Annotated in this window: 54 protein-coding genes, 8 pseudogenes and 1 other annotated feature (2 of these 63 cut by a window edge); of the genes and pseudogenes, 34 read left to right on the forward strand and 28 right to left on the reverse strand. The window is 62.2% G+C overall.

Going from position 1 to position 56,141, the window contains the following annotated elements; all coding sequences use genetic code 11:
* A protein-coding gene (locus RIU96_RS02425) for a HEPN domain-containing protein (RefSeq protein WP_311205092.1) crosses the window boundary here: on the forward strand, positions 1–85 show its final stretch. Its footprint begins 1,016 nt before the window's first position; the window shows 85 of its 1,101 coding nt (coding positions 1,017–1,101); its start codon lies beyond the left edge, outside the window; its stop codon occupies positions 83–85.
* Here the strand turns inward: RIU96_RS02425 and RIU96_RS02430 are convergent.
* Positions 25–1,272, reverse strand: a pseudogene (locus RIU96_RS02430) (IS3 family transposase). The gene RIU96_RS02425 and the pseudogene RIU96_RS02430 overlap by 61 nt on opposite strands.
* An 851-nt stretch (positions 1,273–2,123) precedes the next feature.
* On the opposite strand from RIU96_RS02430, the gene RIU96_RS02435 reads away from it, so the two are divergent.
* The 4 genes from RIU96_RS02435 to manA all read left to right on the forward strand — a co-directional run bounded on the left by RIU96_RS02435 (position 2,124) and on the right by manA (position 5,560).
* Positions 2,124–2,786: a hypothetical protein gene (locus RIU96_RS02435; RefSeq protein ID WP_144779755.1), complete on the forward strand. Its 663-nt coding sequence runs from the start codon at positions 2,124–2,126 to the stop codon at positions 2,784–2,786.
* Positions 2,787–2,853: 67 nt separating this feature from the next.
* The gene (locus RIU96_RS02440; protein WP_259788077.1) at positions 2,854–3,336 is read left to right on the forward strand and encodes a transporter substrate-binding domain-containing protein; all 483 of its coding nucleotides are present in this window, start codon (positions 2,854–2,856) and stop codon (positions 3,334–3,336) included.
* Entirely contained in the window at positions 3,336–4,325 is a 990-nt protein-coding gene (locus RIU96_RS02445) for a cation diffusion facilitator family transporter (RefSeq protein WP_144772982.1), read from the forward strand. The genes RIU96_RS02440 and RIU96_RS02445 overlap by 1 nt, the downstream gene beginning before the upstream one ends.
* Positions 4,326–4,471: 146 nt before the next feature.
* Entirely contained in the window at positions 4,472–5,560 is a 1,089-nt protein-coding gene (manA, locus tag RIU96_RS02450) for a mannose-6-phosphate isomerase, class I (RefSeq protein ID WP_259898373.1), read from the forward strand.
* A 60-nt stretch (positions 5,561–5,620) separates the two neighbouring features.
* Here manA and RIU96_RS02455 read toward each other — a convergent pair whose 3' ends face one another.
* Positions 5,621–5,815, reverse strand: a complete 195-nt coding sequence (locus tag RIU96_RS02455; protein WP_136651715.1) for a hypothetical protein — start codon at positions 5,813–5,815, stop codon at positions 5,621–5,623.
* 338 nt (positions 5,816–6,153) lie between these two features.
* On the opposite strand from RIU96_RS02455, the gene RIU96_RS02460 reads away from it, so the two are divergent.
* The 3 genes from RIU96_RS02460 (at position 6,154) to RIU96_RS02475 (ending at position 10,704) form a co-directional block, all read left to right on the forward strand.
* Entirely contained in the window at positions 6,154–7,332 is a 1,179-nt protein-coding gene (locus RIU96_RS02460) for an IS1249 family transposase (RefSeq protein WP_144780175.1), read from the forward strand.
* 537 nt (positions 7,333–7,869) lie between these two features.
* Positions 7,870–9,519, forward strand: coding sequence for a glutaminase (locus tag RIU96_RS02465; protein ID WP_136650214.1), 1,650 nt, complete (start codon positions 7,870–7,872; stop codon positions 9,517–9,519).
* Between the two features lie 9 nt (positions 9,520–9,528).
* On the forward strand, positions 9,529–10,704 hold the full coding sequence (locus tag RIU96_RS02475) for an alpha-amylase family protein (RefSeq protein WP_136650213.1): 1,176 nt from the start codon (positions 9,529–9,531) through the stop codon (positions 10,702–10,704).
* Here the strand turns inward: RIU96_RS02475 and RIU96_RS02480 are convergent.
* Positions 10,701–12,032 (reverse strand): M20/M25/M40 family metallo-hydrolase, encoded by a 1,332-nt coding sequence (locus tag RIU96_RS02480; protein ID WP_136650212.1) that lies wholly within the window; start codon positions 12,030–12,032, stop codon positions 10,701–10,703. The two genes, RIU96_RS02475 and RIU96_RS02480, sit on opposite strands and share 4 nt — an antisense overlap.
* 93 nt (positions 12,033–12,125) lie before the next feature.
* Between RIU96_RS02480 and RIU96_RS02485 the strand changes: the two genes are divergently transcribed.
* The 4 genes from RIU96_RS02485 to RIU96_RS02500 all read left to right on the forward strand — a co-directional run bounded on the left by RIU96_RS02485 (position 12,126) and on the right by RIU96_RS02500 (position 15,334).
* Entirely contained in the window at positions 12,126–12,716 is a 591-nt protein-coding gene (locus tag RIU96_RS02485) for a TetR/AcrR family transcriptional regulator (RefSeq protein WP_311205093.1), read from the forward strand.
* Between the two features lie 69 nt (positions 12,717–12,785).
* Positions 12,786–13,799 carry a biotin synthase BioB gene (gene bioB / locus RIU96_RS02490; RefSeq protein ID WP_259884665.1) on the forward strand — a complete coding sequence of 338 codons (1,014 nt, stop codon included), beginning with the start codon at positions 12,786–12,788 and terminating at the stop codon, positions 13,797–13,799.
* Position 13,800: 1 nt separating this feature from the next.
* Positions 13,801–14,043, forward strand: a complete 243-nt coding sequence (locus RIU96_RS02495) for a biotin synthase auxiliary protein BsaP (protein WP_311205094.1) — start codon at positions 13,801–13,803, stop codon at positions 14,041–14,043.
* Between the two features lie 112 nt (positions 14,044–14,155).
* Positions 14,156–15,334, forward strand: a complete 1,179-nt coding sequence (locus tag RIU96_RS02500; protein WP_144780175.1) for an IS1249 family transposase — start codon at positions 14,156–14,158, stop codon at positions 15,332–15,334.
* Between the two features lie 122 nt (positions 15,335–15,456).
* Here RIU96_RS02500 and RIU96_RS02505 read toward each other — a convergent pair whose 3' ends face one another.
* The 3 genes from RIU96_RS02505 to RIU96_RS02515 form a co-directional block, all read right to left on the reverse strand.
* Positions 15,457–15,660, reverse strand: coding sequence for a cold-shock protein (locus RIU96_RS02505; RefSeq protein WP_136650208.1), 204 nt, complete (start codon positions 15,658–15,660; stop codon positions 15,457–15,459).
* A 170-nt stretch (positions 15,661–15,830) separates the two neighbouring features.
* Positions 15,831–16,643: a hypothetical protein gene (locus RIU96_RS02510; protein ID WP_311205095.1), complete on the reverse strand. Its 813-nt coding sequence runs from the start codon at positions 16,641–16,643 to the stop codon at positions 15,831–15,833.
* 10 nt (positions 16,644–16,653) lie between these two features.
* Positions 16,654–17,661, reverse strand: a complete 1,008-nt coding sequence (locus RIU96_RS02515; RefSeq protein ID WP_170228622.1) for an App1 family protein phosphatidate phosphatase — start codon at positions 17,659–17,661, stop codon at positions 16,654–16,656.
* A gap of 57 nt (positions 17,662–17,718) precedes the next feature.
* Here RIU96_RS02515 and amn point away from each other — a divergent pair, with 57 nt between their 5' ends.
* Genes amn through RIU96_RS02535 form a run of 4 tightly spaced genes read left to right on the forward strand, consistent with a single transcriptional unit; the run spans position 17,719 to position 21,159 of the window.
* A complete protein-coding gene (gene amn, locus RIU96_RS02520) occupies positions 17,719–19,110 on the forward strand; it encodes an AMP nucleosidase (RefSeq protein WP_186365386.1) in 1,392 nt (463 codons plus the stop codon).
* Positions 19,110–20,045 (forward strand): Sir2 family NAD-dependent protein deacetylase, encoded by a 936-nt coding sequence (locus RIU96_RS02525; protein WP_136650205.1) that lies wholly within the window; start codon positions 19,110–19,112, stop codon positions 20,043–20,045. The genes amn and RIU96_RS02525 overlap by 1 nt, the downstream gene beginning before the upstream one ends.
* Positions 20,046–20,050: 5 nt before the next feature.
* Positions 20,051–20,638, forward strand: coding sequence for an HAD family hydrolase (locus tag RIU96_RS02530; RefSeq protein ID WP_136650204.1), 588 nt, complete (start codon positions 20,051–20,053; stop codon positions 20,636–20,638).
* Positions 20,635–21,159, forward strand: a complete 525-nt coding sequence (locus RIU96_RS02535; protein WP_136650203.1) for a gamma carbonic anhydrase family protein — start codon at positions 20,635–20,637, stop codon at positions 21,157–21,159. Before RIU96_RS02530 ends, RIU96_RS02535 begins: the two co-directional genes overlap by 4 nt.
* Here the strand turns inward: RIU96_RS02535 and RIU96_RS02540 are convergent.
* Positions 21,115–22,182, reverse strand: coding sequence for an ROK family transcriptional regulator (locus tag RIU96_RS02540; protein WP_136650202.1), 1,068 nt, complete (start codon positions 22,180–22,182; stop codon positions 21,115–21,117). The genes RIU96_RS02535 and RIU96_RS02540 overlap by 45 nt on opposite strands.
* Positions 22,183–22,295: 113 nt before the next feature.
* Here RIU96_RS02540 and RIU96_RS02545 point away from each other — a divergent pair, with 113 nt between their 5' ends.
* The gene (locus tag RIU96_RS02545; protein WP_259811799.1) at positions 22,296–23,954 is read left to right on the forward strand and encodes a DUF885 domain-containing protein; all 1,659 of its coding nucleotides are present in this window, start codon (positions 22,296–22,298) and stop codon (positions 23,952–23,954) included.
* On the opposite strand, the gene RIU96_RS02550 is transcribed toward RIU96_RS02545, so the two are convergent.
* A complete protein-coding gene (locus RIU96_RS02550; RefSeq protein ID WP_144740897.1) occupies positions 23,949–24,983 on the reverse strand; it encodes an AbrB family protein in 1,035 nt (344 codons plus the stop codon). The genes RIU96_RS02545 and RIU96_RS02550 overlap by 6 nt on opposite strands.
* Before the next feature lie 57 nt (positions 24,984–25,040).
* On the opposite strand from RIU96_RS02550, the gene RIU96_RS02555 reads away from it, so the two are divergent.
* A complete protein-coding gene (locus RIU96_RS02555) occupies positions 25,041–25,643 on the forward strand; it encodes a TetR/AcrR family transcriptional regulator (RefSeq protein WP_144690168.1) in 603 nt (200 codons plus the stop codon).
* Here RIU96_RS02555 and RIU96_RS02560 read toward each other — a convergent pair.
* From RIU96_RS02560 to RIU96_RS02570, 3 genes are all read right to left on the reverse strand, one after another.
* Entirely contained in the window at positions 25,614–27,083 is a 1,470-nt protein-coding gene (locus tag RIU96_RS02560) for a basic amino acid/polyamine antiporter (protein ID WP_144740894.1), read from the reverse strand. The genes RIU96_RS02555 and RIU96_RS02560 overlap by 30 nt on opposite strands.
* Before the next feature lie 88 nt (positions 27,084–27,171).
* Complete coding sequence (locus tag RIU96_RS02565; RefSeq protein WP_259824041.1) at positions 27,172–28,290, reverse strand: Fic family protein; 1,119 nt, start codon at positions 28,288–28,290, stop codon at positions 27,172–27,174.
* 329 nt (positions 28,291–28,619) lie between these two features.
* A complete protein-coding gene (locus RIU96_RS02570; RefSeq protein ID WP_311205096.1) occupies positions 28,620–30,848 on the reverse strand; it encodes an ATP-dependent RNA helicase in 2,229 nt (742 codons plus the stop codon).
* 219 nt (positions 30,849–31,067) lie between these two features.
* Here RIU96_RS02570 and RIU96_RS02575 point away from each other — a divergent pair, with 219 nt between their 5' ends.
* From RIU96_RS02575 to thpR, 3 genes are read left to right on the forward strand one after another with little or no spacing between them, the layout of a single operon-like run.
* Entirely contained in the window at positions 31,068–32,672 is a 1,605-nt protein-coding gene (locus RIU96_RS02575; RefSeq protein ID WP_144690160.1) for an FAD-dependent oxidoreductase, read from the forward strand.
* A 1-nt stretch (position 32,673) separates the two neighbouring features.
* Positions 32,674–32,934, forward strand: coding sequence for a metal-sensitive transcriptional regulator (locus tag RIU96_RS02580; RefSeq protein ID WP_144690158.1), 261 nt, complete (start codon positions 32,674–32,676; stop codon positions 32,932–32,934).
* A gap of 24 nt (positions 32,935–32,958) precedes the next feature.
* The gene (gene thpR / locus RIU96_RS02585; protein ID WP_144690156.1) at positions 32,959–33,492 is read left to right on the forward strand and encodes an RNA 2',3'-cyclic phosphodiesterase; all 534 of its coding nucleotides are present in this window, start codon (positions 32,959–32,961) and stop codon (positions 33,490–33,492) included.
* A gap of 236 nt (positions 33,493–33,728) precedes the next feature.
* Here the strand turns inward: thpR and idi are convergent, their stop codons facing one another.
* A complete protein-coding gene (gene idi / locus RIU96_RS02590) occupies positions 33,729–34,208 on the reverse strand; it encodes an isopentenyl-diphosphate Delta-isomerase (RefSeq protein WP_311205097.1) in 480 nt (159 codons plus the stop codon).
* A gap of 27 nt (positions 34,209–34,235) precedes the next feature.
* Complete coding sequence (locus RIU96_RS02595; RefSeq protein WP_144690150.1) at positions 34,236–34,649, reverse strand: VOC family protein; 414 nt, start codon at positions 34,647–34,649, stop codon at positions 34,236–34,238.
* Between the two features lie 73 nt (positions 34,650–34,722).
* On the opposite strand from RIU96_RS02595, the gene RIU96_RS02600 reads away from it, so the two are divergent.
* From RIU96_RS02600 to RIU96_RS02610, 3 genes and pseudogenes are all read left to right on the forward strand, one after another.
* Complete coding sequence (locus tag RIU96_RS02600) at positions 34,723–35,322, forward strand: TetR family C-terminal domain-containing protein (protein ID WP_040422110.1); 600 nt, start codon at positions 34,723–34,725, stop codon at positions 35,320–35,322.
* Positions 35,312–35,932, forward strand: a complete 621-nt coding sequence (locus tag RIU96_RS02605) for a GNAT family N-acetyltransferase (protein WP_136652984.1) — start codon at positions 35,312–35,314, stop codon at positions 35,930–35,932. Before RIU96_RS02600 ends, RIU96_RS02605 begins: the two co-directional genes overlap by 11 nt.
* A gap of 206 nt (positions 35,933–36,138) precedes the next feature.
* A pseudogene (locus tag RIU96_RS02610) lies at positions 36,139–36,478 on the forward strand (transposase).
* Between the two features lie 108 nt (positions 36,479–36,586).
* On the opposite strand, the gene RIU96_RS02615 reads toward RIU96_RS02610, so the two are convergent.
* Entirely contained in the window at positions 36,587–36,736 is a 150-nt protein-coding gene (locus RIU96_RS02615; protein WP_258562647.1) for a type IV toxin-antitoxin system AbiEi family antitoxin domain-containing protein, read from the reverse strand.
* A 209-nt stretch (positions 36,737–36,945) separates the two neighbouring features.
* Here RIU96_RS02615 and RIU96_RS02620 point away from each other — a divergent pair, with 209 nt between their 5' ends.
* Complete coding sequence (locus tag RIU96_RS02620) at positions 36,946–37,806, forward strand: hypothetical protein (protein ID WP_144690148.1); 861 nt, start codon at positions 36,946–36,948, stop codon at positions 37,804–37,806.
* Positions 37,807–37,887: 81 nt separating this feature from the next.
* On the opposite strand, the gene RIU96_RS02625 is transcribed toward RIU96_RS02620, so the two are convergent.
* Together RIU96_RS02625 and RIU96_RS02630 are read right to left on the reverse strand one after the other, a co-directional pair.
* Positions 37,888–38,817, reverse strand: a complete 930-nt coding sequence (locus RIU96_RS02625) for a nucleotidyl transferase AbiEii/AbiGii toxin family protein (RefSeq protein ID WP_006839156.1) — start codon at positions 38,815–38,817, stop codon at positions 37,888–37,890.
* Entirely contained in the window at positions 38,723–39,808 is a 1,086-nt protein-coding gene (locus RIU96_RS02630) for a type IV toxin-antitoxin system AbiEi family antitoxin domain-containing protein (protein WP_136652629.1), read from the reverse strand. The genes RIU96_RS02625 and RIU96_RS02630 overlap by 95 nt, the downstream gene beginning before the upstream one ends.
* A gap of 158 nt (positions 39,809–39,966) precedes the next feature.
* On the opposite strand from RIU96_RS02630, the gene RIU96_RS02635 reads away from it, so the two are divergent.
* Positions 39,967–40,677, forward strand: a complete 711-nt coding sequence (locus tag RIU96_RS02635) for an IS6 family transposase (RefSeq protein WP_144740876.1) — start codon at positions 39,967–39,969, stop codon at positions 40,675–40,677.
* Between the two features lie 605 nt (positions 40,678–41,282).
* Positions 41,283–42,530 (forward strand): annotated as a pseudogene (locus tag RIU96_RS02640) (IS3 family transposase).
* Positions 42,531–42,839: 309 nt separating this feature from the next.
* Here the strand turns inward: RIU96_RS02640 and RIU96_RS02645 are convergent.
* From RIU96_RS02645 to RIU96_RS02680, 8 genes and pseudogenes are all read right to left on the reverse strand, one after another.
* Positions 42,840–43,211: a sugar O-acetyltransferase gene (locus tag RIU96_RS02645; RefSeq protein ID WP_375544272.1), complete on the reverse strand. Its 372-nt coding sequence runs from the start codon at positions 43,209–43,211 to the stop codon at positions 42,840–42,842.
* A gap of 306 nt (positions 43,212–43,517) precedes the next feature.
* Positions 43,518–44,012 (reverse strand): annotated as a pseudogene (locus RIU96_RS02650) (DUF4411 family protein).
* Entirely contained in the window at positions 44,012–45,028 is a 1,017-nt protein-coding gene (locus RIU96_RS02655; RefSeq protein ID WP_258562825.1) for an ImmA/IrrE family metallo-endopeptidase, read from the reverse strand. The pseudogene RIU96_RS02650 and the gene RIU96_RS02655 overlap by 1 nt, the downstream one beginning before the upstream one ends.
* A 593-nt stretch (positions 45,029–45,621) precedes the next feature.
* A complete protein-coding gene (locus tag RIU96_RS02660; protein WP_181730187.1) occupies positions 45,622–46,056 on the reverse strand; it encodes a DMT family transporter in 435 nt (144 codons plus the stop codon).
* 37 nt (positions 46,057–46,093) lie between these two features.
* Complete coding sequence (locus tag RIU96_RS02665; protein ID WP_181730186.1) at positions 46,094–46,414, reverse strand: DMT family transporter; 321 nt, start codon at positions 46,412–46,414, stop codon at positions 46,094–46,096.
* Positions 46,415–46,450: 36 nt separating this feature from the next.
* Positions 46,451–46,933, reverse strand: a complete 483-nt coding sequence (locus RIU96_RS02670) for a nucleoside deaminase (protein ID WP_181730190.1) — start codon at positions 46,931–46,933, stop codon at positions 46,451–46,453.
* Positions 46,930–47,550, reverse strand: coding sequence for a DsbA family oxidoreductase (locus RIU96_RS02675; RefSeq protein WP_259788135.1), 621 nt, complete (start codon positions 47,548–47,550; stop codon positions 46,930–46,932). The genes RIU96_RS02670 and RIU96_RS02675 overlap by 4 nt, the downstream gene beginning before the upstream one ends.
* Before the next feature lie 79 nt (positions 47,551–47,629).
* Positions 47,630–48,091, reverse strand: a complete 462-nt coding sequence (locus RIU96_RS02680) for a MarR family winged helix-turn-helix transcriptional regulator (RefSeq protein WP_181730185.1) — start codon at positions 48,089–48,091, stop codon at positions 47,630–47,632.
* Between the two features lie 111 nt (positions 48,092–48,202).
* Here RIU96_RS02680 and RIU96_RS02685 point away from each other — a divergent pair, with 111 nt between their 5' ends.
* On the forward strand, positions 48,203–48,589 hold the full coding sequence (locus tag RIU96_RS02685; protein ID WP_181730184.1) for a hypothetical protein: 387 nt from the start codon (positions 48,203–48,205) through the stop codon (positions 48,587–48,589).
* Between the two features lie 27 nt (positions 48,590–48,616).
* Here the strand turns inward: RIU96_RS02685 and RIU96_RS02690 are convergent.
* The 4 genes and pseudogenes from RIU96_RS02690 to RIU96_RS02705 form a co-directional block, all read right to left on the reverse strand.
* Positions 48,617–48,922: pseudogene (locus RIU96_RS02690) on the reverse strand (transposase); the annotation flags it as partial.
* Between the two features lie 4 nt (positions 48,923–48,926).
* Complete coding sequence (locus tag RIU96_RS02695; protein WP_136653470.1) at positions 48,927–50,345, reverse strand: IS30 family transposase; 1,419 nt, start codon at positions 50,343–50,345, stop codon at positions 48,927–48,929.
* An 85-nt stretch (positions 50,346–50,430) separates the two neighbouring features.
* Positions 50,431–51,048: pseudogene (locus RIU96_RS02700) on the reverse strand (DDE-type integrase/transposase/recombinase); the annotation flags it as partial.
* Positions 50,962–51,093 (reverse strand) — a sequence feature (AL1L pseudoknot). It overlaps the preceding pseudogene by 87 nt.
* Positions 51,051–51,383, reverse strand: coding sequence for a transposase (locus RIU96_RS02705; protein ID WP_006841315.1), 333 nt, complete (start codon positions 51,381–51,383; stop codon positions 51,051–51,053). (Overlaps the previous feature by 43 nt.)
* Positions 51,384–51,597: 214 nt before the next feature.
* Here RIU96_RS02705 and RIU96_RS02710 point away from each other — a divergent pair, with 214 nt between their 5' ends.
* From RIU96_RS02710 to RIU96_RS02735, 6 genes and pseudogenes are all read left to right on the forward strand, one after another.
* Positions 51,598–51,729, forward strand: coding sequence for a hypothetical protein (locus RIU96_RS02710; protein ID WP_258562638.1), 132 nt, complete (start codon positions 51,598–51,600; stop codon positions 51,727–51,729).
* Positions 51,730–51,991: 262 nt separating this feature from the next.
* Positions 51,992–52,704: pseudogene (locus RIU96_RS02715) on the forward strand (IS6 family transposase).
* A gap of 65 nt (positions 52,705–52,769) precedes the next feature.
* Positions 52,770–53,249, forward strand: coding sequence for an LGFP repeat-containing protein (locus tag RIU96_RS02720; protein WP_181729841.1), 480 nt, complete (start codon positions 52,770–52,772; stop codon positions 53,247–53,249).
* Between the two features lie 62 nt (positions 53,250–53,311).
* A protein-coding gene (locus tag RIU96_RS02725) for an IS3 family transposase (RefSeq protein ID WP_136652982.1) occupies positions 53,312–54,561 on the forward strand; the annotation gives its coding sequence in 2 pieces (ribosomal slippage) (positions 53,312–53,639 and positions 53,639–54,561; 1,251 coding nt in all).
* On the forward strand, positions 54,558–55,409 hold the full coding sequence (locus tag RIU96_RS02730; protein ID WP_181729677.1) for a hypothetical protein: 852 nt from the start codon (positions 54,558–54,560) through the stop codon (positions 55,407–55,409). Before RIU96_RS02725 ends, RIU96_RS02730 begins: the two co-directional genes overlap by 4 nt.
* A gap of 432 nt (positions 55,410–55,841) precedes the next feature.
* Positions 55,842–56,141: pseudogene (locus RIU96_RS02735) on the forward strand (IS3 family transposase); its annotated part runs 650 nt beyond the window's last position; the annotation flags it as partial.

A 56,141-nucleotide genomic window follows, 5' to 3' on the forward strand; every position in this document is an offset into this window, starting at 1 on the left:
CGGAAAGTGGACACGGGGATTTAATCACGATGCGATAGTAAGTGTAGCTAACCCGGCGGCTTCGAAGGCGTTCGGTGAGCGGTAACCGCACCATGAATGCAATCGTTTGGTGTTGTACCGCGTGCACCACCGAAACACATCCCGGCGGCAGGCCAACTGACTAGCGAAAACAGACTCATCCTGCAGGACTTCCCGCTTCAACGAGGCGTTGAACGACTCCGCCAACGAGTTGTCCGCACTCGTCCCGATCGCGCCCATCGACTGGGTGACACCGAAGCGCACGCATAGTTTCCGGTACTGATCAGAGGTATAAACACTGCCGTGATCCGAGTGGAAGATCGCCCCGTCTAGGCTCCCGCGAACCTTCCGGGCCATCGTCAGGGCTTCTTCAACCAACTCGGTGCGCATGTGATCAGCGATCGCAAACCCCGTCAACTGCCGCGAATAGCAGTCGATAACCGTGGCCAGGTACATATTCGACCCGTCCGCGATCGGCAGGTACGTGATGTCGCCGACGTAGACCGCGTTCGGCCTGTCCGCAGTGAACCGGCGTTGCAGCAGGTCCGGAAACCTCGGGGCCCGTTTACTCGACGTCGTCGTTTTCACCCGGCGTTTCCTGGTGAAACCAAAAAGGCCCATCTGCCGCATCAGCCGGGCGGTGCGCTTGTGATTGAGACGGCCGCCCTTGCCCCGGTCGTTGACGGGATCGGAGTTGATCGCCGCAGTCACTCGTTTCGCGCCGTAGCAGCCGTTCTCGGCGTTGGAGGTGGTCTTGATCTGCGCTCCCAGCACCGCGTCATCGACGAGGCGTTGCCGGCGGGCAGGGGCAGCTGATTTCCAGGCGTAGTACGAGGACCGATTGATTTTCAGGACCTGGCATAACCGCTTGACCTCGTAGAGGTCTCGATGGTCGTCAACGAACCGGAAGCGGTTCACCAGTTCGTCTCTTTAAGCGAAATACTTGGCCGCCTTACGAAGGATTTCTCGTTCCTCGCGGAGTTTGGCGTTTTCGCGTTCCAGTACGCGGATGCGCTCGGCGTCCGACAGTCCTAAGGCAGCGGTAGCGGAGTCCGACGCGGCGATGGGGCTGGCGACTTTCTCACCGTTGGCATTGGTTTTGGTGCCGGTGCCGAAGGCATCGAGCCAGCTGCGCAGCGAGTTGCGGTTGACCCCGAGATCGGAGGCGATCGCGTTGATCGTTGCTCCGGGAGTCGACTCGTACAACGACACTGCGTCACGCTTGAACCGCTCGGTGTAGGTCTTGCGTGGCATGGTGGAAAGGTACCTCACTTCCCCAGCGAGATGCTGGTTTCAGCGTGTCCACCACCAGGGGGTCAGGTCCGATCATTGCGTTTGATCAGCCGGAGGTGAAACCGACATGGTCAGCTGATCGGTACCGGTGTTGTTCGAAATCCCAGATCCGGCGCACGTACTCGTCTGAGCAATGGAAGCTCGCGCAATGGGGGATGGTACCGGGGTCATGGGAACATGCGATTTATTATGAAGCCGCGCGGAGTCTAACCGAGCAGCGTTTTTCGATCATGAAGTCGCAGCATTTGTCGGGGCGAGAGCATTTGAAATGGTCTCCGCGTCGAGAACCGATGATCAGTGTGATTATCGCTTTGTGGATTGCGGCCACCAACCTCGCGATTCAGGACAGCCACGTGGCAAAGATGCCTCGTCCATCGTCGATCAAGAAACAGAAGCGACGTTTGGAACGCGATCTTGGTCGCCCGCTCATGAGCACCCCACCACGCACATAACGAAGTGTTGCCCTCCTGCGGTTGTATTGAAGTACGCAGGAGGGCCTTTCTGGTTCTTAGGTTTTTGGGGCTTTTGATGGCAAAAAGTCGACGAAGTTAATTTGAAGGCATGTATGCGTGGGCACACTTGACATGGGTTTACGCTCGGATCGCAACATTTCGGGTTGTTGGAAGGCGATCAAATGGGCTTTCGCGTTGATTTTCTACCAGGGGTTTTGTTGCGGGAAAATTCGGGACTTTTGATTTTTGACCTCGGTAGCAGCTTTGAAACTTAGGTGGTTGACCTAGGTTCGTGAACCGCTCACAGAACGAAGGCCGCACTCCAAGTCACTGGGTGCGGCCTTTGCTAGTTTCACCTATATGGCCCAGCGCGATGATGATGAACTGATCGAGCTCAAGCCCGTGCCGGTTGTCTGGATCGCGGCGCAGCTCGGCGTCATCGTGCTAGCCGCGGTTGTCCTTATTACTTTGTGGGACACCATCCCCGATCCAGAGCCAGCCAACGCTGTGGCGGGCAGGTTTGCCGCCGCGCTCCCGCTTGCCCTGCTCACGCCCGCGGTATTTCTGCTGATCCACCACCAGGCGAAGCACACTCACGAATCGCCGCCGCGCCGGTCGGTTGCCGAAGTCAACCACGCTCGCGCTCTTACCAATGAAATGCTGCCGCTCGTCGGCAAGCTCATGGTCGCGCTCACGGCTCTGCTCTACGGCGGGATGACGGCCGATCTTCTCGGGGCGAGCGTATCGACGCCCGCCATCATCGCGCTGATCCTGCTTGTGATTGTCGCTTTCGTTATTGGCACGCGAGCCGCTTATCGGCGCGCCGTCGACGCCGCCGGCACCAGCGATAGGCACGTCTACGCCGGCATGTTTTATTTCAACCGTGACGACGAGCGCATGATTGTGGACCACGCGATGGGGGCCACGTTGAATTTCGCGCGCCCGTCCACGTGGGCACTCATCGCCGCGCTGCTGACCCCAGCCCTGATCATCGGTATTGGGGTTGCGCTGGGCAACGAGTGACAACTGCCAGTAGGATCCGCGTAAATACACAAAACCTAATGTGATCCTGAAGGGAAGGCGGTGGGCTGTGCGTCGACAAGCTCGCGCGGTGTTCGCGGTGGCGCTGAGCGCCACCCTGCTCGGCGGGTGCGGCGCGTTGCCCCGCGATGTTGAGGGAACCTACGACCGCGCGGCGGGCGGCACGCTCGTCGTCGGCGTGTCCGAGCACGAGCCGTGGACCAGCGTGAATGATGCGACCGGCGAGGTCTCGGGCTCGGAGGCCGAGCTCATTCGCGGGTTCGCGGATTCGATAGATGCGGACGTGGAGTACAAGGTGGCGTCGGAAAGCGTGCTGGCGGGTTGGATCGAGGACGGTGAGATTGACGTCATGATCGGCGGGCTCACCGCAACCTCGCCCTGGGTGAGCCACATGGCCCTGACGCGCCCGTATACCACCGTGACCAGCGAAAGCGGCAGCGACGAGAAGATGGTCATGGGCGTGCCAATGGGGGAGAACAAGCTGATGGTGGAACTCGAGCGCTACCTGGCGCGCGCGGAGGGAGAGATCTGATGTCCGGCGTGGATGAAGCAAGCACCGGCTCCGGAATCGATGCCTTGCCGGAGAAGCAGGGTGAGCTACTGCGCAAGGCGGTGCGCCTGGAGTGGATCACCATCGGCGTGCTCGTGGTCACGATCGCCCTGGTCGGTATCGTGTCCGGCCAGTCCCAGGCGATGAAGGCGGCGTGGTACGAGGACCTGCTCTCCCTGCTGCCGCCGATCGCGTTTCTGGTGGCCACGCGCATCATCAGGAGAAACCCGGACGCGAAGCACCCCTACGGCCACCACCGGGCGATTGGAGTCGGGCACGTCGTGGCGGGCTCGGCGCTGCTGGCAATGGGCAGTTTCCTGCTCATCTCCTCTGCGATCGGCCTGTTCAATCAGGAAAAGCCCCCCATCGGCACCGTGGTACTGTTCGGCCACAGCATCTGGCTGGGCTGGCTCATGGTCGCGGTGATGGCCCTGTCCGTCATTGGCCCGGTGATCCTCGGCCGAATGAAGCTGAAGCTCGCCGAGCCGCTGCAAGACAAGGTGCTTTACGCCGACGCGGACATGAACAAAGCGGATTGGATGACCGGCGTGGCCACCATCGTCGGCGTGCTCGGCGTCGGGCTCGGCATCTGGTGGACGGATGCCGTGGCGGCCATCGTGGTGTCCTTCTCTATTGTTGCCGACGGCATCAGCAACCTGCGCACCGCGATCCGCGACCTCACCGACGCGCGCCCGACCGACCTCGGCGGCAACAAACACCCCGTCCTGGACAAGGCCGTGGACGCGGTCAAGCGCGTGGACTGGGTGGAGGACGCGGCGGCGCGGTTCCGTGACCTGGGCCACGTGCTGCACGTGGAGATGTTCGTGGTGCCGCGACCGGGGCGTGAGGTGAGCGTCGATAAGCTGCGCGAGATTGAAACGCTCCTGGAAGACCTCGACTTCCAGCTCCACGACATCGTGGTCGTGCCCACCACGACGATCCCGGAATTCCTGGTCAAAGAGGACCGCTGATTCTAGGCCCACCATTCTTGCTGGAGGGTGTGTTGTCCCTGGTAAAACCATGTGTCACCTCTGCTCGCCACTGGGTAATCGGTGTAGGGTGGAGGAGCACTTTCTGTTTAGTGCGCTGATACGCGTCCCACCAACGGAGGATCCTCGTGGCCCTGAAGCTCACCGGAACGATGCACACCTACGAGTGGGGCCACGAGGAACTCATCGCGGGCCTGCAGGGGCGCACACCTTCCGGTCAGCCCGAGGCGGAGCTGTGGTTTGGCGCGCACCCGAGCGCCCCTGCGCTGACGAGCGAGGGCCCACTCGACGAGGTTATTGAGCGCGAGTCCGGTAAGCAGCTGCCATTTTTGGTGAAGCTCCTCGCGGCGAAAAAGCCGCTGTCGTTGCAGGCGCACCCGTCGCTCGAGCAGGCCCGCGAGGGCTTCGCCCGCGAGAACGCCGCCGGCATCCCGCTCGATGCGCCCCACCGTAATTACAAGGACGACAACCACAAGCCGGAGCTGCTCATCGCCCTGACTCCGTTTCGCGCGATTGCCGGTTTCCAGCCCATCGAGCGCACCCTCACGCTGCTGCGCACCTTCGACCTGCCGCAGCTCGCCGAGTTGGAGCGCACGCTTGACGACGCCTCCCTCAACACCGCCGATCGCCTCGCCCGCGCGTTGAAGCTAGCGATGACCGTGGATGCCGCCGAGGCGGTGGCGCAGCGCGCGGCCGAGCTCGCGGCGGGGGACTCGGAGTGTAAAGGCACCGCCGCCAACCTGGCGTTCATCGCGCGGGAGTACCCCGGCGACAACGGCGTGGTTGCCGCGCTGCTGCTCAACCACGTTTCCCTCGAGCCCGGTGAGGCACTGTTTCTCGCTGCCGGCAACCTGCACGCCTACCTGTGCGGGATGGGCGTGGAGGTCATGGCCAACTCGAACAACGTGTTGCGCGGCGGGATGACCAGCAAGCACATTGACTCCGACGAGCTGTTTTCGGTCCTTAAGTTCGTCACCCTGGATAACCCGACGGCGCAGCTTGTCGACGGCTCCTTCAACGTCCCGGTCGACGATTTCAGCGTCTCCCCGACATCTGGCGGCGAACCCGTCGCCGGCCCGGCCATCGTGATCAATACTGCGGGTGAGCTGGCGGTTGGCGACGTTAGGCTCGGCCCCGGCGAGGCGTCGTGGGTTGGCGCGCACGAGGGGTGCGTGCCGGTCGAGGGCGTCGCCGCGGCAGGTTTTGTGGTGAGGTAGCAGGAACGCAAAAACCGCGCCCCGTTAGCGGGGCGCGGTTGAAGCTGTAGCTAGCTGAGCTTACTGAGCAGCAGCGGTGGTGGTTGCAGCTTCCTTAGCGGAGCTGCCAGCCTCGATCTTGGAGGACAGGCCCTCGAGGGCGGAGGAGCCCTTGGAGGAAGCGGTTTCCAGGAGAGCCTGGAAGTCGATGGAGGAGGAGAGCTGCTTGAGGCCGGACTCGAAGAGGCCAACGATGAGATCTGCGATGAAGGACATGGTGTGTTTCCTTTCGGGAGGGTGTCGGTTGAACGCTTGCAAAGATATAACGAGACTTCGCCGTAACACTATGTACTTTCGTACCCTCTTCGACCCGCGTGGTGATCCGCGCGGGGAACGAAAGTGTAAGAACGCAGATGAGGGCCATAGAGACATGAAAAAACCGCAACCATTTGGGGTTAAGGGTCAAAAAGTGTGTCCGGAATCGCCGATTTTCGGTGGTTGACCTGTAGGTTTCAGGAAAGTATATGCTCCGGAAGCATATATCCGGCCTCAGGCCGGGACATCCACGGTGTGGCAGCCGTGATGTGCTATGCGCGACGTGGTGTGGTGTCGCAATGTCAAAGAACCAACCACGCTGCCACTGCGGCGCAGTGATGAAACGCAACGGCACCACCAGCAAAGGCACCACCAGGTGGCGCTGCAAACAATGCGGCGCCTCCAGCGTCAAACGTCGAAACGACATCACCAACGCGGCAGTGTTCACCCAGTTCATCGAGCATTGCACCACCGCAATCTCACTGGACGACCTAGCCAAACGAAACGGCGTCAGCCGCGCCACAATGAAGCGGCGCTTCAAGTGGTGCTGGCTCGCTGATGTGCCTGACCCCACCGCCGGCCACGACAAGAGGATCTACGACCAGATCTTCCTCGACGGCACCTACACCGCCGGCGGCTGTCTGATCGTCGCGGCGACGATCGACCACGTGATTGCCTGGCACTGGTGTAAACACGAAACCACGCGCGACTACCAACGACTTCTCGAGCGCATCGAAGCCCCACTTATCGCCGTTATCGATGGCGGCCAGGGAGCCTACAGCGCAATCAAGAAGTGCTGGCCGACTACGAAAATTCAACGCTGCCTCGTCCACGCCCAACGCGTTGTACGCCGCTACACCACCACCAACCCACGCACCGATGCCGGACGCACCATCTATCGACTTGCGCTGAAGCTAACCCGGATCACCACCCTGGACGAGGCAGCGCAATGGGGTGCGCAACTGCACGAATTCTCCACGATCTACCGGTCATGGATGGACGAGAAAACCCTGATCAAAGACCCCAAAACCGGTGCATGGACCCGCGTGTGGACCCACCCCAACGTGCGCAAGGCCTACAACAGCCTCAACCACCTCTTCCGGTCCGAGATGCTGTTTGTCTACCTCACCCCACCAGAAGGTGTGCTGGAGAAACACCGCATTAAATCCACCACCAACAGCCTGGAGGGCGGCATCAACGCCCAGCTCAAACTGCTCGCCAGAACCCACCGGGGCAGATCCGGTGAACGACAACGCCGCATGCTGGATTGGTGGCTCTACCTCAAAACGGAACTGCCTGACGATCCAGTACGAATCGCCAGGCAGTCCGACTGGGGCCAGGGCCAACTCGCCAAAGTATCCACCCTGACCCGAAACGAGAACCAAGCCGACCACGAAACAGGACGACCAGCCCTCTACGACAACGCTATCGACACCGACTACACCCACTCAATCGGCATCCAGAAAGGCCAAATCTAACCCCCATGCGACACGCCGAGCCAGACACACTTTTTGACCCTTAACCCACCATTTGGTTGCGGTTTTTAGCTCTCGGCCGGTCTTAGAGGACGACGGAGGAGAGCTCGGAAGACAGGTCAACCGGAAGGACGACGAGCTGCTTGAGGGTGGTGTTGAGGAACTCGATGAGGTTCTGGAAGATCTCGATCATGATGATTTCTCTTTCTGTCTATTGCTTGTTCGGACGCTTTTCACTTTAGGAAAGTTTTGGCCCTACAAGAAATAGGCAAACCAAATTAGTGAGTAAAAAATGTTAGAGGCACCTTAGTATGCGGCGTTACATAATTTCCGAAATTGACAGAATTGTTGGATAGTTCCTGTACGAAGCCCGCGTGCGGGGGCACCCGCTCTCAGGTTTGCTGTGAGAATTTTCCCAGAAATAGCCGCTGTATAGGTATTATCTCTTTCCGGAACTTCCTCGAAACCTACCCCATTCCGGGGGTATTTGGTCCTCCCGTGCCCCGCCGGGAAACGCTCATCCGCGCGTACCATGGCGACATGCCGACGCCTGTACCCGAGTACCTCAACAGAATCCTTGACCTCGTCCGCAACGAAGACGGCGGCGAGGTAGCTGACTACATCGAGGACTTAAGCAACGCCGACCCAGACAAGCTCGGCCTGGCGCTGTGCACGACTTCCGGCCACCTCTACTCGGTCGGCGACGACGACTGCGAGTTCTCGATCCAGTCCATCTCCAAGCCGTTTGCCTACGCGCTCGCCTTGGAAGAGCTTGGCCCCGAGGAGGTCCACCGGATTGTGGGCGTTGAACCCTCGGGTGACGCGTACAACGCGATCTCCCTCGACGAACACAACCGCCCCTCGAACCCGATGATCAACGCCGGTGCCATCGCGGTGAACCAGCTCATCAACGGCGCCGACTCCTGCGTCGAAGATCGCGTGGAGAAGATCCGCGCGTTCTTCTCCCAGCTCGCCGGCCGCGATCTGCGTATCGACGAAGACCTAGTCGAGCACGAGCTGGAGACGGCCGACCGCAACATGGCGATTGCGCACCTGCTCAGCGAGTTCGACGTTGTCAACGACGTGCCCTACGATGCCGTGAACTCGTACACGCAGCAGTGCTCGATCATGGTCACGGTCAAAGACCTCGCCCTCATGGCCGCGACGCTGGCCAACGGCGGGGTGCAGCCGATCACGGGCGAGCGCGTGCTGTCCTCCACGGCAAGCCAGGTCACCCAGGCAGTGATGACCTCGGCCGGGATGTACGACGGGTCCGGGCGCTGGATGGTGGACGTTGGTATTCCGGCGAAGTCGGGCGTCGCGGGAGGGCTCATCGGCACGATGCCGGGGCAGTTGGGCATAGCGTCGTTAAGCCCAAGGCTCAATGAGCAGGGAAACTCGGTGCGAGGGGTGAAGATCTTCAAGGAGATCTCCACCACCCTCGGGCTCAACTTGATGGGCTCGGACTACTACTCCGCGCCCGGCATCAAGGCCGTGCTGCGGCGTGAGGACGCGACGGTGGTGCAGCTTCAGGGCATGATCAACTTCGCGGCCGCTGAGAAGATCCTCCACGACTTGGAGGAGTACCGCCTCGTGGGTTCTGCGCTCGTGCTTGATGTGTCGCACGTGACCTCGTTCAATAAGGCGGGCCGCCTGCTGATCAAGGAGGGCGTGCGTTCCATCCGCGACAACGGCTACGACGTGTCCATCTACGACCCGGATTCCGCGATGCCGGACTACGAGTTCTCCGACGGCACGCATCTCGAAGCGGTCAAGGACTTCTCCACCTCGTTCACTATCGACGTACCGCGCGACAAGGTCTACGAGGCGATTACCCAGCCGAACCAGTGGTGGGAGGAAACCATCGAAACCACCGACGGCTCCGCTGGCGAGAAGGGCGGGGAGTTCCGCTTCGACAACGATGAGCAGTACGCGGAGTTCAGCGTCGCCGAGGCCCGCGCCGGGGACCGCCTGGTGTGGCACGTGGAGCCGTCGGGAAGCGACCGCGAGGACAAGCAGTGGAGCGACACCGACCTCATCTTCGACCTCGAAGATGCCGACGACGGCTCGACCAAGGTCACGTTTACCCACCGCGGCATGCACGAGCAGGAGGAAAACTACGACAAGATCGCTAAGGCGTGGGAAAAGCGCCTGTCTGACCAGCTCGAACCGCTGATCCGCGACAGCTAAGGAGTGCTGATGACCACCGCTGACACCATCTGGTGGCACGTCTACCCGCTGGGGGCCACCGGCGCGCCGATCCGCAACAGGGTCGAGGGGGACGCGGACCACCGCCTGCGCACACTCGGCCCCTGGCTCGACTACCTCATCGAGCTCGGCTGCAACGGCCTGCTCCTCGGGCCGATCTTCGAGTCCGTCGGGCACGGCTACGACACGCTTGACCACTACGCCATCGACGCGCGCTTGGGCACCGACGAGGACTTCGACTGGCTGATCGAGCAGTGCCAGGCCCGTGGGATCAACGTCATGCTCGACGGGGTATTCAACCATGTGGCGCGCACGCACCCGGCGGTTCAAGACGGCCTAGCCGGCGACACCGATTGGGAGGGCCACGGCGAGCTCGCCACCCTGCACCACGACGATCCGCGCGTGCGCGACATGGTCACCGACATCATGTGCCACTGGCTGCGCCGCGGCATCGCCGGCTGGCGCCTCGACGTCGCCTACTCGGTGCCGGCAGATTTCTGGGCGGATGTCCTCGCCCGAGTTCGTGCTGAGTTCCCGGACGCGATGTTCCTCGGCGAGGTCATCCACGGCGACTACGCCGGGATCGCGACCGCGGGCACGATGGACTCCGTTACGCAGTACGAGCTGTGGAAAGCACTCTGGTCCTCGCTGCATGACGCGAACTTCTTCGAGCTCGACCACGCCCTTGGCCGCCACCAGGACATCGCGCAGCGGGTCCTGCCCAACACGTTCGTGGGCAATCACGACGTCGACCGCATCGCCTCGAAGATCGGCCAGGACAAGGCGGTCATCGCGACGGCCCTGCTGCTCACGCTGCCGGGCATGCCGTCGATCTACTACGGCGACGAGCAGGGCTTCGTGGGCCTGCGCACGGAAGGCTTCGAGGCCGACGATGCGGTACGCCCCGAGCTGCCGGCCACCCCGGCGGAGCTCTCCGAGCTCGGGTGCTGGATCTACGCCGAGCACCAGGCGCTCATCGGGCTGCGCCGCCGCCACCCCTGGCTAACGCGCGCGAGCGTAGAAGTCACCGACTTAAGCAACGAGACCATCTCGCTGCGCTGCTTCACCGACGAGCACGAGCTGCTTGTCGACGCCTGGCTGACGTCCCCGGTCGGCGTGCGCGTGCACTCAGGCGGCGAGACGCTCTACGAGTTCTCTGGCTCTTAGGCGCCGATAAAGCGCTTTACCAGCGAGCGGTACGCCTTGACCGTGAGCTCCACGTCGGCGACCTCGACGTACTCGTCGTGGGAGTGGAGCAGGTCGAGGACGTCGCCAAGCGTGCGCCCGCGGTGGTGGAGGGCGAAGCCGTAGCCCACGCCGCCTTTGCGACGCCCAAAGCGCAGGTCGGAGCCGCCGGCGGCGATGGTGGGAACCACGGGCGCGTCGTCGAAGAACCCGCCGATGGTGTCCACGATGGCGTCGTAAAGCGGGCCGGAGGCGGGCGAGACGGTGGCGTCCTCGGTGATGAGATGCTCGATGGTGACGTGCTCGGCCAGGTCGCCGAGCGCCTCGCGCAACGCGGCGTCGATGTCCTCCTGGGTCTGACCCGGTAGCGGCCGGATATCGAGCTCGAGGTAGGCCTCTGAAGGCAGGACGTTGATGGCGCGGCCGGCGCGCAGCACCGTCGGTGCGATGGTTAGGTGGCTCATCGCGTGCGAGTAGCGGGCGAGATCGCCCAGTGAGTCGAACGATGAGCCGCCGATGAGCGCCTGCTGCGTGGCGTCGTCGAAGCGGAAGGCGCGCACGTAGCCCTCCCACAGCTCGTCGCTGATCACGTCGGGTTCCATCGCCGCGATACGCCGCGCGACCTCAGCGATGAGCCCGACGGTGAGTTCGCGGCCGTAGGGCGTAGACCCGTGGCCGGCATCTCCGTGGACGGTCAACCTGCGCTGCGCTGCGCCCTTCTCGCCGACGACGACGACCACGGCGTCGCTGCCGTCGGCCACGGGCAGGTGGCTGCCGCCCTCTTCGGAGAGGCAGTTGCGCCAGCTAAACGCGTCCGGTTCGTGCTCGGCGATCCACCCGGCGCCGAGCCCGCCGCGGGCCTCCTCGTCCGCGCAGCCGACGAACGTCAGGGTGCCTTTCGGGCGGTTTGCCGATGTGGCAACCTCGCGTGTGACGGCCGCCATCGCGGCGGTGATGTAGAGCATGTCCGTGGCCCCGCGGCCGTAGATCCGCCCGTCGACCTCCTCGGCGCCGAAGGGGTCGCGCGTCCACTTGGCCGGGTCGACGGGCACGACGTCGGTGTGGCCGAGCAGCGTGAGCGGCTCCGCGTCTGCGTCGGTGCCTTCAACCGTGAAGGCGATGGAGACGCGGGACGGGTGCGGCTCGAAGCGCTGCACCCGCACGCCTGTGCCCTCGAAAAAACGTTCCAGCGTGTTGGCGTTGCGGACTTCGTTTCCGGAATCGGCGGTGAGGTCGTTGACGCAGGCGTTGCGGATGAGCTCTTTGAGCAAAGTGACAGTTGTCTCAACAAGGGGGGTGTCTTGATTCATTGCAACGAGTGTAGTTTCGATGGGTGGCGGATTCTTTATATGCGTAACGGTGCATTTAATATCGTTGATTACGAGCAACTGGAAGGTAGGAACGTGGCGAGACGCGAAATGAGCACCGATCCGCGAGCAGTGCGCACCCGCGCGACGCTGATTCAGGCAACGATCGTTTTGCTGAAGACGCACCGCGCGGAGACGCTGTCGGTGTCTCAGATTGTCAAGACCGGCAACCTGAGCCGACAGGTGTTCTACGAGCACTTTGCCGACCGCGACGCACTTTTGTTCGCGGCGGCGGAGAAGATGATCGAGCCGGCCCTCGAGTGGACCTACACCGCGTCGAATGAGACGAAGCTGCTGCAAAAGATCGTGGAAGCCCTGAATCAGACCGCGCGCTCCTACGGCGATTCGTTGCGCAACCTATGCGACGGCCCGATCCACTGGCAGGTCCATTCGCTCGCCGTGCAGCGCATGTGGCCGATCATGGAAAGCGAGATTGCGCAGCGGTTGAATGAGACGGGCCACCAGAAGCCTGACGAGCACATCCGCTGCACGGCGGAGTTCGTGGCCAGTGGCGTCGTCGAGCGCCTCACCGCGGCGGTGCGCGACCAGAAGAGCCTGGAGGACGTGCGCAGGGACTTAGCGATGGTTTGCGATACGCTCAGTGCCTTGGATTACGGCACTCCGTAGCCGATTCTTGAACACCGTTTAATGAGTTTGGGATATAGTGTTGCCAACCTAATTGAACGGAGTTCAACCATGAGCGCACCCAGCACCCTCGACACCGCACGCACGAAAGTCCTCGAGCGCGGCGAGGGCCTTAGCGAGGCCGAAATCCTCGAGGTCTTAAGCATTGACGACGAGCACCTCACCGAGCTCCTCGAGCTCGCCCACGAGGTGCGCATCAAGCACTGCGGTGTCGAGGTCAGCTTGGAAGGCATCATCTCGCTCAAAACCGGCGGCTGCCCCGAGGACTGTCACTTCTGCTCCCAGTCCGGCTTGTTCGAATCTCCCGTGCGCGCGGTGAGGCTCAACATCGAAGAACTTGTCGAGGGCGCGCGCCAGTCCGCCAAGATGGGCGCGAGCGAGTTCTGCATTGTCGCGGCGGTGAAGGGCCCCACGGAGCGCCTCCTCGACCAGGTCAAAGACGCTATCGCGGCGATCAACGCAGAGGTAGACATCTCCATTTCCGCCTCCCTGGGCATCCTGAGCCGCGACCAGGCCCGCCAGCTGCGCGAGATGGGGGTGAGCCGCTACAACCACAACTTCGAAACGGCGCGTTCCTTCTTCCCCAACGTGGTCACCACCCACACCTGGGACGAGCGCAAAAACACCCTCGAGTTCGTCCGCGCCGAGGGCATGGAGGTCTGCTGCGGCGGCATCATCGGCCTCGGCGAGACGCTCGAGCAGCGCGCGGAGTTCGCCGCCCAGCTCGCCGAGGTTACACCCCACGAGGTGCCGATGAACTTCCTCGACCCCCGCCCCGGCACCCCCTTCGCCGACCGCCCCTTGGTGCCCCAGGGCGAGGCGCTGCGCGCGGTCGCCGCGTTCCGGCTTGCCATGCCCACCGCGCAGCTGCGCTTCGCCGGCGGCACTGAGCTCGCGCTCGGCGACGACGGCACCGAGAAAGGCCTGCTCGGAGGCGCCAACGCGATTATCGGCGGCAACTACCTCACCACCGCCGGCCGGCCAATCGAGGCCGACCGTGACGCCGTGGACCGCGTGACCAGCCTCGGTATCCCCGCGGTCTACGACACCATCAAGGCCCTCTAGCGTGCGAGCGCCCGAGAGCACCGAGCTTGCCGACGCCATCCTGTCCGGCGCGGCGCACTTCACCCACCCACAGGGACGCGACTGGGACGTGCCGCGCATCTGCCCGCTGTGCCAGCGCCGCATGGTGGTCAAGCTCAACCCCGTCGGCTGGGAAGCAACGTGCTCGCGCCACGGGTTGTTCCGCTCGGAGTGGCGGGTTAAGGGTCAAAAAGTGTGTCCGGAATCGCCGATTTTCGGTGGTTGACCTGTAGGTTTCAGGAAAGTATATGCTCCGGAAGCATATATCCGGCCTCAGGCCGGGACATCCACGGTGTGGCAGCCGTGATGTGCTATGCGCGACGTGGTGTGGTGTCGCAATGTCAAAGAACCAACCACGCTGCCACTGCGGCGCAGTGATGAAACGCAACGGCACCACCAGCAAAGGCACCACCAGGTGGCGCTGCAAACAATGCGGCGCCTCCAGCGTCAAACGTCGAAACGACATCACCAACGCGGCAGTGTTCACCCAGTTCATCGAGCATTGCACCACCGCAATCTCACTGGACGACCTAGCCAAACGAAACGGCGTCAGCCGCGCCACAATGAAGCGGCGCTTCAAGTGGTGCTGGCTCGCTGATGTGCCTGACCCCACCGCCGGCCACGACAAGAGGATCTACGACCAGATCTTCCTCGACGGCACCTACACCGCCGGCGGCTGTCTGATCGTCGCGGCGACGATCGACCACGTGATTGCCTGGCACTGGTGTAAACACGAAACCACGCGCGACTACCAACGACTTCTCGAGCGCATCGAAGCCCCACTTATCGCCGTTATCGATGGCGGCCAGGGAGCCTACAGCGCAATCAAGAAGTGCTGGCCGACTACGAAAATTCAACGCTGCCTCGTCCACGCCCAACGCGTTGTACGCCGCTACACCACCACCAACCCACGCACCGATGCCGGACGCACCATCTATCGACTTGCGCTGAAGCTAACCCGGATCACCACCCTGGACGAGGCAGCGCAATGGGGTGCGCAACTGCACGAATTCTCCACGATCTACCGGTCATGGATGGACGAGAAAACCCTGATCAAAGACCCCAAAACCGGTGCATGGACCCGCGTGTGGACCCACCCCAACGTGCGCAAGGCCTACAACAGCCTCAACCACCTCTTCCGGTCCGAGATGCTGTTTGTCTACCTCACCCCACCAGAAGGTGTGCTGGAGAAACACCGCATTAAATCCACCACCAACAGCCTGGAGGGCGGCATCAACGCCCAGCTCAAACTGCTCGCCAGAACCCACCGGGGCAGATCCGGTGAACGACAACGCCGCATGCTGGATTGGTGGCTCTACCTCAAAACGGAACTGCCTGACGATCCAGTACGAATCGCCAGGCAGTCCGACTGGGGCCAGGGCCAACTCGCCAAAGTATCCACCCTGACCCGAAACGAGAACCAAGCCGACCACGAAACAGGACGACCAGCCCTCTACGACAACGCTATCGACACCGACTACACCCACTCAATCGGCATCCAGAAAGGCCAAATCTAACCCCCATGCGACACGCCGAGCCAGACACACTTTTTGACCCTTAACCCGGAGTGGCTGCAGCGCTAACACGCAAAAACCGCCGCACCCCTTTTTCAAAAGGTGCGGCGGTGGTTCGTGAGCTCTTAGAGGGCTACGACCTGCTGGGCCTGAGGGCCCTTGGCGCCCTCGCCGACCACGTACTCGACCTGCTGGTTCTCCTCAAGGTTGCGGTAGCCGCTGCCCTGGATCTCGGAGAAGTGGACGAACACGTCCGCGGAGCCGTCGTTGGGAGCGATGAAGCCGAAGCCCTTGTCGCCGTTGAACCATTTCACAGTACCCTGTGCCATATTTTTACCTTCAAGTTTCTTCTGGTGATGCTACGAGTGGCAACATGATTCACTGCCACTGCGAGTCGAAAACGACTGTTAAATCCTTGCGAGCACGTGAATCTAGGGTTCAGCACTGTACAATAAATTGCGACTGCGCTTAAGCCTGTCACACTTTCGTCCCGGGGGAGCTATCGGGGGTGAATCTCTACCCCCAGCTGTTTGGCCAAAGCGGCCGTGAGCTGGTCCAGCGCCTCGATGGTGTCGGTGTCGGAACCGTCCGGTGAGCGCGCGGCGATGGCGACGCCGAGCGCGGTGTCGTCGACAGGCACGAAACCGAACTGGCGCGAATGCCACGACCCGTCTCGCCGGTCACCGCTCCAGCCGCCCTTAAACGCCGCGTTGTCGAACGCGCCAAGACCCCACTGCTGCTCGTCGACCACGTTGTACATCGCGACGATTACCTCGTTGTCTTCGTCGCGGGTGGACAGGTACCAGCCGTAGCGCGCCGCTGAGGCCAACGGCCACTCGGAGCGGCCAAACGCGGCATTCGCATTGATGGAGGCACCGGCCTCGGCGACCTCCTCTTCGACGTGCTCCGTGCCCACGCAGTCCAGGAGCGTGCTTGCAGAGTCGTTGTCCGACCACTCAATCGCGGCCTTGATCAAGGTATGCAAAGCCTCGTCGCTGACGTCGCAGTGTTCCTGGGCGGCCAACGCGATAGGCACTTTAACTGTGGACCACGACGGGAGGGTAGCGACGGTGCCGGTGTAGCCGTTGACGTGGCCGTTGTAAAGCGAAATGCCCAGCTCTGTGCCCGTTTCCTCCTCGATGGCATCAATGTCGTCGCGCAGGGCGCGCAGGGTGCCGGTGACGTCCAACACCTCGGGGGTAGCGTCCGTAGCGTAGGCGGGGGTAGGGGCGGGCACCGCCGCCGGGGTGCAGCCAGTGGCGAACACCAGTAGAAGAAGCGGGCTCACCCGAAGCGCCGCGCGCGTTATCACGGCGAAAATCCTAAACCGTGCTGCGCAGTTTGTCCCACTCAGATACGAGCGCGTAGCCATCGGTGCCGGAAATCGAGGGCGTGCCTTGGTAATTGCCGGGCTGCTGGATGGTGGTGGTGCTGCCGTGGGCAAGTATGTGCTCCGAGGGCGAGAGCTCGCGGATCGCCACCAGCTCCACCTTGTCGGGGTGCTCGAAGACGACATCGGAGTAGATCATCGGGTCGTGCTGGCCGTCGTCGCCCACCAACGTCCAGGTGATGTTGGGGAAATCGATGATCAGGTTGCGCAGCTGGACGCGCTTGTGTTCCGGGCCCGAGCGGAACAGGCCGGTCTGGGTCGGCCCCCAATCCGTCAGCAGGAGCGGGCCCCGCGGAAGACTGTGGCGGTCGATGAAGTCCACCAGGGTGTCGTAGGTGTTCCACGCACCCGTGGAGAGGTAAAACACTGGCTCCGACGACTCGCGCAGCGCCTCGAAAAACTGCGCCATGCCGGGCACGGGCTGGCGGGTGTTGGTCTTTTTCACCCATGAGTTCCACGCCGCGAGCGCCGCGCGTGGCAGCATCGTGACCATGATGGTGTCATCTACATCGGAAATGATCGCGCGGGTGACCTCGTCGGAAATGATGTGCACCGGTGCGGCCTCGTGGCTCTCGCCGAGGGCGACGCTGACCGTGGCGTCGTGCCAGCCGGGTTCTAGCCCGTGGCCGAGGATGAGAACCTCGAAGTAACCCTCGTCGTTGGTGCGGGCGTCGATACGCTGGCTGCCAAGCTCGACCGTGACGGGGGCGTCGGGCACCGGGGTAGTAACAAACTGCCGCCAGCCGCGCTGCACCGTGCTGTGTTCGTGGCTGTCTGCGGGATTGTGCATCAGCACCCTGCCCACCACGCGTGCGCGCTCTGGGCTGCCGTAGCCCGTAAACCCCGTGGCGCGCGGTTGCCAACCCGCGCGCGCGTGACGACGCACCTGGGAACGCACCAGGCGCCTTTCAGCTGACCACACAACATCCGCTAAACCCATGAGCACCAAGAATACTGGGGAGGGTCCACAGCGCGGGTTTTGAGTACGCTGGCGCCCATGGAGAGGGTCGAAAGCGTTGAAGAGAGCGTCGAGAAGCTAATCGAGCTCTATGAAGCGTCGTGCGATCTCGCGCGCGAGGTCATCGCATCGGGCGATTACTCGGGCTACGACGCCGTGCGGTACCCGAAGATCGCCGTTGAGGTCACGCAGTGGGTCCCGGTGGATCGTCGCGAGCCGTTTGGCTACGTCGACGAGGCGGGAACGTACAGCGCAACGCTGTCGCGCCCAGACCTGATGGCCTCCTACCTGACCAACCAGCTGCGCGCCCTGTGCTCCAACTACCCCTGCGAGATCCGCGTCGGCTACTCGGATACCCGCATCCCACCGGAGTACATCCGCGGCATCAAGGGCTTGAGCGAGGTGCGCGCCTCCTACGCCGATTCCGTCCCGCGCCCCACGCTTGACGACGTCCACGACGGCATCATCGACGGCGAGTGGGACTCTTTCCACGGCGCGGAGAAACCGCTGTTCCACTTCGGGCCGCAACGCTTCGACATCGCGTGCGCGCGCATCGAGCACTACACGGGCATCCCGGTAGATACGGTGCAGCGCTACATTCTGTTTACCAACTACGCCATGCACACCCGCGAGTTCGTCGCGTTCGGGCTGCGCGCGATGGAAAAGCCCGATTCCCGCTACACCCGCCTGGTGCTGCCCTCGGGCGAGGTGGAGCCGGGGGAGAACCCCGGCGACGTGGACCTCGGCTCTCCGCGCCAAATGCCGCGCTACGACCTGGTCACCGAGGACGGCGACGGTATCACCATGATCAACATCGGGGTCGGGCCGTCGAACGCGAAGACGATCACCGACTGCCTCGCCGTGCTGCGCCCGGAGGCGTGGATCATGATCGGCCACTGCGCCGGCATGGACGGGCGGATGCGCATCGGGGACCTGATTCTGGGCAACGCCTACGAGCGCCACGACAACCTTCTCGACGCCCACATCCGCCGCGACCAGCCCATTCCCGCCGTCCCCGAGATCCAGCGCACCCTGGAAAAGACCGTGGAGAGGATCTACGGCGAGGACCCCTCGCTGATGCGCACCGGCACCGTGCTGTCCACCGGGGACCGCAACTGGGAGTGGAAGTCGCCGCAGGAGCTGTGGAACTGGCTGCGCGGCTCCACCGCGGCCGCCGTGGACATGGAATCGTGCACCATCGCCGCCAACGGCTACCGCTACCGCGTTCCGTATGGCACCCTGCTCGCGGTGTCGGACCTGCCGCTGCACGCCGTGCCCAAGTTGCCGGCCGCCGCCCAGGCCTTCTACTCCAACTCGAAGGAGGCGCATGTGATGTGCGCGGTCAAGGCGATGGAGAAGCTGGCGAAGAACCCCGAGCGCCTGCGCACGCGCAAGCTGCGCCGCACGATCGGCGAAGTGCCGTTTCGCTAATGGAGTTTTCCGACCCCGCGGTGCAGATGGCGCACCGCAGCGCGATCCGTTCCATTGAGCGCGTCGTCGCCGAAACGGTCACGCCCACCGACCCGGTGCAGGCCCTGAGCCGGGTGGTGGGCATGCTGCGCGACCCGCAGGTCCTCGTGCTCACGGGCGCGGGCATGTCCACCGAGTCAGGCATCCCCGACTACCGCTCGCCGGGCGGGCGGCTGACCAAGGGGCGCCCGATGACCTACCAGGAGTTCGCGCACTCGCCGACAGCGGTGCGCCGCTACTGGGCCCGCGCTTTCGTCGGCATCCGCTTCATGCGGGCCGCCGCCCCCAACCGCGCCCACTTCGCGCTGGTGGAGCTGGAGCGCGCCGGGCTGATCAGCGGCATTGTCACCCAGAACGTCGACGGGCTGCACGTCGAGGCCGGCAGTGAGCGCGTCATCGCGCTGCACGGCGACATGGACTGCGTCGTCTGCCTCGACTGCTCCGCGCGCGAGCAGCGCGAGCTTTTCGACGCCCGCCTGACCGCCGCGAACCCCGGCTACGTTGAATCGGTCGTCGTCACGGGCTCGATGCTCAACCCCGACGGCGACGTCGAGCTGCGCGACAGCGACGTCGAGCGCTTCCGCATGATCGCGTGCAGCTCGTGCGGTTCGACGCGCGTCAAGCCCGACGTGGTCTACTTCGGCGAGAACGTGCCGCGTGAGCGCCGCGCGCGGGCGGCCGAGATGCTCGAGCACTCCACCGGGGTGATCGCCATGGGCACCTCGTTGGCCGTGATGAGCGGCTACCGGCTGGTACTCGACGCGCTTACCGCGGGCAAGAAGGTCGCCGTGATCAACGCTGGGCCGGGCCGCGCCGACCCGAAGGTCGACGTGGTGTGGCGGGCAAACGTCGGTGACGCGCTCGAGCTGATTGTCGACGCCCTCGGCTACGCTTAAGAGGCATGGACGCTCTACTCTTCGGGCTCTCCGGCGTTGCGTTGGAGCTCAGGACGCCCGCCGCGCTGGCGCGGGTGGAACAGGCGGCGGGTGCGTTGGACCCGGAGCGGTTCTGGGCGGTGTACAGAGACCTCCGGCCCTCCTACAACGTCGGCGACGTCTCCGATGTCCGCTGGTGGCAGCAGGTGGCCCTGCGCGCCGGGATCGATGACATCGACGTCCACGAGGCCGTCGCGGCGGATGTGGACACCCTTTTGGAACCGCGCCGTGCCGTGGTGGAGTGCCTGCTTGAGCTCGTCGACGCCGGCTGGACGTGCGGGATCGTCGACAACGCCCCGCCCGTCGTCGCGTCCCACCTGCGCAGCACCCACCCGTGGTTGGGCGAGCTCGACGCGGTGACCTTCTCCTGCGATATCGGCGTGGCCAAGCCGGACGCGGCCGCCTACCGGGTGGCGGTCGACGCGATGGGCGCGAAACTGACCTCGACCGTGTACTTCGACCACCGCGAGCAGTGGGTCGAGGCGGCCGCGGAGCTCGGGATGCGTGCGATCCTGTTCACCGACCCGGATGACGTAAGAAAGGCACTGGCGTGATTTACCGCTTCGAGTCGAAGACCCCGTCGATCCACCCGAGCGCGTACATCGCGCCGGAGGCAACGATCATCGGTGACGTCACCATCGGTGAGGACGTCAGCGTGTGGCCGGGGGCGGTGATTCGCGGGGACGTGGGCCCGATCCGGATCGGGGCGCGCTCCAACATTCAGGACGGCAGCGTCATCCACGTTGATACGGGCGGTGAGACGGTGCTTGAGGAGGACGTCACGGTCGGCCACCTCGCCATGGTCCACTCCTGTCGCATCGAGTCGGCCTGCCTGATCGGGATGAGCGCGACGGTGCTGTCACGCTCGCGCGTCGGCGAGGGCAGCATCGTTGGCGGGGGAGCGGTAGTGCTAGAGGGCCAGGACATTCCCCGCTTCAGCGTGGCGGCCGGGGTGCCAGCGAAGGTGCGTAAACAACTGGACGAGGCTTCGCGAGACGACCGGGTGCGCCACGCCGCGTCCTACGTGGAGCTAGGGCGACGCCACCGCGAGGGGCTCGCGGAGCACGAAGTCTAGGGCCACGGCGCGGGCGATGTCGCGCACCACCTCGCGGTGGGTCGGGATCATCCGCAGCTCGACGTCGATGCCTGCGCCGCGTACGCTGCGGGCGAAGGGCGCGGGGGCCAGTGGGTCGTCGATAAACGCGCTGCCGGCGACGACGATGGTCGACGGCGCGTGCTGCGAGCTGAGCTGCGCGGCGAGCTCGCCGAGCTGGTGGGCGCGGTCGTCGAGAGCGCCGCGCGTGGTGTGCTTGTGCGCGGAGTCGGTCACGGCGTCGCGAAGCGTGCGGATGCTCGGCTCCCCGATGGCGTCGATTAGCCCCTGCGTGGTCAGGTCGTCGCGGGTAACCGCGATGGGCAGCACGCCTTCCTCGGTGGCCAGCGCGCAGCCGATAGAGTCGTCGGCGAATAGCGCCAGGACGGCCTCGTCGTTAAGCGAGGGCGAGGATTGGATCTCGGAGCCGACGATCGCCGCGGCGGCCGAGGTGACCACGACGGGTACGGAGAATTGCTCGCGCAGCTGCGCGCCGATCTCCGCGTCGCGCCACCCGAGGTTCGGGGCGTAGACCTCGCCGTCGCCGGTGACGCTGCCGGAGGTGGTCACGCCCACGGTGGCCAGCGGGCGGCTTACACCTGTGGTCAGCCGGTTGAGCGTGGCCATGATGCGCTGGATGAAGTCGTCTTGGCTTTCGTCGGCGACCTCAACGTCGATGTCGACGCTGCGCACCGTGCGCCCCTTGAGGTCGAACAGCGCGATGTAGGTCGACAGGGTGCCCACGGCGATCCCGGCGTGCAGGGCGCGCGGTTCGGACAGCTCTAGCGGCACGGTGGGGCGGCCGCGCCCTGCGGCGCGGGTGAGGTCGGTGCGCTCGGTGACGTAGCCCGCTTTGACCAGGGCGGCGACGGCGCGGGTTATCGTGGGCTGGCTCAGGTGCGTGTCTTTAACGAGCTCGCTTCTCGACGTCAGCTCCCGCAGCCTGATCAGGTGCAGGCATTTTGCTGCCGGGCTCGACGGTCGGGAGAATGGAAACGAGCTCATAGTGAATATAATAGCAACGCTATAGACCGCTTTGTCCACTTGGGGTAGACCAAGCGTGGCAGAGTTGCTCTGGCCTTCACGCATAGAAGAACTCTGCGTTAGACTCTGCCCTCATGACGTCTGCTCAAACTGGGAGGAGTCCCTCTCTGCTCGACGCGACCTGTGAGGATTTCGTCTACGACCTCGTCGCGCTCTCCCCAACCCTGGGTTCGAGAATCGGTATTGAGGGCCACGACCACGAACTCCAGGACTTCAGCCCGGCCTACTGGGAAGACCTTGCGAACCGCATCCGCGACCTCCTCGCCGATGTCGATGCGCTCAACGATTCCACCGACGATTCCGACGACGACGACGATTTCGACCCGGTAGACACGCTCACCGCAGCGATCCTGCGCGACCGCATGACCCAAGAGCTTGACTTGCACCACCGTGGCGAAGACCTGCGGATGCTCAACAACATCGACTCGCCTGTCCAGCGCATCCGGGACAGCTTGCGTTTGATGCCGAAGCAGAGCGCTGACGACATCGCCAACGTGGAATCCCGCCTGTCCAAGGTGGCCGACGCGCTGGCCGGCTACCGCGAGTCGCTGGCCGAGGCGGCCAGCCAGGGTGATGTAGCCACCCACCGCCAGATCGACGCCGTGATCAGCCAGTGTGAAGCGCTCGGGGATGAGGGCTCGATGCTCGAGCACCTCGGTGTATCCGCTGAAGCGGCGGTGGTCAGTGACGCCAAGAACGCCTTCAAGGACATGGCAGACTGGCTGTCCACCGAGCTCTCGCCGATGGCGCCGCACGACGACGGTGTGGGCCGCGAACGCTACGAGTTCCTCTCCCAGTTCTTTCTCGGCCGCAAGGTCGACCTCGATGAAACCTATGAGTGGGCCATTGAGAGTCTGCGCGAGTTAGTCGAGCAGCAGTCGAAGCTGACCAACTCCATGTTCGATGCACCCACCACGATCCACGCGGCGTACCGCAAGCTCAACGAGGACGAGCGCTACACGCTGCGCTCCTCCGACGAGCTGCTCGACTGGATGGTCGAGACCACCCGCCAGGCCTACGACGTGCTGCGTGACAACTGCTTCACCATCCCCCGGGGCGTGGAGCGGCTGGACTGCGCGATCGACCAGACGGGCAGCGGCGGGCTGTACTACACCCCGCCGAGCGACGACATGGTCCGCCCCGGCACCCTGTGGTGGTCCATGCCGGAGGGCAGTCAAGCGCTGCACACCTGGCACGAGCTGACCCACATCTTCCACCAGGGCGCGCCCGGCCACCACGTGCAGTCCGCGACGGCGCTGACCGAGCGCAGCAACCTGAACCTGTGGCGCCGCAGCGTCTACGTCAACGCCGCGCACACCGAGGGCTGGGCGCTCTACGCCGAGCACCTGATGGATTCCTACGGCTTCTTCGAGGACCCGGCCAAACGTCTTGGCCACCTCGACTCGAGGCGACTGCAGCTCGCCCGCGTCATCGTCGACATCGGCGTGCACCTGCACAAGAAGACCCCGGACAAGACCGGCGTGTGGGATGCGCAGTACGCAAAGGCCTTCCTGCGAGACAACACCGCCATGGCTGAGACCCGCCTCAGCTTCGAGCTGGACCGCTACATGGGTTGGCCGGGGCAGGCGGCCGCCTGCGCCGTGGGCTACCGCGCCTGGCTCGAGCTTCGCGACGAAGCGCTTGCCCAGGGCGCCACGCTGCGCGAGTTCCACGACCGTGCCCTGCGCCTCGGCTCGATGCCGATGGACCTTCTGGCCCAGGAACTGCTATAGCCGCTTGAGCAGCTTCGGCAGGTAGGCGGCGAACATCAGCACCCCGCACAATCGGATGAGCTGGATCGCGATCACAGCAGGACCTGCGCCGCCTTCGGCTGAGAGCGCCAGCACTGTCTCAATCGCGCCGGGGCTGGTGGCGAGGTAGCCCTCGTAGTAGGTGATATCCAGCCACGCCGAGACCACCAGGCCCACAGCGGCGCACGCCCCCATCAGCGCCACGATGTAGGTCACGGTGACCGGCAGCAGGCGCGCGAAGAGCTTGAGAGCGGGGACGTTGAGGCCGCCGCCGCAGAGCCACCCGATTGCGAGGAAGGCCACAATCGAGATGGCCGGTGGCGGGGTCAGGGGGGCGTCGATAACCGAGGCGACAACCGCGGTGAGTACGAGCGGGCCGAACACCTTCGAGTTCGGCATGTGGAGCAGTGTGCCCAGCGGCTGGCCCACCGCGACGAGCGCGGGGATGAGCAGCCACACCCACCACGCGCTGGCCTCAGGGGCGTGGCCCGTCCCGCCGGGCGCGGTGAGAAACGCGGCAACCAGTGGCAGGGTCACCGAGACGGCCAAAAGACGCAGGTACTGCGACAGCGCCACATACCGCGGGTCCCCGCCGACGTCTTCGGCGACCGCGGGCATCATCGACGCCCCGCCTGCGAGCAGGGAAAGTATCCCCGTCTCGCGCGACACGCCGTGCCTGGCCAAAAACAGGCCTCCGGCAAACGCGAGGCCCACCGTCACCACCGCGACCATCACGCCCGGGGCGAGGTAGCTGAGCAGCTCGCGCGGGGGCACGTTGGCCAGCGGCAGCGCTGCGATGACCCCGATGATGCCACGGGCGGCTGAGAGGATACGTGGGTCGACGGGCAGATCCCGTCCGCTGGCCAGCGCCATTGCGCCGGAGGCGAGGATGGCGCCGAGGATCCAGGCCGCCGGGACTCCGAGGCGAGAGAGCACGAAGCCGAGTGCGACCGATGTGGGAGCGACGATCAGCCATCTGAGCCATGTGTGCACTCGGACGATGATACTCAAGCAGCAAATTTTCCTATATCTAAGTTTTCGCTCCTATGGATGTGTCATTATTAGCCAATGACCAACACTGAGACGCCGGTTCGAGGTCAGCGGCCAAAGCGCCGGGCAGCGACCGAGGAGAAGATTGTCCGCTCCGTGCTCAAACTCGCGCGCGAAAAAGGGTTCCCGGCGGTGACCATTGACGCCGTCGTGGCAGATTCTGGAGTGGCCAAGACCACCATCTACAGGCGCTACAACGATCGCATCGACATGCTTATCGACGCCCTTCGCCAGGTGACGCTGGAAATCCCCACGGAGTACCCCACCACGCAGAAGGGGTTCGAACAGTACCTGGCCAGCGTGCAGGATCACCTAGAGAACAAGATCGGCATCCGCCTGATCGGCGCCACGGTGTCGAGCTCGGACGAGTTTATCGGCGAGTGGCGCGAGCGCGTCGTCTCCGAACTGCTCGATGGTTTCGCACGCTACTACCGCAAGGGTGTTGAGGTGGGCAGCTTCTCGGCCGACGTCAACGGCGGAGTCATCGCCACCATGGTGGTGGGTAGCGTGGTCATGCGCACGGCGTTCGACCTACGCGACAAAAGGGCCCACGCCCGCGCGATGGCGGAGATGCTGTGGCCGATTGTCGCGTCAGCCAAAAGCAAGGGTGCCATTGAGTAAACCGGCGACGGCGACGATCGCGCCGGCGACGACGATCACCACGACGGCCCACTCGAAACCGTTGAACAGCTTCTCGCGCCTGCTCAGCCGCGTTAGCACGTAAGGGACAAGCCCGGGAATGACGGCGAGCGCGCCGAAGAGCACGTAAACGGGGTCGGCGGCGTAGATCAGCCACAGCGAGTAGATGACGCCGAGGACGCCGACGGCGATGTGTACGCGGTTGGAGGAGGCCGCGACGGCGGGCCCGGAGTCGTCGAAACGCGTGCCCGCGTGCGGGTGGGTCAGGCCCTTGCCGCGCACGGCGAGCAGGACGAGGTAGAGCGCCGAGAAGATGTACGGCAGCAGGTACATGATGGTCGCGAGCTGCACCATGGAGGTGTACGAGGCCTCGCTGACGTAGAAGATAATCACGAAGGCCTGGATCACCGCGGTGGAGATGAGCTGGGCGGTCACCGGTGCGCCGGCCGAGTTGGTGCGGCCGAGGCGGGTGGGCAGCAGACCGTCGTTGGCCATCATCACGATCGGCTCCGCGCACAGCATCTGCCACGACACGTAGGCGCCCAGCACGGACAGGCACAGACCGATTGAAATCAGCGCGCCTCCGGCCGGGCCGATGACCGCCTCGAGGACCGCGCCCATGGAGTTCTCCGGCAGGGCGGCGAGTTCCTCGCGGCTGAGCACGCCGTAGGACAGAGTGGACACGGCGACGAGGAGACCGAGCACGGAGAGGAAGCCGATGACGGTGGCGCGGCCGACGTCGCCACGCGTGCGCGCCTGCTTGGAGTACACGCTCGCTCCCTCGATGCCGATGAATACCCACACCGTAAACAGCATGATGCCCTGGAGCTGCTCGTTAAACGACGCCCCCGAGCGCTCGCCCCAGAAGTCGAGGGTGAAGGTGTCCCAGCTGAAACCGAGGAAGGCGACTAGGACGATGAAGGATACGATGGGCACCAGTTTGGCCACCGTGGTCACCAGGTTCATCAGCGCGGCCTGCTTCACGCCGCGGGTGAGAGCGGCGAAGATCACCCACGTCAGCGCGGATGTCGCCACCGCGAGCACCAAGTTGTTCCTCAGTACCGGCACGTAATGGCCGATGGTGGAGAAGAACAGGTTGGCGTAGCCCACCTGCGCAATCACCGAGCCCAACCAGTACCCCCAGCCCGAGGTGAAGCCGATGAAGTCGCCCAGGCCCGCGCGGACGTAGGAGTACACCCCGGAATCCAGGTTCGGCTTGCGCAGGGCGAGGATCTGGAAGACAAAGGCGATGGAAAGCATGCCCACGCCGGCGATTGCCCACCCGACGAGCATCGCGCCGGGGCTGGCCACCGAGGCGATGTTTTGGGGCAGGGCGAAGATCCCGGACCCGATGGTGGAGCCGATGATCAGCGAGACCAGGGCCCACTGCGTGACAGTGTGGGTCTTCGAGTCCGTCGTCATGTCCGTCGACAATAGTGGGGGCAACTCAATTAAAGAAAATGGATGCGGTGGAACGGCTGCGGCAGATTATCCGACCCGTGGCACAACCTCACGGTGCCTGACGGCGCCCACCGCGGGCAGCGAACTCGTCGAGCAGGTCGAGGACCTCGACAGCCCGCCATGCTCGCGTCCGTTTATCCAGCATCGCCGATGCCAGGATTCCCGTGCCCTCCAGTGCATCCAGTGCCTTGCGCGCACTGACCGGCGTAGTGTTCAACTCCTCGGCGACGATCCTGGAGGTCACCACAGGGCGCCGCAGCAATAAAGGTATGAGCTGCCACACGAGCGCATCGCCACGGGCGCTTACTTCCCCCTCCCACTCACCTCGTAAGACGTTGAGCTCGGCTGCAAGCCATGTACCGCGCTCCACAGCGCTGATGGCCGAGTGGATGAAGACGTCAATGATCTCCTGTGGCCGGCCTTCCCTGTAGGAGTCGAGCGCCGTGAAATAGGAGTCGATTTCGGTCAGGAGGCCCGCAGAGAGGGGCAGTGATGTTTCCCTGGTGAGACCGCGCTGGCGTAGCAGCACATGTACGAGGGCGCGCCCTGTCCGGCCGTTGCCGTCAGCAAACGGGTGGATGGTCTCGAATTGCGCGTGCGCAAGAGCGGCGTGAACGAGGATCGGGAGGTCTCGCCTTGCCACGAATGCCTCGAGATCCTCCATGAGGGCGGGAAGGTGACTGTGGTGCGGGGGCACGAAAAGCGCGTCGCGCGGGTAGAAGTCGTGGCCCCCAATCCACACCGGTTGTTGGCGTAGGACGCCGGCGATTTCCGGGGCAGAATCCCGCAGCAAGACGTCATGCATATAAAGGAGCGTGCTTGTCGACGCCCCTTCGATCGACGCTGCCTCCTCCATCTGCCGCGTGTTCGCCACAATCAACCGCGCGTTGGTGCCAGCGAGTTCGGTGAGCTCTGCTTCCAGGATCCGCCGAGCCGATGAGGTGAGCTGTTCGATCTGGCTGGATGCAAACGACTCGCTGCGCAGCAAAAGGGGGGTGAACGGGACGATGCAGTGAGCGTGACTGAGGTCGAATTCCTTGACCGCGAGAGTCGCTGTTTCTAGCAGCGTTGTGGTCTCCGCATCGAGATTGACCTGCGCATCTGCGATGCGGGGCACTACTGCGCTTTTGTACGTCAACGGAGCGTTGCGCGCAGTGCGGCGAGACATCCCCCGCGACGATGAATGCCACGGCAGTTCCTCGTACTCGACAGACGGCCACCCCATACGGCGATCATATCAGTCGATGTTTTCGCAGAAGCGAAAACACACAATTTTACTGGCTCATAGTTTCGTGTCTGCGTAAAGAGAAAAGCTTAGGATTCAGTTGCGTCGGGTAACTCCCCTTGTCGACTCTATGGTGTTGCCCGCCTGCTCAACACGAACTGAAGGAAGGGCAGTGGATTGATTTCGGTGGCGTGACGTGCGCGAAGCCGGACAGCGAGTCACCGGTGTGCGATCCGCGGTTTGGGTAAGGGTTCCAGGAAGGGTCTAGTCCCTCACATCTTCCTCTTCGTCCGCGCCGTCGCCGTCGCCGTCCACGGGTCCTCCGGCCAGGGGTGTTTGGGGTAGCGCCCGCGCATCTCCTTGCGCACTTCTTGGTAGGGCCCATCCCAGAAACTCACCAGGTCATCCGTCACGGCCAGCTCGCGCCCGGCTGGGGACAACAAATGGAACAGCACCTTCACCCCGGCGCACGTCGGAGACTGCGCCAGCCCGAAGCATTCCTGCAGCTTGACGCGCACAACTGGCCGCCCCGTAGCGTAGTCCACCCGCGGGTGCGAGCCGCTGGGCACCTCGAGGCGCTCCGGGGCGAGCTCGTCCAGCTTCGCGGCCTCCGGCCAGGGCAGCTGCCGCATCAGCGCTGCGCGCATGTCGAGCCTGCTTATCGACGCCCCCCTGGCGAGCTCCGCGATCTCCGGGGCGTAATCCCCGCACGCGACGTCAGGCCACGGCTTTCCGACGGTGGCGTTAAGGAAATCGAGGCGGTCCTTGAGACGCTGCGCGCCCTCGTCCAACCGGAATGCCTCAAAGTTGACGCCGGAGAGAGCCTCCATTGCCTCCTCCGGGCTCAGCTTCACCGGTGTGGAGCTCAGCTCGATTGCGCCGATGGCGGTGACTTTCCGGCCGCGCACCGCGCCGTCGATAAGCGATGCCCTGGTTTCCTCCGCTATGCGCTCGGTGGGCAGGGCGTAGGGTGCCGCGGAGCGGATCACGGCGCCGCCCTTTGTCAGCTGGACCTCGGCGGCGGCGATCCATTCAGGTTGTCCCATCTGGGCGTCCAGAGTCGCGCGGGTGCCGCTGGCCAGCAGGTAGGCACCCCCCACGTTCTTGGCCACCCACCCCGGGTAGGCCGTGGCGACGACCTCACTGGGGTCGACCGGGGCCGACGTGTGGACAAGCCGCTCGAGGCGCCGCACCTGGTTGCGCGGGGCACGCGCCCGCGATAGGTCGCCGCCCATCCCCTCCGCGAGCCCCGCGACGGTCTCCGCCGCTCCGCTTCCGTGGCGCAAAAGCGCCGCACCGAGCCGGGGATCCAGCGGCAGCGACGCGAGCTTCCGCCCGAACTCGGTGATGCCCGAACCATCCAGCGCACCGAGCTCTGTGAGGGTGGCCTTCGCATCCTGCATCGCCTGGGCCGGGGGTGGATCGAGAAGCGGCAGGTCGGGTGAGCCCCACGCCGCCATCGCCAGCGCGGCCGAGGTGAGGTCGCTGGTGGTGATCTCCGGGGCGATGTCGGGCGCGAAGTGCTGGTAGTCGAACTGAGAGTAGGCGCGCACGACGGTGCCGGGGCCGAGGCGGCCGGCGCGGCCCGCGCGCTGGTCGGCGCTGGTTTTTGCCGCCGAGACCGTGACCAGCCCCGTCATGCCGCGCGCGGCGTCGCGACGCGGCACCCGTGACAGGCCGGAGTCGACGACGCGGCGCACGCCCGGGACCGTGATGGAGGATTCCGCGATGCTCGTGGCCACGACCACGCGGGCATCGCCGTAAAGCGCCCGGTCCTGCTCGGCGGAACTGAGCCGGCCGTGCAGCGGGGCGCAGTCGTTGAGGTGCGAGCAAACGAGCTCCACCTCGCGGACCCCGGGCACGAAGACGAGGGTGCGCTCGGGAGAATCGCACAGCGATGCGACGTGGCGGTAGAAGTCGCGGCTGCCCTGGGCGCGCTCGGGGTGCGGGGCGTAGGTGATGCTCAGCGGGTGCGTGACCGCCTCGGTGCTTACAATCCGCGCGCCCAGGTGAGAGGCGAACCTTTCCGCGTCGAGGGTGGCGGACATCGCGGCGAGGTAGAAGTCGTCGCGCAGCACGGCCACCTCCGCGCACATTGCCAGCACGAGATCGGTGTCCAGCTGGCGTTCGTGGACCTCGTCGATGACGACGGCGCCGACGCCTTCGAGGCCGGGGTCCTTGAGCAACCGGTTGAGCAGGACACCGGGGGTGACAAACTCGACCCGTTCGCCGGGGTGGTGCTCGCCGCGGACGGAAAACCCGACGCGGTCGCCGAGTTCACTTCCGTCGAGCTGTGCTAATCGACGCGCCGCCGCCCGCACCGCCACCCTCCTCGGCGCGGTGACCAGCGCTTTGCCCGCGACATTGGAGAGAGCCGGCGGGATCAGCGTGGTCTTGCCGGTGCCGGGTGGGGCCTCCACGACAAGCGGCCCGGTGGCGGGCAGCTGGTCGATCACACCCGCAATGGGCAGGCCTTTTCCGATCTCGGGCAGGTTGAACATGAACCCAGACTAGACAAGATATACCCCCCGGGGTATCTTGCTGTTCATGTGTTACCCAACGACATGCAACAAGTGCCACAAGACCACTTGGGCCGGCTGCGGCCAGCACATCGACAGCGTTAAGGCCAACGTCCCCGCCGGACAATGGTGCACCTGCCCCCGCGACCAGCAGAGCCAGGGCGGAATCTTCTCCCGCCTCTTCGGATAGGAGCTGACCCCATGACAACCACAGTGATCATCGGCGGCGTCGCCGGCGGCATGTCCACCGCGACACGCCTGCGCCGCCGCGACGAGGACATGGAGATCATCGTCCTCGAAGCCTCCGGGTACGTCTCGTTTGCCAATTGCGGACTGCCGTACCACCTCTCCGGAACCATCGAGCAGCGCCAGTCACTGCTGCTCCAGACCCCCGAATCCCTCAATTCCCGCTTCAACCTCGACGTCCGCGTCAACACCCGGGCGACGAAGATCGACCGCGAGGCCCAGACCGTCACCACCGAGGCGGGCGACACCATCGCCTACGACTACCTCGTTCTCTCCCCGGGTGCCACCCCCGTGCACCCGCCGCTGCCCGGCATCGAGCGAGCACTCAGCCTGCGCACCGTCGAGGACCTCGACGCCATCAAGTCCGCCGTCGAGGGCGCGAAGAAGGCCGCCATCATCGGCGGCGGCTTCATCGGACTCGAGGTCGCCGAAAACCTGGCCCACCGCGGAATCGCCACCACCATCATCGAGGCCAGCCCCCAGATCATGGGCCCGTTGGATCCCGAGATGGCCGCGATCGTGAAAAAGCACCTCGAAGACAACGGCGTGACCGTCCTGACCGATTCGGCGGCGTCCGAGATCACCGAGCAGGGTGTGACGTTAAATGACGGAACCACCATCGACGCCGACGTCGTCATCACCGCGATTGGCGTGAAACCCGCCAGCACGCTCGCCTCCGACGCCGGCCTCGAGGTCGGCGAGCGCGGCGGAATCGTCGTCGACGACGCCATGCGCACCTCCGACCCGCGCATCTTCGCCGTCGGCGACGCCACCCAGAAGCGCGACGCCGTCAGCGATGAGCCGACCCTGGTCCCGCTCGCGCAGACAGCCAACCGCCACGGCCGCTTGGTCGCAGACGTGATCACCGGCCGTGACACCGCCGCCCGCGGCGTCCTCGGCACCTCGGTCGTCGGCCTGTTCGGCCTCGCGGCGGCGGCGGTCGGCTGGAACGAGAAGCGCGCGCGGGCCGAGGGCCGCAACGTGCGCACCGTCTACCTGCACCCGTCCAACCACGCCGGCTACTACCCGGGAGCGAGCCAGATCCACCTCAAGCTCGTCGTCGACGCGGACACGGATGCCATCCTTGGCGCCCAGGCAATCGGTGAGGACGGCGCCGACAAGCGCATCGACGTCATCGCCACCGCGATGCGCGCCCGTCTGACCGCCTCCGACCTGGCGGACCTCGAGCTCGCTTACGCGCCGCAGTTCGGTTCCGCGAAGGACCCGGTTAACATGGCCGGCTTCATCAACGACAACATCAAAAACGGCGAGCGCACCGTGGCCTACCACGAGATCGAGAAATACACGGAAGACGGCTGGCAGCTTGTCGACGTCCGCACGCCCGCCGAGTACGCTAAGGGCACCATCACCGAGGCCGTCAACATCGAGCTCGACTCCCTGCGCGACCGCATCGACGAGCTCGCCGACGAGAAGGCGCTCGTGTTCTGCCAGGTTGGCCAGCGCGGCCACACGGCCGCCTCCCTGTTTGCCAACCGCGGCATCGAGGTCGCTAACGTGGGTGGCGGGTACCTCACCTGGAAGTTCGCTCAGGAGGCTTAGAATGAAATTGACCGAGGCGGAGATTAAGCCGTCGATAAGCAGGCTCAAGCGCGCCCGCGGCCAGCTCGACGCCGTCATCCGCATGATGGAGGAGGGGCGCGACTGCGAGGAGATTGTCACCCAGCTCTCCGCGGCGGACAAGGCGGTCAGCCGCGCGAGCTACCAGGTGCTGGTGACGATGATGAAGCGCTGCCTGGCGAGCGACGATCCGGACGCGCCGAACGTCGCCGACATGGAGAAAATGTTCCTCTCTTTCGCCTAGCGGCGGGTTAGGATGGGCGTCGTCATGAGACGTCTATTCGCCGCCGTGCTGCCTCCGGACGAGGTCCGGGAGCACCTTGTCCGCGCGCTCCGGCCAATCAGGGACCTGTCCTCAGAACTGAGGTGGACGGACCCGGACACGTGGCACCTCACAACGGCGTTCTACGGCAACCAACCAAATGACGCCGCCGCGGTGACCGACCACCTCGCCCAAGCCACAGCTTTTCGACGCCCCTTGCGCCTCCACCTGAGAGGAGCGGGGGCGTTTGATCATCGTACCCTCTGGATCGGGGTGGGTGGGGACAAGCCGCAGCTGCGCGAGCTCATGAGCGAGTGTTCGCTCGAGGAGGACGGCCGCCAGCGCGCGCACCTGACGGTGGCCAAGAAGTGCCACCGCACTCGCGACGCCTGGCTTATCGACGACCACTCCCACGCCCTCTCCGTCTACTGCGGGCCGGACTTCACCGTCGACGAGGTCCACCTCATGGAGTCGCACCTGGGTAAGGGGCGCGGTGGTGGACCGCGCTACGACATCGTGGACACCTTCTACTTGCGCTAGGAGGTTCGTGTGAACAGTTTTAGGGTGAAGTGCCCCGATGGGGCAGTAGCGGACGGAGATGGCCCGGGAACTGTCTTGCTGACGATGCTCTGAAATGCCAGATTGAGTTCGTCGAGGATCGTGGACACGCTGAATAAAATCACCGCCACTGCAACCCCGAACTGCAGTTCGGGCATGTCCGCTTGCATGCAGAAGCAGCCGATTGATCTCGCCCCGTCGGGTAGTGCGTACATCGACTACACGGCGCCCACCCGGGCGTGGAGCAGGACGGCGAAAGAAAGGCACATGGTCCCCATGGGGAGCGCCGTGGGGGCCATACGCGGCCCTTTTCCGTCGGCTGCCGTGCCTATCGCGCCGACGGCGACGTATCCGGCGGTGGCGAGGTGCGGTCGGACATAATAATTTGCAGAACCTACTTCCCCCTTTCCGGGGTTCGGGCCCGTGCATCCCAATTCCTGTTCGCTGCGCCGCACGATGGCGTCCTCGCACGCCTCGCCTGGGCCGGGGTGGCCGCAGAAGCTGTTGGTCCATACTCCCGGCCAGGTCCGCTTCGTCAGGGCGCGCCGGGTCATCAGCAGCATCCCCTCCGAGTTGAGCAGGTAGCAGGAGAATGCGAGGTGAAGGGGGGTGTGGTCCGTATGCACGGTTTCTTTCGGGGCGGAACCGATGGTGTTGCCCGCCTCGTCCACCGTGACTACCAGCTCGATGCTATTCATTAAGAAAGCATCTTACGCGCCTACGCGCTACTCGGGGGCGTGCCCGTAGGCGGCTGCGAATTCTGGGCTGGGCTCAATCGGCTGAATGACGTCGATAAGGACTCCATCCGGCCCCGTGAGAATGAAGTGGCGCTGACCAAAGTCCTCGTCGCGGATATCAAGAACAACGTAGAGGCCGGAGCCTGAAACGACCTTCGCGTAGATGTCATCCACGTTGTCGACTTCGATGTTGAGCAGCATTCCCGCCGGAAGCGCGTTGGATCCCTCGGGAACGGTGGGATGGTCCTTGTCCACGATGGCCAACTCGAATGCGTCGTATTTCAAGCTGACGTACCAGTCGGTGCTGAAGGTGGTGTCGAACCCGAAGGTGTTGGTGTAGAAAGCAGCCGCGGTTGCAACGTCCTTGGACATGAGAACGGGGTAGGTGCTGGTGATGGTCACGGAAGTCTCCTTAACGTACGGTGTGTATGTAACGATCAGAAGTATACATATACGGTGTATGTAAGGAGGAGTTTTGGCACGATCCTCAGCCGAAGTCGCAGCTCTAACCCGGCGCCGAGTGCTCGACCACGCGATTGAGATGTTCGACCGGAACGGGTTCGCGGGCACCGCACTCGATGATGTCGCGCGCGCAGCGTCCGTCACCCGCGGTGCCGTGTACCACCATTTCGTGAGCAAGAAGGGTCTTTTCGTCGCTGTCATGGAGGCGCTTCAAGCCGAGGTGGCGCAGGAGGTGGAGAGGCGAGCGCACGACGCTGGCGATTCCGCTCTGGATCAGCTCCGAGCCGGATCGCACGCGTTCGTCGACGCCATCACCCGCCAGCCGAGGTTAAAGATTCTGCTTATCGACGCCCCCGCGGTCGTCGGCTGGCGAACCTGGCGCGACCACGACGCGGCTCACTCCATGCGCCACCTTCGCGAGGGCCTCGAGCAGGTCGGGGTGCCCGAAGCGCTGCTCGATGCAGTGACAGTCCAGCTCTCCGGAGCCATGAATGAGGCCGCATTGTGGGTGGCCGAGCACGATGGTGACGAGCTTGCACGGGAGAAAACCCGGGAAGCTCTGGATGTCTTGATTGACGCGCTCGCCCGCTACAGTGGCGCCCATGAGCACTAGCGTCCGATCCGCGAACAAGTCCGAGATTCCTGCTGTCGCCGCCCTGCTGGGCAGTGCGTTTGCACTCGATCCGTCCTTTCGTCGCATCCTCGGTGAGCGCGGCCGCGAGGAGTCGGAGGCGGAGCTGACAACGCTGTCGGTGACGCTGATCCGCCATCACTACTTCGACTCCGGCGAGGTCGACGTGGCAGTGGGTGATAGCGGGCAGATCCTCGGCGCAGCGCTATGGGATCGGCCGGGCTCAACGCTCGGATTCAAGGCGAAGGCTGCGGCAGCGCCGCAGGTTGTGCGGCTTATGGGCCGCAGATTGGCAAAGGAGATTCTCACCGCAGTGCGCGTCGGCAGCTACCACCCCAAGTTTCCGCACTGGTACCTCTTCGTCATCGGCGCAGCCCCCGAGGCGCAGGGCAAGGGGGTGGGCACCGCGCTGCTCGCCCGCGGCCTGGAGCGCGCGGGCGACGACGCCGCCTACCTCGAGGCGACCACCCCGGCCTCGGCGCGGCTCTACCAGCGGATGGGCTTTGTCCCGCTAGGTGCCAACCCGGTGCCAACCCCCGGACAGCAGCCTGAGTTGGGAATGTGGCGCCCCGGCGCGATGCCAAACAGCTAACTACCCGGTGACTGGCACTACTCCGCCGCCCAGAATGACCCCAGTTCGGCCCCGAGCTCCTGAGGGACCTGGAAGGGCAGCGAATGGGTAGTGTTCGGCCAGACGCGGACGGTGGCGTGAGGAATTGCTTGTCGCGCCTTTTCCGCGGCGGCCTCACCGCCGGCGAGCGAGTCTTTGTCTGTGAAGTGCCCTAGGTTTTGTTCCGTTTGAGTAGATGGGAAAATCTGGAACATGCCGAGGAAATTTGATCAGGATGCGAAGGGTCGCGTCGTTCGTTTGGTAGAGGATCGCATCCTGGCGGAGAACCTTTCGATGCAGGCCGCGTGTCAGGCCGTTGCCCCGAAACTAGGTATCTCGTGGCACACCGCCCGCCAGTGGGTTCAACAGGCCCGCCGGGATGGGGTTATCACTCGTGTTGAAGGAGACGTGATTGCTGAAAACGCCAGGCTACGTCGCGAAAACCAAGAGCTGCGAGACACCAATGAATTGTTGAAAGCCGCTTCGGCTTTTTTCGCATCGGAACTCGACCCACAACGTCGGAGATGATCCGTTTCATTGATGAATACCGGGATCGTTTCACAGTCGAGTTCATGTGTGCGACGTTGAAGAATAATCGTGTAGGCGGCTTCATCACCTCTCGTGGGTACCGCCAATCTAAAACCCGCGGACTGAGCGCCCGCCGTCTTCGTGACGCTGCAGAGACTGGGGATCAACCCCGCAGGCCGCGGCCTGAGCGGTGGTGACCAGGCCCCACTGCTGCGAAGCCAGATCCCCCACCACCTCCACCGCTTCCACACCCTTCATGGCACAAAAAATACGCTATCTGTTCTTTTTGCGCCATTCATGAAGATACCGAAGCCTCAACACGGGGCATTATGTCCTACAGGGTGTAGTCAACCGAACGTGCATAGTGACACGAAACTGCCCGTTGACCGCCACGAGAACCGCCTATGCTGACGGTTGTGGTGACAGCCGGTTCACCATTTCCATTGGATGGCGAGTAGGAGCCAGAAATGTCTATTACTTTTCCCGCCGAGAGGGTTCTTCGGTGGCTAGCGGACCAGTCCGACCAACAGATCTCGGCGGTGCCGACGGACGTGATTTCTCCAGACGATTCTCTGTCCGTGTATGAGGAGCTTGTCGGCGCCTCTCTGATAAAAGAAAACAGGACACTTGACGGAAGTTTTAGCTTTATGTTGACGAACGAAGGGCGGATCGAAGCGTCCAAGGCAAAGCATTCCTACCGGGCATCGCTGGCGCAGCGCAGAATTCTGGAATGGCTCACCATTCATCCAACTTCTGCACCCTCCGGCCTTCTAGAAACGGAGTGGGCTGAAGATTTTAGCGGATCTTTAACCGAGCAAGAAATCGGGCAGGCCACTGATGAACTGAAGGACAGCGGCTACATTGCGGGCACGGAAACCTGGGGAGGCGGAATGATCAGAGCAAGGCTCACTAGTGCGGGTCACCAGCTGTATCGCAGCCAGGAAAGTATTGACCAGTTCAACCAGCCAGGGGGAGCACCCACCATGAGCATTTCCGCAGACAATTACGGGAACCAAACCATCGGAAACCAAGCGGTCGGGAGTCAGGTTGGCTCCATGACCGCCGACATGTCAATGAATGTGACAACCGATGACATAGTTCGAGCTTTGGAAGAGTTCCGCACAACTGTTCAATCAGCGGAGGTGCCGGGTGTCTCCGAGGAAGAAAAAAAAGATCTGATTGAGGAGGCGACCAAGATCCAGGAAAAGCTCCCCAAACGGGGAATCGACTGGGCGCGTCAATCCATTCAGGCGCTGGTCACTGCAACCATGTCTGGGCTCGGAGAAGGCTTCGCAACGTCTCTTCTAAATGTTCTTCCGAGTAACTGATCGCCGAGTCACGTCATCCCTTCAGGACTGACAGAATCGGTGACGTGTCGCGGGGGATCTACCGACACATGCAAGAACCGCTTATCGCCAGGTGAGGGTAGCGGGGTCCCATTCCCCCAACGCTACATCGGGGTCATCTCCCAAGATGGGGTCCAGGAGCAGGCTAGCTATACGCAACGCCTCGCCAAAGTTCCGGAGGTTGTCCCGTGCTCCGGTGAATGTCTTCGCCTTGGTCGTGTACTGGGCTTCCCACTTCTCGTCGGGCGGAAGGAGGCGCTTCGGCAGGATAATGGAACGCACTCTGCACTGGGTATCTAAGGCGTCGCGGAGATTCACCGCTGCCACGGTCAGCTCTGAGGCGATCAGGGCAATGTCGTAAAGATCGTGGTAACGCGTCGAAGCGCGCCCTGGCGGGGTGGTGCCGTGGCGTTCATACATCGCGCACACCTTGTCGGCGAGTTGGCTGGCCACTGGGTACGAATAGACGCGGAAGCTAGCAGGGAGAAGCTCCGTGTCCACCTCATAGCTTGCCTCTACCGTGAGCGCTTCCACCGCTCCCGTCACCTCAAGGTCCCCGCTGACGTCCACACCGAAATGAATGAGCCGGCTGTTGACGCCGTAAGTGATGGTGACGTCGACGCGTTCACTGTCAATGGCGCCGGTTTTGCCTTGCTTGTCGGGGCGGCGGAGGCGAAACGTGTACGGTCCCACCTGGCACCCATCCATGGCAGCTATCAGCGCGTCGGCGGCGCCAGTGGCGGAGGTGGGGTCAACCTGCCGGTACAGGTCGAGATCACGAGTGTGCCGCGCCCCGGGGATACGGCAGTAGATGTTTGAGCCCCCTTTGAGCACCCACCCGCTGGTCTGCCGCATTAATTCACGCAGGAAAGTCTCCCGGAAGAATTGGTTATAGACGTCATTCGGGTTCTTTCCCAGGTGTTTCGCTTCCTTTTTCAACACGGCGATGATCTGGCCGTGGGTCTTGGTGGTTTTCAGGGGTTTCTTGGTCATTGGGGCCGGCGCTTTCTTCGTTCTGTCGCTTCAGAGGTAAGGATGCCAGGGTGGGGTATTCCGGGACTACCATTTTCCCGAAGGCCGCTTCCGTGAGGCGCGCTATTTCTGCAGTGGCCGGCAACGCTAGGAATTTCTCGTCTGTCCCGGTCATTACCTTCTTCCTCAGATCCTCGAAAAGATCAGGTACCAGGGAACCCCCGTCCACCGTTCTCTCCAGGTTTTCACTCATGGTGATCTGTGGTGACAGTGACCGCATTAGTGTGTCGATCTGTTCCCGGATTGGGCGCATTGCCTTATCGATTTCTTCGTATATTCGTGGATCCAACTCCACCGTGGGGAAGTACTCCCCCACAAGACGTGCCAATCCTGCTCTATCCCCTGCGGTCAGTCCGAAGACCTCTTCTTTACCGGCAAGAGCCTCCACCAGGTCCCGCTCCATCGTTAAGGACGCACGAGCGGCGTCTGCGGCCAGGCCGAGGAGATGGTCGGCTTCGTGTCCCTCGTCAGCGAGATCGGCAACCGTGCGCGCGACAGTGGTCACTGGCATGCCCGAAGTCGGGTGAAGCACCCAGTCAGAATCTCTAAGGTCGGCTCGGTGAAAGTAAACGTCCGCCTGTCGGCTGCGCCGTCTTACTGCCGTCGTGAAGTGTACTCCGTCCGGCCAAAAATCCCCGACCCCCCACAACTCGGCGGCCGTCGTGTGCGAGACCACCGCTTCTACGGCGAGCTGTGGGTCACTGGTGCGCTCGGCGGCCATGAGATCCGGGTGCACAGCCAGCCAGTGTGCCTTGACCTCGAGCTCAGCCGAGAGCGGGGTGCCTGTGGTTGCGTACACTCCGTGCCGGATGCGGGTGATGACCTCCCGCATGGCCAAACGGCGCAATGAGGGCAGATCAACACCGTGCGCCGCGGCCTGGGCTGTGGTGACCAGTCCCCACTGTTGAGACGCCAGGTCCCCCACTGTCTCTGCAGCTTCCGCACCCTTCATGGCACAAAAGATACTCTAGACGTACTTTTTGTGCCACCTACTCGATATCACTCGATATTAAAGATGGTGCTGTCCATTTACAGTTCCGCAGAGTGCGCCAGAGAGGTGCTGTTGCAAAGTTGGGGCAGTAGAAAGACCGGCGTGAATTAATCAGAGCCATGGGTATCTTCTTCGGTCGGCATTTCCCCCGTGACATCATCCAGTGGGCGGTGCGGTGGTACTGCCGCTACGGGGTGAGCTACCGCGATCTCGAAGAAATGATGACCGAGCGGGGTGTGCCAGTCGATCACACCACGATCTACCGCTGGGTGCAGAAATACGCCCCTGAGCTGGATAATCACACTCGGTGGTACCGGCAGGTACCCGACTGGCAGGCCCGGTCCTGGCGGGTGGATGAGACCTATATTCGGGTCGGCGGCACGTGGTGCTATCTCTACCGGGCTATTACCGCCGGTGGGCAGACCCTGGACTTCTATCTCTCTCCGAAGCGCAATGTCGCGGCGGCCAAGCGTTTCCTGGCCAAGACGCTGCGATCGAATACGACAGCCGGGTCCCCGCGGGTCATCAACACCGACAAGGCATCAGCTCTGGCCAAGGCCATATCCGAGCTGAAGACGGAGGGAATCTGCCCTCAGACGGTGGAGCACCGGCAGGTGAAATACCTGAACAACGTTCTCGAGGGAGATCATGGCCGACTTAAAAGAATCCTGGGGCCGAAGGGAGCGTTCAAAAACCGAATTTCCGCCTACCGGACGTTGAAAGGGATGGAAGCGATGCACTCATTACGGAAAGGCCAGGGCACGATGTTTGCCTACGGGCAACCGAACCCAGACGCGGTGATCGTCAGCCGGATATTCGAGACAGCTTAAGCACCCCGGAGCAAGGACAACTAATGTCTTGAGGTTGGGCTTTTCGACCCTGGCCCAACTTTGCAACAGCACCGAAATGAAAGTGGCGAAATCGAAATCTATGTTCAGCCTTGCGGCACGAGGATAGACCAAATCACCATATCCGGGGAGTTGAAACAACCAACCAATGAACCCTCCGATACCTCAGCTCCGTCCACAGGGGGTAATCCTGATTTCGGGAAGCTGAAAGCCGATGTTCCCCAACAGGACCCGTTTGCTGTCAACCTCAGTAGTCCCACCGCCCCATGGAAAATCGAATCGCCGAGCAACCCGCCGGCAGATGAATCCGTGTGGCTTCTCATTAGTGCATTCTCGTCTAGTCAAGATAAAGAGACCGCGGGGGTAGCAGTGCAAAAAGAGTCGCTCCTCCAACTCCAGCCCGGTGAAATTCTCATCGGAAAAAGTACAGGTATAGGAGGGTCTGGGACCAGCATTATCACACAGGAAGAGTTCAGCCAATGTGCTGACTAGATCTGGTTAAAACCGCCCCTCTGAGGGACCTGACCCCCTGGTGGTGGACACGCTGAAACCAGCATGTCGCTGGGGAAGTGAGGTACCTTTCCACCATGCCACGCAAGACCTACACCGAGCAGTTCAAGCGTGACGCAGTCTCGTTGTACGAGTCGACTCCCGGAGCAACGATCAACGCGATCGCTTCCGATCTCGGAGTCAACCGCAACTCCCTGCGCACCTGGCTCGATGCCTTCGGCACCGGCACCAAAACCAATGCCAACGGTGACAAAGTCGCCAGCCCCATCGCCGCGTCGGACTCCGCCACCGCTGCCTCAGGACTGTCGGACGCCGAGCGCATCCGCGTACTGGAACGCGAAAACGCCAAACTCCGCGAGGAACGAGAAATCCTTCGTAAGGCGGCCAAGTATTTCGCTTAAAGAGACGAACTGGTCAACCGCTTCCGGTTCGTTGACGACCATCGAGACCTCTACGAGGTCAAGCGGTTATGCCAGGTCCTGAAAATCAATCGGTCCTCTTACTACGCCTGGAAATCAGCTGCTCCTGCCCGCCGGCAACGCCTCGTCGATGACGCGGTGCTAGGAGCGCAGATCAAGACCACCTCCAACGCCGAGAACGGCTGCTACGGCGCGAAACGAGTGACTGCGGCGATCAACTCCGATCCCGTCAACGACCGGGGCAAGGGCGGCCGTCTCAATCACAAGCGCACCGCCCGGCTGATGCGGCAGATGGGCCTTTTTGGTTTCACCAAAAAACGCCGGGTGAAAACGACGACGTCGAGTAAACGGGCCCCGAGGTTTCCGGACCTGTTGCAACGCCGGTTCACTGCGGACAGGCCGAACGCGGTCTACGTCGGCGACATCACGTACCTGCCGATCGCGGACGGGTCGAATATGTACCTGGCCACGGTTATCGACTGCTATTCGCGGCAGTTGACGGGGTTTGCGATCGCTGATCACATGCGCACCGAGTTGGTTGAAGAAGCCCTGACGATGGCCCGGAAGGTTCGCGGGAGCCTAGACGGGGCGATCTTCCACTCGGATCACGGCAGTGTTTATACCTCTGATCAGTACCGGAAACTATGCGTGCGCTTCGGTGTCACCCAGTCGATGGGCGCGATCGGGACGAGTGCGGACAACTCGTTGGCGGAGTCGTTCAACGCCTCGTTGAAGCGGGAAGTCCTGCAGGATGAGTCTGTTTTCGCTAGTCAGTTGGCCTGCCGCCGGGATGTGTTTCGGTGGTGCACGCGGTACAACACCAAACGGTTGCATTCATGGTGCGGTTACCGCTCACCGAACGCCTTCGAAGCCGCCGGGTTAGCTACACTTACTATCGCATCGTGATTAAATCCCCGTGTCCACTTTCCGGGGTTCGGGCCCGAGAGAGGAAATTTTTCGGGAGCCACAGACTGTAAAAGAATAGGGAATCTACCCGACTCCACTAGCAAGGTACTTGTACAAGGTAGTCCACCCGATCCCCAGTCGGTGGGGCCACCTCCGACTTAGGTACACCATCAGCTACCCACTGCCTAGGACTTGACCCGGCGGCAAACCAGGCTGGGGTGCGCTGCGCGTGGACGTCGACAAGCATTAATGCCCCCCTGACGCCGCCTACTCGAGCGAACTTTCTCTTGCATGTGAGGGGGTTTAAGTTCATAACGAACGCTTCACCACGGCCGGTACGCCCGCCACGAGGGAGTTCGCGGGCACATCGGCAGTGACCACGGACCCCGCCGCGATCACGCAATTGTCGCCGATAGTCACCCTCGGCATCACCATCGCACCGGCGCCGAACCAGCAGTTATCGCCGATGGTGATCGGGTGGGCGATCTCCCATCCTGCGGCGCGCTTGGCGTGGTCGTCCACGGGGTGGCCCACGGTGATCAGTTGACACGCGGGTCCGAAAAGCGTTCCAGCGCCGATGGTCACCGGCGCGATGTCGAGGATGACGCGGTTGAAGTTGAGAAAGCAGCCCTTCCCGAACCTCGTGTTTACCCCGAACTCGAGGTGCAGCGGTGCCCACACCCTTCCGTACAGGGCAGGGTATCGTTTGGGCTGGTAGACGAACTTCTTACCGCACGGTCGAAGGGTCCGCTAAGGGGGCAGGAAAGCGGAATAGTCGGGGCTCGGGCTGAAGGGGTATACACCACGGCGGGTGAAGGAAATTTCGCCACCAGCCGGAAAGGCCGCGCCGCTATGTCAAGTTGAGGAGATACCTGAGTGGCAATCGTATTCTAGGCATGACCCTAACGTTGAAGCGTGTGGCGGCGTCAACCCCCTCCAGGCGCGCCGTGGAGATGGCCTTTAGTCGCATAAGTGGGGGTAGCGCATCTAGGCGGATGTACGCAGGTTCAGAACTGCCCCGGTCGCGCGCATCATCTGGAAAGTGTCTACCGTGCTCACGCCCATTGCCAAACACGCGTCCGGGATAAGGATCCTCCTCCGCGAGTTCGGCTGCGAGCGCTCATGGGTGACGACCGTATGTTGATGTTCTCGGGCATAAGCTATAAGAAGGTAGTCTGCGTTATTTCCCGTGAAGGCAGCAATGGCCTCGGCTCGATATGAACCTGAAGCAGCCCAGGCTGTGAGGTCGCTGAAGTGGTTCGTTGTCGATTGGTCGATTGGTTTAAAAAAGTCAGGGTTTGCACGCGCCCATGCCGCCAGCTCATCGTCTCCCTTGAGAAGCTCATCTCGGACAGCATCAATACTGCAAGCCAATCCCTGTTGTTAAGCACCTTCAAGCCAATCCCAGAACCCGGGAGCAATATCAAACGCATAATAACGATTCTTTGCCTCGATGAGGATGTTGGAATCAACGAGAAACATTATGCGACACCTAATTCCTCGGCTAGATTTTCGAACGTTGCACGCTTCTTCGTACCGAGTAATTGATACGCATCCCGATAAGAAGTGGATCCTTCAAAAGCGCTCGTGATTACAGCACGCGAAAAATTACGGCTGAGACGAAGCGGCTGGGTGTAGTAATAATTTCCCCCTCCTCCGTCACCGCGCCTGGCACTTAAAATGGACATGACGCGCTGCTTTTCTTCCTCATATATTCGGAGATATTCGTCCCAGGGGAGAGCCTTGGCATCGTAGAGCCGCTTGAGGACAACCAGCGTACTGACGCGGTATCGCTTGGCGAGACGTTCCAACTCGTTAACGTTGACTACCCCCCTGAAGTCTGCAACCAATGCCGCCAAAGGTACGAGCACCTCAGCGGCGACTTGGTTGCACCAAAGTTCGTCCTCGGGTCCCCCTTTGGCTGTCATGGCAGCATCCGAAAGTGCGCTGCCGCCCAGCCAAATGTGCGCCAACTCATGGATCAAAGTAAAAATCTGCGCTGCCTTGGTATCTGCACTGTTTACGAAGATCAATGGGGCAAGCGAGTCTGCCAGAGCGAAACCCCGAAACTCGTTAGGGTCTAGTTTCCGATGCGTGTCGGACCCGACGATGCCATTTACCATAACCAAGACACCGACACCCTCAATGCGGTCGATCAACTGTCGCAATGCCTGTTCCCAGCTGGGAAAAGTGGCTCGTTCGTCGAGGCCAAAATCTAGTGCACCCCGGATTTCATTGGCGATAAGGTCAGCCGGTGCATCAACCGTGGTAGACCCTACAAAAGAAATTTCGTCAAAACCGCTCATTAACGCATAATCTCGATACCAGTCTTGGCGTCTCTGACACTGATATATGGTGTCGAGAAGGTCTGCCGACGGCTGATGGACCCCGAGGTTGCCTAACGTTCTCATGTCTGGAATCGGAACTACCTCTTCAGGTGGTTCTGGAAGGAAAAGCATCCCAAACGGCGTGCGGGTGTCGTTGGCAAACTTCTCCAATTGCTTAAGTGTGGGGCGTTCACTTTTAGCTAGCCACGCGGATAGTTTGGGGGCTCGTCGAGAGGTGGTTTCCTCGTCCCATCCACCGCGGCGGACAGCCCAGCGAAGGAGCTCGGGGGCGACATCTACGCGTACGACCATCCTGACCACCTCCGCCGGTTGCGTGTCCTTATTATGTACACGCCTATCATACGTCCCGGGATCCCAGACAGGCTGCGGAGCATGGCCTGTTTTGTGCTTATTATCTGGGCAAACGTTATTGTCTACTTTCCGCCGAGGTTTTCGGTCAGACCAGTGGAGATCCCCGGTCAAGACGAGTTTTCGCCGAGCAAACGGGTCCCCGTGGAGAGGCCGCGAATGCCGATCCAAACCATTAGCCAATCTCACCGGAGGAATGCGTGGTGGCTGAGGGGCGCCATTGCGTCTATAAGTACACCCACTGCGGGGGCGAGGTCTTCGTTCACACCGTCATAGACGCCCATTTCCCATGTCGTCACCGTCGACCGCAGACCAGGTGCAGAAAGCGGCGACCCTGCTGCCATCTGCCGGGGCGGTTTGAACCACGGAGCGGGCGAGGGTAGGCCGACGGGTTGTTATTGGTGCTGTTCCGAGGCCATGGCGGTCCGGGTATCACTCTTTTTCGCCTCGAGTTTCGGGCTGTCGGCGAGTTTGAGCCAGATGACACCGCCGATGATGACAGTCAGCCAGAATCCCTTCACGAGGGTGAGGGTCTCATCAAAGAAGACGGGGCCCAGCAGGGCGGCGCCGACGGCGCCGATTCCGGCCCAAACGGCGTAGCCGATGCCCACGTCGATCTTCTTCAGAGCCACGCTGAGGAAGAACAGAGTGCAGAGGAAGAAAACGATCGCTACGAGGGACCACGTGAGGTTGGTGAAGCCTTCGCTGCCGTTGACGCTTAGAGCGTATCCAACTTCGAATCCTCCGGCGAGTAGTAGAGCCAGCCAGGGGTTGGTGTTTTTCTCGGTGGTTTCTGGGGCGGCAGTGCCGCGGGTCGCATTGGTGGACATGACTGCAGTCCTTTCTGAAGATGGGGCGAGAGGGGGGTTAGGCAGTGCCGGCGAGGTTGAGCCCGACGACGCCAGTGATGACGATGCCGATACCCAGCAGCTTCTTCCACGTCAGCTTCTGGGAGAGGAATATCGCGCCGAGGATGACAATTCCGACGCCGGCCAGAGAGGTCCACAGCGCATAGCCGACACCGACGTCGAAGGTCAGCAGGGCCAGACTGAGGAAGAAGGTGGCGATTCCGCCGCTGACGAGGGTGGCAACGCTCCACCAAAAGTTGGTGAAGCCTTGTGCTTTTCCGGCGGAGATGCCTACTGCGACTTCGAAGATGACAGCGATTCCGAGGTAGAGCCAACTCATGGTAAATGTCCTTTCAAGGGTGTGCAGGAGCGCTGATCAGCGTCCACGTTTGTTTTGTGTCTGGAGGTATCGGGAGAACGGCTCATTGCCGCGCTCGGCGGGCAGATCATGGAAGACGGCAGACCGGAGTTCATCGGTGATGCCCAGCGAGGGATAACTGGTGCGATAGTCGAATCCCCATTTGGCGACGGCATCACGGTCGACGGCCACGTAGACGGCTTCGATGCCGTGGTCGAGAGCAAAGCGATAACACAGCCCGCAAGGTTCGCCGGTGGCGAGCAGTATGGTTCCGGATAGATCCTCCCGGTCGTTGAGGACTTCACGCATGGCGACGATCTCCGCGTGAGCACTTGGATCGCGAGTCTCCCGGACTCGGTTGACTCCGAAATTCGAGATGATGCCCGAGTCGTCGACGACTACACCGACGAAGGGCAAACCCCCGGCCTCGACGTGCTCCACACACCTTTCCACGGCTTGGTTCATGACCTCGACGAGGGCCTCCGGGGCAGTCGTGTTCATGAGCCAGCCTCGCGGGGGGCAGTGTCGACGGTCAGGTCGTCGACGGTCTTCTTTAGCCGCGTAGCACTGGGGACTCCGGACAGAAGATAACCATTGACCATGAAGCTCGGCACCGAGGTGATGCCGACGGTGTTGACTGCATAATCTTGGTCGGCTTGCTGCCTGGCCCGTCGGTCCTCACTATGCAGAGCGGCTTCAACCTCGCCCGCGTCAAGGCCTACGGAAGTGGCGACGTTAACGATCACGTCGTCATCGCCGATGTTCCTGTCATCCTGGAAGAACGCCTTGAACATTGCCTCGGAGTACGCGTCGGCTTTGCCGCGCTCTTGGGCCAGCTGGAGCACCATGAACGCCTTCTCGGTGCGTGGCTGCGGGGAGATCGTCGGGAGGCTGATTGGCACGTTCAGGCGCTCGGACATCGGGTAAACCGCGTCTTTCCAGATCTGCGGTAAATAGTCGTCTTCTGGCCGCAGAGTAGGAACAGGGTGAGGGCGTAGCTCGAAGGGGCGAATGGTTACCTCGACGTCACGGTCTCGCTTGAGCTCGTCGATTGCTCCCTCCACGAGGAAGCAGAACGGGCAGACATAGTCGACAAAAACATCAATTTTTGTGGTCATTGAGCAGTCCTTTCGGTTCAGAACGTGTATGTGCATACATGTATCGGCGTGTGGGTCGGCCCTTAAAATGCTGGGGTCCTTAGGAGATAAGCTTACTGATTGTCTGGAATGATTGGTCGAGATCAGCCAGGTTCAGCTGCGGGTACTGTTTGGCCGCATCGCCGAGAAGCTCGCAGATCTTCGTTTCGTATGGCTCGCGGATTTCTGCCACAACCTTGAGGCCGGCGTCGGTAATGACTGCGAAGACCCCGCGCCCATCATCTGGGCAGGTGTCTCGGAATGCCAGCCCCTTGGCCTCCATTCGTCCGACCAGCCGGGTTGCCGAGCTCTGAGTAAGGCCGACCCGGTTCGCGAGCTCGGTGATTCGCAGTTCCCGGTCGGATGTCCGGCTCAGATGGAGCACAGCTCGGTACTCAGTAAGGCCGATGTTGTAGTTGTCAACCAGCCACTTACCTAGTGTGGCGTCGACCGCAGCGACAATCGCTGCGACCTGCTCCCACGACGCACTGAGAGTGCGGGCGGGAATTGTTGTCAGGGACATGATTGCTCCTTCCTGTTCGACTTAGAAGGGAACTCTCTTGGGTGCCAGGTGTCGGCTTGGATATTTCGATTGATGCACATACATCAATCGAAATAGAGTGTATGCGCATACATGGACATGCGAGGGGAAATTTTCCAGAAAGTGTTTTATATCACTAATTCTTCGCGTCCCTTAGTTGTACATCTAACGGTGCTGTTGCAAAGTTGGGGCAGTAGGAAGATTGACGCAGAAGTCGACCGCCAAATCGCAGAGCAACATCGCTCCGCTACGTCGTTAACTAATCGTGCTGTGCTGCTGGTTTCTTCTGCGTTGATCTTTGTCTCGATCCCTAAGGACGGTGACGGCAGTGGGTGGGCATATACGTGTGCGCTGATCGTTGCTTTGGTCGCGGCAGGTCTGGGGGCAGCTGCGCTTTTCGTTCGTCCTAAAAGCGGCGTGGCGAAAATCGAGCGACTGGAAGAACAACTCGTAGGAAAGGCAGAGACTGAATCGGCCTGAGTTTTTCGGAGACTACGGGTAAAAGCCTTACTGGGCTCTTCTGGTGGTGTTGAATTCCTCGTAGTCCTGCTCGTATTCGATCGGGGGAACGTCACCGATCGACGAGTGCAGACGTTGGTGATTGTACCAGTAGACCCACGAGGCCGTTTCCGTTTCTACCTCCTGGGCATCCCTCCACGTACGACGTGGATCGAAGCCGATCAGTTCGGTCTTGTAGAGCCCGATCGTTGATTCCATCATCGCGTTGTCCAAGGCGTCACCGGCCGAGCCGATCGAGCCCTGCAACCCGGCCTCGACAAGGGCATCAGTAAACGCCATAGAGGTGTACTGGGCAGGTTCAACCGGTGGTTGCAACACCGGCCTGTTTCAGGGATTGTAGTGCTTCACCGAAGACTTCGGCGGGGGTCTTCCAGCCGAGGGTCTTGCGGGGTCTGTTGTTGAGGGTGTGGGCCACCGCTTCGAGGTCGTCTGCGCTCCAGCGGGACAGGTCGGTGCCCTTGGGGAAGTACTGACGTAGCAGGCCGTTGGTGTTCTCGTTGGTGGGCCGTTGCCACGGGGAGTGCGGATCAGCGAAGAACACCTTGGTGCCAGTCTCAAGAGTGAACGCGGCATGTCCTGATAGTTCCTTGCCGCGGTCCCAGGTGATCGTCTTGCGTAACTGCTGGGGCAGGGTCGTGATCGCAGCGGCCAGAGCCGCGTTCATCGCGACTGCACCGTAGCCGCCCAGCGCGGGGCCGTTCTTGACCGGAGGGTGCTCGCCCCAGCCGTCGAGGCGGGGCAAGCGGACCAGGATCGTCGCGCGGCTGCGACGCTCGACCAAGGTCCCGATCGCAGAGCGGCCGGTCCCGATGACCAGGTCACCTTCCCAGTGTCCTGGAACAGCGCGATCAGCGGCTTCTGCGGGGCGTTGGCTGATCACGACCTCGGCGCCGACATGACCGCCGGGTTTGTTCCGGGAACGCTCACGGGGCTGTCGCAACGCCCTGCCCGTTCGCAGGCAAGCCACCAGCTCACGCTTCAGCGCGCCGCGGCCTTCGATGAACAACGCCTGGTAGATCGCCTCATGACTGATACGCATTGACTCATCATCAGGGAAATCCAGCTTCAAGCGGTGACTGATCTGCTCCGGGCTCCAACTGGTGGCCCACCGTCGATCTTGCCGACGAGGCTTGTTCAACCCCTTCCACGTCGGCGTGACCGGCCCTTCCACCGGCGTCCCGTCCGGGCCAGTGACCTTCCCAGAGAGTCTGTCCTGGACATAGTCGCGAAGCCGCAGGTTGGCCACCAGCTTCGCGGTCTTGGGTCGTTTCGCGGCCTCTTGGGCTTTCCATTGGGCCACCGTGGCGCGATACTCCAGCTTCCCGCTGCGGGTAGCAGCGTTGCGGCGCAACTCCCGACTGATCGTGCCCGGATCCCGCCCAAGGGTACGCGCGATCGACCGGACACCGCGTCCCTGAGCACGCAAGATCGCGATCTCCTCTCGCTCCTCGAAACTGAGATAACGACCAGTTGGCTCCGTCAACGTCAGCGGTGGCATACCGCCAGCGTGACGGAACCACCGTGATCCGACCGGCACCGACACCCCCACCGCCAGCGCTGCCTCCGCTGTCGTGACCCCGGCCGCGATCAGGCGCCAGAATTGTCGCTGCACCGCCCTCGATGGCTGCGGTCTGCCCGGAGAGCGCATTGCTGGCCGCAACGCCCGGTCCGCGCGCCACTGCCGCCGCATCCCCTCCGGGACCTCGCTGGTCTTCATGCTCCAGTCCTTGGTCGCCATCCTTGAACACCTTTCTCACCTCAAGGTGTTGCGACGACCAGTTGAATCCGCCCTGGGCTCCCGCGTCCGAGTGGTGGACGATGCCGGTGGCGGTGAAGTCCATCCTCGTGCGCCGACGGGAAAACAGGGCGTGCTCCAGGGCCATGAGCACCATCCGGGTGTCCATGACCGTGGTGACCACCCAGCCGAGGATCATTCGCGAATAGGCGTCGACAATGAAGGCGACGTAGCAGAAGCCCTCCCGGGTCCAGACGTAGGTGAAGTCCGCGATCCACCACTGATCCGGGTGCGACGGATACGCCCACCGCCGGTTGATCAGGTCCGGGTGCCGGCGGTGGGCCGGGGTGGCCACGGTGGTCTTCTTGCGGTGCATCCCTCGTGACACGCCTTTGATTCCGGTGATCTTCATCAGTCGTTCGACCTGGTCACGGCCAACAGTCATGCCGTCACGGATGGCGGACTTCCAGAGTTTGCGCCGGCCGTAGACCTTGCGGTTGGCCTCCCACAACCGGTAGATGCGGTGGGCGGCATAGGCCTCGTCGAGTTCAGCGTCCGAGGGGCCGAAGCCGCGGGCCTGATGGTCGTAAAAGGTGCTTGGGGCAATCGCGATGCCATGGGCAGTCAAGGTTTTGCAGATTGACTCGACCCCGAAGCGGTGGCGGTAGGTGCGGATGAACTCCACGATTACCGAAGTTTGCGGTCGAGCTCCGCCTGGGCGAAAAAAGCCGACGCCGTTTTCAAAATCTCATTGGCGCGTCGCAGCTTGGCCACTTCCTTGGCCTGCTCGTCGTAGGCGGCCTGGAGTTGCTGGTAGGACAGGGAACCGGGCTCAGGAGCTTCGGCCTGCTTTTCCTGTTTGCGGATCCAGTTGCGCAGGGTGGATTCCTTCACACCGAGAAGTTCACCGATCTCCCGGCGGGCGCCCGCCTTGGAGATGTCGCCTTCCTCGAGGCGCTCGAAGTACATGCGCACCGCGCGCTCCTGCGTGGCTGCGTCGTACTGACTGGGTCGTGCCATGCTGATCTTCCTCCTAGGGTAAAACCTAGTCTCCGACCAACCCAGGCCGCCTCAGACCGAAGCCACCAGGGCTTTAACAGCTTCCAAAACTCAAACACTAAAACAAGACCGAGGGCGAACGGTAACCACCGCACGGCTCACGCTCTGTGGTTTCGTTTTGCTAACGATTTCCTTGCTCTTTATGACGATTTATCTCTTGACGGGAGGATAAGCGATGGTGAGATCGAAGAAGGAGGCCGAGAAGGACAATAAGGACGAGCGGGATAATCAGCGCCCCACGCTGCCGCCGGCGATCACGTTGGAACGCGAAGAGGTGCACAAATTCAATCAGGCCCCGAACGGGTGACGCTCCCACTTCAGCTGACATGAGAAAGCGCGATTGATTCACTCATTGCAGCAACAACAGGCTGTTTCCTGGGAACTGCGATCCTGGCCCAATCCCTCAGAACTTTTCATCTCTCATAATGGCAGGCGCATGACCAACTTGGGGGTTATGAATTACGTAACCTGCAACCCCACTCCTTCGAACAGAGCTTAGGGGTACGTCAGTGAACGGTGCTGTTGCAAAGTTGGGGCAGTAGGAAGATCGACGTGAAATAATCACGGCCATGGGCATCTTCTCCGGTCGGCATTTCCCCCGTGAAATCATCCTGGGGGCAGTGCGGTGGTACTGCCGCTACGGGGTGAGCTACCGCGACCTCGAAGAGATGATGACCGAGCGGGGTGTGCCAGTCGATCACACCACGATTCTCACCGCTGGGTCCAGAAATATGCTCCTGAGCTGGACAAGCAGACCCGGTGGTACCGACAAGTCCCGGATTGGCAGGCCCGGTCCTGGCGGGTGGACGAGACCTATATCCGGGTCGGGGGAAAGTGGTGCTACCTCTATCGAGCCATCACCGCGGGCGGGCATACCCTGGATTTTTACCTGTCCCCAAAGCGTAACGTCGCCGCAGCGAAGCGTTTCCTGGCCAAGACCCTGAGGTCGAACACGATAACCGGGTTCCCGCGGGTGATCAACACCGATAAAGCACCCTCCCTGGCCAGGGCAATCGCCGAGTTGAAGTCAGAGGGAATCTGCCCGCAGACCGTGGAACACCGGCAGGTGAAATACCTCAATAACGTCATTGAAGGAGATCATGGGCGGCTGAAACGGATCCTCGGACCGAAGGGGGCGTTCAAAAACCGGACCTCGGCGTACCGGACGTTGAAAGGGATGGAAGCGATGCACTCATTACGGAAAGGCCAGGGCGCGATGTTTGCCTACGGGCAACCGAACCCGGATGCGGTGATCGTCAGCCGGGTGTTCGAGGCTGCCTGAGAACGCCGACCCGCAGCGAGCATCAGAGGATGAAGACTGGGTCGTCACGGCTCTCCGCCTGAAGTTTGCAACAGCACCGCGACAAGTGGGGCGATCTTGGGTGGGAAAACGCCGACCTGGGCTACCCCACAACCGATGAGCTGAAAACCCCTGACGGTGTGGGCCGGTTCAACCACTTCCAGGGCGGATCAATTTACTGGTCACCGAACACCGACGCGCACCAGATCTGGGGTGGGATCCGCGACACGTGGGCAGCGCAAGGATGGGAGACCGGGCCGTTGGGCTACCCCGTCACCGATGAGTTGACCACCCCGGACGGAAAAGGCAAGTACAACCACTTCCAAGGTGGATCAATTTACTGGAGCCCGTCCACAGGCGCACATAAAGTACAAGGTGAAATTCGGAATTATTGGGCAAGAAATGGATGGGAAAAAAGCAGGTTCGGTTTTCCCGTGTCCGAAGAACGACTTTTGAACGACGGTGCGATACAACAAGAATTTCAAGGACATGCTCTTCAATGGGTGCCGTTTAAATCTGGGACCTGACCCCTTGGCGGTGGACACGCTGAAACCAGCATCTCGCTGGGAAAGTGAGGTACCTTTCCACCATGCCACGCAAGACCTACACCGAGCAGTTCAAGCGTGACGCAGTGTCGTTGTACGAGTCGACCCCCGGAGCCACGATCAACGCGATCGCCTCCGATCTCGGGGTCAACCGCAACTCCCTGCGCACCTGGCTCGACGCCTTCGGCACCGGCACCAAAACTAACGCCAACGGTGAAAAAGTCGCCAGCCCGATCGCCGCAGCCAACAGCGAACGCTCCCCGGTTGAAGGACTCTCCGATGCCGAGCGGATCCGCGTGTTGGAACGCGAGAACGTCAAGCTCCGGGAGGAACGAGAGATCCTGCGCAAGGCGGCCAAATATTTCGCGGAAGAGACGAACTGGTGAACCGCTTTCAGTTCGTTGATGACCACCGAGACTTCTACGAGGTCAAGCGGTTATGTGAGGTCCTGAAGGTCAACCGGTCCTCGTATTACAAATGGAAATCTGCTGCTCCTGCCCGCCGGCGACGCCTCGTCGCTGACGCGGCGCTGGGAGCGAGGATCAAGGCCGTGTTCAAGGCCGAGAACGGCTGTTACGGGGCGAAACGTGTAACTGCGACCATCAACGCCGATCCCGCCAACGACCGGGGCAAGGGCGGCCGTCTCAATCACAAGCGCACCGCCCGGCTGATGCGGCAGATGGGCCTTTTCGGCTACACCAGGAAACGCCGGGTGAAGACCACCGTGTCCGCGAAACGTGCGCCTAAATTCCCTGACCTTCTGAAACGCCGGTTCACCGCGGAGAAACCGAACAAGGTCTACGTCGGCGATATCACGTACCTGCCGATCGCGGACGGGTCGAATATGTACCTGGCCACGGTCATCGACTGCTATTCGCGGCAGTTGACCGGTTTCGCGATCGCCGACCACATGCGCACCGAGTTGGTCGAAGAAGCCCTCACGATGGCTCACGGGGTCCGAGGTAGCCTTGACGGGGCGATTTTTCACTCGGATCACGGCAGTGTCTATACCTCTGAGCAGTACCGGAGGTTATGTGAGCGGTTCGGTGTCACCCAGTCGATGGGTACGATCGGGACGAGCGCGGACAACTCGTTGGCGGAGTCGTTCAACGCCTCGTTGAAGCGGGAAGTCCTGAAGGACGAGCCTGTTTTCGCCAGTCAGCTGGTGTGTCGCCGGGACGTGTTCCAGTGGTGCATCCGGTACAACACCCAACGGTTGCACTCGTGGTGTGGCTACCGCTCGCCGAACGCCTTTGAAGCCGCCGAATCAGCTACACTTACTATCGCATCTTGATTAAATCCCCGTGTCCACTTTCCAGGGGTCGGGCCCCTGCATCCCTGCCAACGTACGCCTCTGGATACGGAAGTTACAATCAGTTTTACGATATCTTCAATGTTAGCGAGCAGTGGACTCCGCAGGCATTAAACCGTGAGCTGACCACGCACTTCAATCAGTACTTCACGTTCACAGGCTGCCCCGACGCTCTGCAGGTAGGGGCCATTTGCAATCTTGAAACTGCAGTGGGAGTGGACGCCCCGGTACGGGTAGAGGCGATTTCTCCAGATGGATTCACTTTCAAGTCCTTGGAGGGGCATCCTGAAGGTGCAAATCGGTTCATCAACTTTAGATTTGTACCCATCACCGTTACGGGAATTACTACTATCAGATTAAATGTGCAAGCATGGGGGCCGGTTTCAGATGGATCGCTCTTAGGACCGCTAAATTCCGCGACCGTCGCCCGGTACTCATGGTCAACGCTTTCGAACAACCTGCGGAGACGCACGTCGGATGCATCTGCAACATATATCACCGCAGACAAGAACACGCCGTCCATCAGAACGTTTAATGCGCCTAAATTGAACACTTCGCCAACCCTTCCGGATGCTGAGGTGATTAACGCGAACGACTACCAGTTGAGCGAAGGTATAGATATCGTACCGCTATTCCCATCAGGAACATCCCCGGAGGAAATTGAAGCAGCATTAAAGGGTGGTGATATCCCGGTGGCCTCGGAGAAGGAACCCTCTGCACCACACGACACCAGTACCGATATTCAACCGGAACCCATGACGCCAACAGCCGAGGCCGAGAAGTCCCAGCACAATCAAACCGAGCAGGAAGGCACAGTGAATCTTAACTAGCAGATTCTAAACATACCTATGATCTACGTATTTTTTGGCATAATAGTCGCACTATTCATTGCCCTATGCATCCTGGTAGTGGGCTACCTGATCCATGTTTCAACCGCACGGAAAGTAATTACGCCAAGCCGGCTCTTACCCATCATGACCCTCCTAGCGCCCGTCTTTTTGATTTATGACGTGCTCAGCGATAGGTCATGCAGCGGTTTTTACAATTACGCCGTCAGTGGATATTTAATTACTGCAGTCGCCGTCAGCCTGTCATGGAGCATGGCTGCCACAGTCTCTAGACATTAATTACTTGAGGCTTAGCGGAAGGAACAATACCCTACCCAGTTCTCCCCTCGAGATATTTGTAAAGGGGACCTGACCCCTTGGCGGTGGACACGCTGAAACCAGCATCTCGCTGGGAAAGTGAGGTACCTTTCCACCATGCCACGCAAGACCTACACCGAGCAGTTCAAGCGTGACGCAGTGTCGTTGTACGAGTCGACCCCCGGAGCCACGATCAACGCGATCGCCTCCGATCTCGGGGTCAACCGCAACTCCCTGCGCACCTGGCTCGACGCCTTCGGCACCGGCACCAAAACTAACGCCAACGGTGAAAAAGTCGCCAGCCCGATCGCCGCAGCCAACAGCGAACGCTCCCCGGTTGAAGGACTCTCCGATGCCGAGCGGATCCGCGTGTTGGAACGCGAGAACGTCAAGCTCCGGGAGGAACGAGAGATCCTG

It is taken from the genome of Corynebacterium sp. Z-1 (genome assembly GCF_031844665.1).
Taxonomy (GTDB): Bacteria; Actinomycetota; Actinomycetes; order Mycobacteriales; family Mycobacteriaceae; genus Corynebacterium; species Corynebacterium sanguinis.

Excerpts from the sequence above, each read along its gene's own strand:
- RIU96_RS02575 (WP_144690160.1), top strand. The coding sequence starts at position 31,068 with ATGACAACCACAGTGATCATCGGCGGCGTCGCCGGCGGCATGTCCACC.
- RIU96_RS02500 (WP_144780175.1), top strand. The coding sequence starts at position 14,156 with ATGTCAAAGAACCAACCACGCTGCCACTGCGGCGCAGTGATGAAACGC.
- RIU96_RS02670 (WP_181730190.1), bottom strand. The coding sequence starts at position 46,933 with ATGAACACGACTGCCCCGGAGGCCCTCGTCGAGGTCATGAACCAAGCC.
- RIU96_RS02465 (WP_136650214.1), top strand. The coding sequence starts at position 7,870 with ATGCCGACGCCTGTACCCGAGTACCTCAACAGAATCCTTGACCTCGTC.
- RIU96_RS02540 (WP_136650202.1), bottom strand. The coding sequence starts at position 22,182 with ATGAGCTCGTTTCCATTCTCCCGACCGTCGAGCCCGGCAGCAAAATGC.
- thpR (WP_144690156.1), top strand. The coding sequence starts at position 32,959 with ATGAGACGTCTATTCGCCGCCGTGCTGCCTCCGGACGAGGTCCGGGAG.
- RIU96_RS02605 (WP_136652984.1), top strand. The coding sequence starts at position 35,312 with ATGAGCACTAGCGTCCGATCCGCGAACAAGTCCGAGATTCCTGCTGTC.
- RIU96_RS02630 (WP_136652629.1), bottom strand. The coding sequence starts at position 39,808 with ATGAAGGGTGCGGAAGCTGCAGAGACAGTGGGGGACCTGGCGTCTCAA.
- RIU96_RS02660 (WP_181730187.1), bottom strand. The coding sequence starts at position 46,056 with ATGTCCACCAATGCGACCCGCGGCACTGCCGCCCCAGAAACCACCGAG.
- RIU96_RS02560 (WP_144740894.1), bottom strand. The coding sequence starts at position 27,083 with ATGACGACGGACTCGAAGACCCACACTGTCACGCAGTGGGCCCTGGTC.
- RIU96_RS02505 (WP_136650208.1), bottom strand. The coding sequence starts at position 15,660 with ATGGCACAGGGTACTGTGAAATGGTTCAACGGCGACAAGGGCTTCGGC.
- bioB (WP_259884665.1), top strand. The coding sequence starts at position 12,786 with ATGAGCGCACCCAGCACCCTCGACACCGCACGCACGAAAGTCCTCGAG.
- RIU96_RS02620 (WP_144690148.1), top strand. The coding sequence starts at position 36,946 with ATGTCTATTACTTTTCCCGCCGAGAGGGTTCTTCGGTGGCTAGCGGAC.
- RIU96_RS02515 (WP_170228622.1), bottom strand. The coding sequence starts at position 17,661 with ATGGGTTTAGCGGATGTTGTGTGGTCAGCTGAAAGGCGCCTGGTGCGT.
- amn (WP_186365386.1), top strand. The coding sequence starts at position 17,719 with ATGGAGAGGGTCGAAAGCGTTGAAGAGAGCGTCGAGAAGCTAATCGAG.
- RIU96_RS02635 (WP_144740876.1), top strand. The coding sequence starts at position 39,967 with ATGGGTATCTTCTTCGGTCGGCATTTCCCCCGTGACATCATCCAGTGG.
- RIU96_RS02530 (WP_136650204.1), top strand. The coding sequence starts at position 20,051 with ATGGACGCTCTACTCTTCGGGCTCTCCGGCGTTGCGTTGGAGCTCAGG.
- RIU96_RS02665 (WP_181730186.1), bottom strand. The coding sequence starts at position 46,414 with ATGAGTTGGCTCTACCTCGGAATCGCTGTCATCTTCGAAGTCGCAGTA.
- RIU96_RS02555 (WP_144690168.1), top strand. The coding sequence starts at position 25,041 with ATGACCAACACTGAGACGCCGGTTCGAGGTCAGCGGCCAAAGCGCCGG.
- RIU96_RS02710 (WP_258562638.1), top strand. The coding sequence starts at position 51,598 with ATGGTGAGATCGAAGAAGGAGGCCGAGAAGGACAATAAGGACGAGCGG.
- RIU96_RS02705 (WP_006841315.1), bottom strand. The coding sequence starts at position 51,383 with ATGGCACGACCCAGTCAGTACGACGCAGCCACGCAGGAGCGCGCGGTG.
- RIU96_RS02615 (WP_258562647.1), bottom strand. The coding sequence starts at position 36,736 with ATGAAGGGTGTGGAAGCGGTGGAGGTGGTGGGGGATCTGGCTTCGCAG.
- RIU96_RS02445 (WP_144772982.1), top strand. The coding sequence starts at position 3,336 with ATGTCCGGCGTGGATGAAGCAAGCACCGGCTCCGGAATCGATGCCTTG.
- RIU96_RS02545 (WP_259811799.1), top strand. The coding sequence starts at position 22,296 with ATGACGTCTGCTCAAACTGGGAGGAGTCCCTCTCTGCTCGACGCGACC.
- idi (WP_311205097.1), bottom strand. The coding sequence starts at position 34,208 with ATGAATAGCATCGAGCTGGTAGTCACGGTGGACGAGGCGGGCAACACC.
- RIU96_RS02480 (WP_136650212.1), bottom strand. The coding sequence starts at position 12,032 with ATGAATCAAGACACCCCCCTTGTTGAGACAACTGTCACTTTGCTCAAA.
- RIU96_RS02525 (WP_136650205.1), top strand. The coding sequence starts at position 19,110 with ATGGAGTTTTCCGACCCCGCGGTGCAGATGGCGCACCGCAGCGCGATC.
- RIU96_RS02460 (WP_144780175.1), top strand. The coding sequence starts at position 6,154 with ATGTCAAAGAACCAACCACGCTGCCACTGCGGCGCAGTGATGAAACGC.
- RIU96_RS02675 (WP_259788135.1), bottom strand. The coding sequence starts at position 47,550 with ATGACCACAAAAATTGATGTTTTTGTCGACTATGTCTGCCCGTTCTGC.
- RIU96_RS02570 (WP_311205096.1), bottom strand. The coding sequence starts at position 30,848 with ATGTTCAACCTGCCCGAGATCGGAAAAGGCCTGCCCATTGCGGGTGTG.
- RIU96_RS02580 (WP_144690158.1), top strand. The coding sequence starts at position 32,674 with ATGAAATTGACCGAGGCGGAGATTAAGCCGTCGATAAGCAGGCTCAAG.
- RIU96_RS02455 (WP_136651715.1), bottom strand. The coding sequence starts at position 5,815 with ATGTCCTTCATCGCAGATCTCATCGTTGGCCTCTTCGAGTCCGGCCTC.
- RIU96_RS02565 (WP_259824041.1), bottom strand. The coding sequence starts at position 28,290 with ATGTCTCGCCGCACTGCGCGCAACGCTCCGTTGACGTACAAAAGCGCA.
- RIU96_RS02680 (WP_181730185.1), bottom strand. The coding sequence starts at position 48,091 with ATGTCCCTGACAACAATTCCCGCCCGCACTCTCAGTGCGTCGTGGGAG.
- RIU96_RS02685 (WP_181730184.1), top strand. The coding sequence starts at position 48,203 with ATGGACATGCGAGGGGAAATTTTCCAGAAAGTGTTTTATATCACTAAT.
- RIU96_RS02475 (WP_136650213.1), top strand. The coding sequence starts at position 9,529 with ATGACCACCGCTGACACCATCTGGTGGCACGTCTACCCGCTGGGGGCC.
- RIU96_RS02695 (WP_136653470.1), bottom strand. The coding sequence starts at position 50,345 with ATGAAGACCAGCGAGGTCCCGGAGGGGATGCGGCGGCAGTGGCGCGCG.
- RIU96_RS02625 (WP_006839156.1), bottom strand. The coding sequence starts at position 38,817 with ATGACCAAGAAACCCCTGAAAACCACCAAGACCCACGGCCAGATCATC.
- RIU96_RS02435 (WP_144779755.1), top strand. The coding sequence starts at position 2,124 with ATGGCCCAGCGCGATGATGATGAACTGATCGAGCTCAAGCCCGTGCCG.